At 40.8% G+C, this 57671-nt stretch carries 53 protein-coding genes; 44 read left to right on the top strand and 9 right to left on the bottom strand.

The features are described 5' to 3' along the window. The first annotated feature begins 224 nt into the window (after window positions 1–224). Window positions 225–878: a YigZ family protein gene (locus ACWJAF_RS06875; protein ID WP_448863004.1), complete on the top strand. Its 654-nt coding sequence runs from the start codon at window positions 225–227 to the stop codon at window positions 876–878. 216 nt (window positions 879–1094) lie between these two features. Here the strand turns inward: ACWJAF_RS06875 and hpf are convergent, their stop codons facing one another. The 3 genes from hpf to typA all read right to left on the bottom strand — a co-directional run bounded on the left by hpf (window position 1095) and on the right by typA (window position 4507). Then, window positions 1095–1631 (bottom strand): ribosome hibernation-promoting factor, HPF/YfiA family, encoded by a 537-nt coding sequence (hpf, locus tag ACWJAF_RS06870; protein WP_448863003.1) that lies wholly within the window; start codon window positions 1629–1631, stop codon window positions 1095–1097. Window positions 1632–1765: 134 nt separating this feature from the next. Next, the gene (locus ACWJAF_RS06865; RefSeq protein ID WP_448863002.1) at window positions 1766–2377 is read right to left on the bottom strand and encodes a transporter; all 612 of its coding nucleotides are present in this window, start codon (window positions 2375–2377) and stop codon (window positions 1766–1768) included. A gap of 306 nt (window positions 2378–2683) precedes the next feature. After that, window positions 2684–4507: a translational GTPase TypA gene (gene typA / locus ACWJAF_RS06860; RefSeq protein WP_296032832.1), complete on the bottom strand. Its 1824-nt coding sequence runs from the start codon at window positions 4505–4507 to the stop codon at window positions 2684–2686. A gap of 158 nt (window positions 4508–4665) precedes the next feature. Here typA and ACWJAF_RS06855 point away from each other — a divergent pair, with 158 nt between their 5' ends. The 11 genes from ACWJAF_RS06855 (at window position 4666) to ACWJAF_RS06805 (ending at window position 17027) form a co-directional block, all read left to right on the top strand. Next, on the top strand, window positions 4666–5295 hold the full coding sequence (locus ACWJAF_RS06855) for a single-stranded DNA-binding protein (RefSeq protein WP_296032834.1): 630 nt from the start codon (window positions 4666–4668) through the stop codon (window positions 5293–5295). Between the two features lie 81 nt (window positions 5296–5376). Next, a complete protein-coding gene (dapA, locus tag ACWJAF_RS06850; RefSeq protein ID WP_448863001.1) occupies window positions 5377–6267 on the top strand; it encodes a 4-hydroxy-tetrahydrodipicolinate synthase in 891 nt (296 codons plus the stop codon). A gap of 94 nt (window positions 6268–6361) precedes the next feature. Next, on the top strand, window positions 6362–7120 hold the full coding sequence (gene dapB, locus ACWJAF_RS06845; RefSeq protein ID WP_296032837.1) for a 4-hydroxy-tetrahydrodipicolinate reductase: 759 nt from the start codon (window positions 6362–6364) through the stop codon (window positions 7118–7120). 63 nt (window positions 7121–7183) lie between these two features. Further along, a complete protein-coding gene (locus ACWJAF_RS06840; protein WP_448863000.1) occupies window positions 7184–9139 on the top strand; it encodes a fructose-1,6-bisphosphatase in 1956 nt (651 codons plus the stop codon). A 144-nt stretch (window positions 9140–9283) separates the two neighbouring features. Then, entirely contained in the window at window positions 9284–9643 is a 360-nt protein-coding gene (locus tag ACWJAF_RS06835; RefSeq protein ID WP_448862999.1) for a hypothetical protein, read from the top strand. 44 nt (window positions 9644–9687) lie between these two features. Then, window positions 9688–9870 (top strand): hypothetical protein, encoded by a 183-nt coding sequence (locus tag ACWJAF_RS06830; RefSeq protein ID WP_448862998.1) that lies wholly within the window; start codon window positions 9688–9690, stop codon window positions 9868–9870. Window positions 9871–9932: 62 nt separating this feature from the next. Next, the gene (hisA, locus tag ACWJAF_RS06825) at window positions 9933–10706 is read left to right on the top strand and encodes a phosphoribosylformimino-5-aminoimidazole carboxamide ribotide isomerase (protein ID WP_448862997.1); all 774 of its coding nucleotides are present in this window, start codon (window positions 9933–9935) and stop codon (window positions 10704–10706) included. Between the two features lie 122 nt (window positions 10707–10828). Further along, complete coding sequence (gene secA, locus ACWJAF_RS06820) at window positions 10829–13393, top strand: preprotein translocase subunit SecA (RefSeq protein WP_296033641.1); 2565 nt, start codon at window positions 10829–10831, stop codon at window positions 13391–13393. Between the two features lie 49 nt (window positions 13394–13442). Continuing rightward, window positions 13443–14550 (top strand): peptide chain release factor 2 gene (prfB, locus tag ACWJAF_RS06815; protein WP_296033642.1). Its coding sequence is split into 2 segments (ribosomal slippage): window positions 13443–13517 and window positions 13519–14550, totalling 1107 coding nucleotides; the frame shifts between segments, so codons are not numbered across the junction. Between the two features lie 18 nt (window positions 14551–14568). Beyond that, entirely contained in the window at window positions 14569–15792 is a 1224-nt protein-coding gene (locus ACWJAF_RS06810) for a homoserine dehydrogenase (RefSeq protein ID WP_448862996.1), read from the top strand. Between the two features lie 26 nt (window positions 15793–15818). Then, complete coding sequence (locus ACWJAF_RS06805; RefSeq protein ID WP_448862995.1) at window positions 15819–17027, top strand: aspartate kinase; 1209 nt, start codon at window positions 15819–15821, stop codon at window positions 17025–17027. An 8-nt stretch (window positions 17028–17035) separates the two neighbouring features. On the opposite strand, the gene ACWJAF_RS06800 is transcribed toward ACWJAF_RS06805, so the two are convergent. Then, window positions 17036–17515: a helix-turn-helix domain-containing protein gene (locus ACWJAF_RS06800; protein ID WP_296033646.1), complete on the bottom strand. Its 480-nt coding sequence runs from the start codon at window positions 17513–17515 to the stop codon at window positions 17036–17038. Between the two features lie 196 nt (window positions 17516–17711). Beyond that, complete coding sequence (locus tag ACWJAF_RS06795; protein WP_296033647.1) at window positions 17712–18158, bottom strand: CYTH domain-containing protein; 447 nt, start codon at window positions 18156–18158, stop codon at window positions 17712–17714. A 282-nt stretch (window positions 18159–18440) separates the two neighbouring features. Between ACWJAF_RS06795 and ACWJAF_RS06790 the strand changes: the two genes are divergently transcribed. The 6 genes from ACWJAF_RS06790 to yihA all read left to right on the top strand — a co-directional run bounded on the left by ACWJAF_RS06790 (window position 18441) and on the right by yihA (window position 25557). Continuing rightward, window positions 18441–18986, top strand: coding sequence for a DJ-1 family glyoxalase III (locus ACWJAF_RS06790; RefSeq protein WP_296033649.1), 546 nt, complete (start codon window positions 18441–18443; stop codon window positions 18984–18986). Window positions 18987–19179: 193 nt separating this feature from the next. After that, window positions 19180–20466, top strand: coding sequence for a trigger factor (tig, locus tag ACWJAF_RS06785; RefSeq protein WP_296033650.1), 1287 nt, complete (start codon window positions 19180–19182; stop codon window positions 20464–20466). A gap of 38 nt (window positions 20467–20504) precedes the next feature. Beyond that, window positions 20505–21086 carry an ATP-dependent Clp endopeptidase proteolytic subunit ClpP gene (gene clpP, locus ACWJAF_RS06780; protein WP_296033651.1) on the top strand — a complete coding sequence of 194 codons (582 nt, stop codon included), beginning with the start codon at window positions 20505–20507 and terminating at the stop codon, window positions 21084–21086. 26 nt (window positions 21087–21112) lie between these two features. Continuing rightward, on the top strand, window positions 21113–22372 hold the full coding sequence (clpX, locus tag ACWJAF_RS06775) for an ATP-dependent Clp protease ATP-binding subunit ClpX (protein ID WP_296033653.1): 1260 nt from the start codon (window positions 21113–21115) through the stop codon (window positions 22370–22372). Window positions 22373–22587: 215 nt separating this feature from the next. Beyond that, a complete protein-coding gene (gene lon / locus ACWJAF_RS06770; protein WP_448862994.1) occupies window positions 22588–24918 on the top strand; it encodes an endopeptidase La in 2331 nt (776 codons plus the stop codon). Window positions 24919–24963: 45 nt separating this feature from the next. Beyond that, on the top strand, window positions 24964–25557 hold the full coding sequence (gene yihA, locus ACWJAF_RS06765; protein WP_448862993.1) for a ribosome biogenesis GTP-binding protein YihA/YsxC: 594 nt from the start codon (window positions 24964–24966) through the stop codon (window positions 25555–25557). A 4-nt stretch (window positions 25558–25561) separates the two neighbouring features. Here the strand turns inward: yihA and ACWJAF_RS06760 are convergent, their stop codons facing one another. Next, window positions 25562–25699 (bottom strand): hypothetical protein, encoded by a 138-nt coding sequence (locus ACWJAF_RS06760; protein ID WP_448863021.1) that lies wholly within the window; start codon window positions 25697–25699, stop codon window positions 25562–25564. A 139-nt stretch (window positions 25700–25838) separates the two neighbouring features. Between ACWJAF_RS06760 and ACWJAF_RS06755 the strand changes: the two genes are divergently transcribed. Further along, complete coding sequence (locus ACWJAF_RS06755; protein ID WP_448862992.1) at window positions 25839–25973, top strand: hypothetical protein; 135 nt, start codon at window positions 25839–25841, stop codon at window positions 25971–25973. 164 nt (window positions 25974–26137) lie between these two features. Here the strand turns inward: ACWJAF_RS06755 and ACWJAF_RS06750 are convergent, their stop codons facing one another. Next, a complete protein-coding gene (locus ACWJAF_RS06750; protein WP_448862991.1) occupies window positions 26138–26983 on the bottom strand; it encodes a helix-turn-helix domain-containing protein in 846 nt (281 codons plus the stop codon). Window positions 26984–27163: 180 nt separating this feature from the next. Beyond that, window positions 27164–27694: a DUF3955 domain-containing protein gene (locus ACWJAF_RS06745; protein WP_448862990.1), complete on the bottom strand. Its 531-nt coding sequence runs from the start codon at window positions 27692–27694 to the stop codon at window positions 27164–27166. A gap of 338 nt (window positions 27695–28032) precedes the next feature. On the opposite strand from ACWJAF_RS06745, the gene ACWJAF_RS06740 reads away from it, so the two are divergent. The 17 genes from ACWJAF_RS06740 (at window position 28033) to ACWJAF_RS06660 (ending at window position 45748) form a co-directional block, all read left to right on the top strand. Further along, a complete protein-coding gene (locus ACWJAF_RS06740; RefSeq protein ID WP_448862989.1) occupies window positions 28033–28569 on the top strand; it encodes a hypothetical protein in 537 nt (178 codons plus the stop codon). A gap of 16 nt (window positions 28570–28585) precedes the next feature. Continuing rightward, a complete protein-coding gene (lepB, locus tag ACWJAF_RS06735) occupies window positions 28586–29176 on the top strand; it encodes a signal peptidase I (protein ID WP_448862988.1) in 591 nt (196 codons plus the stop codon). 22 nt (window positions 29177–29198) lie between these two features. Continuing rightward, the gene (locus ACWJAF_RS06730) at window positions 29199–32741 is read left to right on the top strand and encodes a SpaA isopeptide-forming pilin-related protein (protein ID WP_448862987.1); all 3543 of its coding nucleotides are present in this window, start codon (window positions 29199–29201) and stop codon (window positions 32739–32741) included. A 79-nt stretch (window positions 32742–32820) separates the two neighbouring features. Next, a complete protein-coding gene (locus ACWJAF_RS06725) occupies window positions 32821–34203 on the top strand; it encodes a SpaH/EbpB family LPXTG-anchored major pilin (RefSeq protein ID WP_448862986.1) in 1383 nt (460 codons plus the stop codon). Window positions 34204–34230: 27 nt separating this feature from the next. Then, on the top strand, window positions 34231–35049 hold the full coding sequence (locus tag ACWJAF_RS06720; RefSeq protein WP_448862985.1) for a class C sortase: 819 nt from the start codon (window positions 34231–34233) through the stop codon (window positions 35047–35049). 17 nt (window positions 35050–35066) lie between these two features. Further along, entirely contained in the window at window positions 35067–36002 is a 936-nt protein-coding gene (locus ACWJAF_RS06715) for a Cna B-type domain-containing protein (protein ID WP_448862984.1), read from the top strand. Continuing rightward, the gene (locus ACWJAF_RS06710; RefSeq protein ID WP_448862983.1) at window positions 35989–36594 is read left to right on the top strand and encodes a sortase; all 606 of its coding nucleotides are present in this window, start codon (window positions 35989–35991) and stop codon (window positions 36592–36594) included. The genes ACWJAF_RS06715 and ACWJAF_RS06710 overlap by 14 nt, the downstream gene beginning before the upstream one ends. Window positions 36595–36622: 28 nt before the next feature. Continuing rightward, window positions 36623–37330, top strand: coding sequence for a LytR/AlgR family response regulator transcription factor (locus ACWJAF_RS06705; protein WP_448862982.1), 708 nt, complete (start codon window positions 36623–36625; stop codon window positions 37328–37330). Next, window positions 37330–38490 (top strand): sensor histidine kinase, encoded by a 1161-nt coding sequence (locus ACWJAF_RS06700; protein WP_448862981.1) that lies wholly within the window; start codon window positions 37330–37332, stop codon window positions 38488–38490. The genes ACWJAF_RS06705 and ACWJAF_RS06700 overlap by 1 nt, the downstream gene beginning before the upstream one ends. Window positions 38491–38627: 137 nt before the next feature. Next, window positions 38628–39002, top strand: coding sequence for a YxeA family protein (locus ACWJAF_RS06695; RefSeq protein WP_448862980.1), 375 nt, complete (start codon window positions 38628–38630; stop codon window positions 39000–39002). Further along, window positions 38992–40356, top strand: a complete 1365-nt coding sequence (locus ACWJAF_RS06690) for an FtsX-like permease family protein (RefSeq protein ID WP_448862979.1) — start codon at window positions 38992–38994, stop codon at window positions 40354–40356. Before ACWJAF_RS06695 ends, ACWJAF_RS06690 begins: the two co-directional genes overlap by 11 nt. A 123-nt stretch (window positions 40357–40479) precedes the next feature. Continuing rightward, window positions 40480–41178: an ABC transporter ATP-binding protein gene (locus tag ACWJAF_RS06685; RefSeq protein WP_448862978.1), complete on the top strand. Its 699-nt coding sequence runs from the start codon at window positions 40480–40482 to the stop codon at window positions 41176–41178. 69 nt (window positions 41179–41247) lie between these two features. Next, window positions 41248–41391 (top strand): hypothetical protein, encoded by a 144-nt coding sequence (locus tag ACWJAF_RS06680; RefSeq protein WP_448862977.1) that lies wholly within the window; start codon window positions 41248–41250, stop codon window positions 41389–41391. A 28-nt stretch (window positions 41392–41419) separates the two neighbouring features. Beyond that, window positions 41420–41563: a CD1871A family CXXC motif-containing protein gene (locus ACWJAF_RS06675; protein ID WP_296033405.1), complete on the top strand. Its 144-nt coding sequence runs from the start codon at window positions 41420–41422 to the stop codon at window positions 41561–41563. After that, window positions 41563–42438, top strand: coding sequence for a 4Fe-4S binding protein (locus ACWJAF_RS06670; RefSeq protein ID WP_448862976.1), 876 nt, complete (start codon window positions 41563–41565; stop codon window positions 42436–42438). The genes ACWJAF_RS06675 and ACWJAF_RS06670 overlap by 1 nt, the downstream gene beginning before the upstream one ends. Continuing rightward, window positions 42405–43448, top strand: a complete 1044-nt coding sequence (locus ACWJAF_RS06665) for a TlpA family protein disulfide reductase (RefSeq protein WP_448862975.1) — start codon at window positions 42405–42407, stop codon at window positions 43446–43448. Before ACWJAF_RS06670 ends, ACWJAF_RS06665 begins: the two co-directional genes overlap by 34 nt. Window positions 43449–43630: 182 nt before the next feature. Next, complete coding sequence (locus ACWJAF_RS06660; RefSeq protein ID WP_448862974.1) at window positions 43631–45748, top strand: M13 family metallopeptidase; 2118 nt, start codon at window positions 43631–43633, stop codon at window positions 45746–45748. A gap of 56 nt (window positions 45749–45804) precedes the next feature. On the opposite strand, the gene ACWJAF_RS06655 is transcribed toward ACWJAF_RS06660, so the two are convergent. Continuing rightward, window positions 45805–46749: a hypothetical protein gene (locus ACWJAF_RS06655; RefSeq protein WP_448862973.1), complete on the bottom strand. Its 945-nt coding sequence runs from the start codon at window positions 46747–46749 to the stop codon at window positions 45805–45807. A 432-nt stretch (window positions 46750–47181) separates the two neighbouring features. On the opposite strand from ACWJAF_RS06655, the gene ACWJAF_RS06650 reads away from it, so the two are divergent. From ACWJAF_RS06650 to ACWJAF_RS06615, 8 genes are all read left to right on the top strand, one after another. Then, a complete protein-coding gene (locus ACWJAF_RS06650) occupies window positions 47182–47619 on the top strand; it encodes a hypothetical protein (RefSeq protein WP_448862972.1) in 438 nt (145 codons plus the stop codon). Window positions 47620–47647: 28 nt separating this feature from the next. Continuing rightward, complete coding sequence (locus ACWJAF_RS06645) at window positions 47648–48646, top strand: YdcF family protein (protein WP_448862971.1); 999 nt, start codon at window positions 47648–47650, stop codon at window positions 48644–48646. Window positions 48647–49268: 622 nt separating this feature from the next. Next, entirely contained in the window at window positions 49269–49523 is a 255-nt protein-coding gene (locus ACWJAF_RS06640; protein WP_448862970.1) for a DNA repair protein, read from the top strand. Window positions 49524–49572: 49 nt separating this feature from the next. Next, entirely contained in the window at window positions 49573–50160 is a 588-nt protein-coding gene (lepB, locus tag ACWJAF_RS06635) for a signal peptidase I (RefSeq protein ID WP_448862969.1), read from the top strand. An 18-nt stretch (window positions 50161–50178) separates the two neighbouring features. Continuing rightward, a complete protein-coding gene (locus ACWJAF_RS06630) occupies window positions 50179–53916 on the top strand; it encodes a SpaA isopeptide-forming pilin-related protein (RefSeq protein ID WP_448862968.1) in 3738 nt (1245 codons plus the stop codon). An 87-nt stretch (window positions 53917–54003) separates the two neighbouring features. Beyond that, on the top strand, window positions 54004–55428 hold the full coding sequence (locus ACWJAF_RS06625) for a SpaH/EbpB family LPXTG-anchored major pilin (protein ID WP_448862967.1): 1425 nt from the start codon (window positions 54004–54006) through the stop codon (window positions 55426–55428). 154 nt (window positions 55429–55582) lie between these two features. Further along, entirely contained in the window at window positions 55583–56392 is an 810-nt protein-coding gene (locus ACWJAF_RS06620; protein ID WP_448862966.1) for a class C sortase, read from the top strand. A 13-nt stretch (window positions 56393–56405) separates the two neighbouring features. Then, a complete protein-coding gene (locus tag ACWJAF_RS06615) occupies window positions 56406–57410 on the top strand; it encodes a Cna B-type domain-containing protein (RefSeq protein ID WP_448862965.1) in 1005 nt (334 codons plus the stop codon). Window positions 57411–57671: the final 261 nt, after the last annotated feature.

Here is a 57671-nt window from a genome sequence, read left to right as displayed (position 1 = left end):
TTCATACTTGCTTATTATAACAAATGTACAGTCTTTTATAAAGAAAAAAATGAAAACTTCATATATGGCTAGGAAAATCTTAAGAAATTAGTTATTATATAAGTAAAAAATATAAGTGAAACATCAGATATCCAGATGACAGGAATGATTTTTCAGGCACACTCTAAGGCTGGAATCATGTGAAAGTCAGAGATATCATGAAAAAGATTTGAAAGGATGACGCTATGTTACCAGAATACAAAACGGTCTATGAAGGCGGGGAAGATGAAATCGTTGAAAAGAAATCAAGATTTATTGCCACAGTGCTTCCTGTGCAGACAGAAGAGGAGGCGCTTGCATTTATAGAAAAGACAAAAAAGAAATACTGGGATGCAAGGCATAACTGCTTTGCATATATTATAGGGGAAAGAGGACAGCTGCAAAGATGCAGCGATGATGGAGAACCAAATGGAACAGCGGGAAAACCAATGCTGGATGTATTGCTGGGGAATGAGCTTCGCAATGTCGTGGTGGTTGTAACCAGATATTTTGGAGGAACACTTCTGGGAACCGGAGGGCTTGTAAGAGCTTATTCAGGTGCGGTAAAAGCAGGACTTGAGGCATCGGTGCTGATCACAAAGATATGGGGCGTAAAACTCCATATTGATACGGATTATACAACATTTGGAAAAATCCAGTATATTCTTGCACAAAGAGAATTGAAAATACTGGATACGGTATATACCGATAAGGTGGAACTGGAAGTGCTGATCCCGAAGACAGATCTGGATCTTGTGATGAGTACGATCACGGAAGGAACGAATGCACAGGCAGAGATGACACCGGGAGAAGAGTGCTATTATGCAGAGATAGGCGGGACGCCAACGATTCTTGAATAATCTGACAGGAAATCCTATGAAGCATGCCTGAAAAGAAAAGGTATCTGTAACCATGTTTCGTAATTACTTGAAGTTTAAAAAATAAGTAATACGAAATATCTGTTACAGATACCTTTCTTATTATACCTTATACCAAATCATAGAAGAGAAATGGTCAGGTGTTCACGAATCCACCTGTAATAAAACAGCATCTCTCTTGAAATCCATTTTTAGGATTTATGAAAATTCCGGCTCGATCAGTCCAAATGTTCCGTTTTTACGTTTGTATACAACGTTCACTTCGTCTGATTCCGCATTGCAGAATACATAGAAATCATGCCCTAATAATTCCATCTGTACGCATGCATCTTCTGGATACATTGGTTTAAATCCAAATTTTTTCGTACGTACGATCTTAATCTCGCCATCATCTTCAATGTTGTCTTCGGATTCAAAAAATTCCTGCTTGAAATTGCCGCCGTCCTGTTCACGTGCTACCAGTTTGTTTTTATATTTGCGAAGCTGACGCTCAATAACTTCTTCTACAAGGTCAATAGATACATACATATCCGAACTTTCCTGCTCTGAACGAATCATACCACCCTTGACTGGAATGGTAACTTCGATCTTCTGATGCCCTTTCTGTACGCTCAGGGTTACGTGGATCTCAGTATTCGGAGTGAAATACCTTTCTAATTTTCCTAACTTGCTTTCTACGGCTTCTTTTAAACCTGGTGTTACATCGATGTTCTTCCCAATAATGATAAATTTCATGATGCCCAACTCCTTTTCGACATAATTTCAAATAAATGCACGGTATACAATCATCAAATTATGGTAATAATATCTGACAATTGATAGTCGAATTGGCAATCTATCTGATATGTGTAGTATAACATGTTTGGACGCTAATGTATAGCACGAATTACCTGAATTCTTGAAATTTTTCCTTCATGTAATTTTGCAACACGAAGTCCACAGTTATGGAAGTAATAACAGGCACCAACGCGGGGATTTACATTCTGTTCTTCCAGATGGGTCAGCAGGACCTCTAAAAGAGTTGCATCCGGGTCCCCGGGAATCTCTACGGATAACACCTTGTTGACGACTTTAATCTTAGTCGAAGCACGAAAGACGGTTTCGTCAGCAACATCAAATTCTGAAAATAAGAATTTTCGTGTGGCAAATAATACAGCAATCGAAGTGACACCGATCAGACTGCTGTAGATAGAAGAGTGATCCACGATAATCTGTCTGGCAATTGCAAACAACAGTACTTCAAAGACAGTGCTTGGTGAGTGAGAGTACATCATTCTGATCAGCTCCACACCAATGATCAGGTTAAAACAGACCTCAAGCAGATCGTCGTAGTTTGGATAAGTTCCAAGATTTGGAATATTTTGAAGCGAGCCAGCCATGCGGAGGCAGAGGAGAATAATACCAATCGCAAGCATAAAAGCAATGACATATTCAAGAATGGCAGCAATCTGCTTCAAAATCTGTGCAATAAATTCTTTCATACATAGATTTCCTTTCTTTTGAAAATAGATTAATAAAGTAGAATTTCGCTGTAATCTCAGTATAAGTGAAAGCAGACCGTTTGCCAATAAGACGGGAGCAGATTGAATTACTAAATTAAGTACAATCAAAAAAAGAGACGGGATATCACCAGAGTCTGGCTTTAGAGCGTGTTTCAGACAAGCTCTAAGAACAAAAAAGCGGCAATACATATGAAGTAAATTTTCAGGAAAGAAATTGCCTCATATATATTACCGCTATTAGCAGCCGTTTACCGGCATTTATTAAATTATAAAGAATTTATAACCTTATCGGCTGACACGTTTTCTCATCTTCGGATCCAAGATCTTCTTACGGATACGTAAGGATTCCGGAGTTACTTCCAGAAGCTCATCTGTATCGATGAAGTCGATGGCCTGTTCCAGACTGAGTACAGTCGGAGGAGTAAGACGGAGTGCTTCATCTGCACTGGAAGAACGGGTGTTTGTAAGATGTTTTGTCTTACATACGTTCACTTCGATATCATCTGTCTTGGCATTTTCTCCGATGACCATACCAGAGTAAACCTTCTCGCCAGGTCCGATGAAGAGAGTACCACGTTCCTGGGCACTGTACAGACCGTAAGTTACGGATTCACCAGTCTCGAATGCAATCAGGGATCCCTGTTTACGGTACTGGATGTCACCCTTATATGGAGCGTATCCGTCGAATGCAGTGTTCATGATACCGTTACCCTTTGTATCTGTTAGGAAATCCCCACGATAACCAATGAGTCCACGTGACGGGATTTTGAATTCCAGACGTGTGTAACCGCCGTTGGCAGCACCCATTGTCTGAAGCTCACCCTTTCTCTGGCTCAGCTTGTCGATGACAACACCTGTATATTCATCTGGTACATCGATATAAGCAATTTCCATTGGCTCGAGAAGTTTACCATTCTCATCCTTGTGATACAGAACCTCGGCTTTACTTACTGCGAATTCATAGCCTTCACGTCTCATGTTCTCGATCAGAACAGACAGGTGAAGTTCTCCACGTCCGGATACCTTGAATGCATCCATGTTTTCTGTATCTTCTACACGGAGGCTGACGTCTGTGTTAAGCTCGCGCATCAGACGGTCACGTAAGTGGCGGGAAGTTACGTATTTTCCCTCCTGTCCGGCAAATGGGCTGTCATTTACAACGAAGTCCATAGAAATCGTTGGCTCAGAGATCTTCTGGAACGGGATCGGAACCGGATTCTCAGGAGAGCAGAGTGTATCACCGATGGAAATATCTGAAATACCGGAGATCGCTACGATCGCACCGATAGTTGCTTCTTTTACTTCTACTTTCTGCAGACCGTCAAATTCATATAACTTACTGATCTTAACTTTCTTTTGTTTGTCAGGATCATGATGGTTCACTACAACCATTTCCTGATTTACTGCGATGGTACCGTTATCTACTTTACCAACACCGATACGTCCGACATATTCATTGTAATCGATCGTGCTGATCAGAACCTGTGTCGGAGCTTCCGGATCTCCTTCTGGAGCAGGGATATAGTCAAGAATTGTCTCGAACAGAGGTTTCATGTCTTTCATATCATCTGTGATCTCAAGTGCAGCTACACCGTTCTTTGCAGAAGCGTATACGAATGGGCAGTCTAACTGCTCATCAGAAGCACCAAGGTCGATAAGAAGCTCAAGCACTTCATCAATAACTTCGTCAGCTCTTGCCTCCGGACGGTCAATTTTATTAATACAAACGATAACCGGAAGCTTTAATTCCATTGCTTTACGGAGTACGAATTTTGTCTGAGGCATAGCACCCTCGAAAGCGTCAACGACGAGGATGACACCATTTACCATCTTAAGGACACGTTCTACCTCTCCACCGAAGTCGGCATGTCCCGGAGTATCTATAATATTGATTTTTACACCGTTATAGGTGACGGCAGTATTTTTGGAGAGGATAGTAATTCCACGTTCTCTTTCGATATCGTTAGAGTCCATGACACGTTCTGCTACTTCCTGATTCTCACGGAATACACCGCTTTGCTTTAATAATTCATCTACTAATGTTGTCTTACCATGGTCAACATGGGCAATAATCGCGATATTACGTACATCTTCACGTTTTGTCTTCATTACGAATCTTCCTTTTCTCTACCTATTATCATATGCAACCACATTAGTTTATCACATTTTTTGAAATTTACAAGTATTTTAGTTCTAAAATGCTGTTTTGATTCATAGACTTTGTAATGACTCAAAATACGATTCAGAGGAAGGGAGATTACAAAATTATGTCAGATAAGATGATTGAGAACAACCAGGTAACCGTTATGGGAGAGATCGTATCCCCGTTTTCATTCAGCCATGAAGTGTTCGGTGAGGGCTTTTATATGGTGGAAGTAGATGTAAAACGTCTTAGCAATTCAAGGGACAGGATCCCTCTTATGATCTCGGAGAGACTGATCGATGTATCCAAAGATTATACCGGAGAATTTATTATGGTAAATGGACAGTTCCGGTCCTATAACAGACACGAAGAGACAAAGAACAGACTGATCCTGTCTGTGTTTGTCCGTGAAATTTCATTTGTAGAAGAGGAGCTGGACGGAGCCAAGACGAATCAGATCCTTCTGGATGGCTATATCTGCAAACAGCCGGTATACCGAAAGACACCGCTTGGAAGAGAAATTGCAGATCTGCTTCTTGCAGTGAACCGGCCGTATGGAAAGTCGGATTACATCCCATGTATCTGCTGGGGGCGCAATGCAAGATTTGCTTCTGCATTCGAAGTCGGAGAGCATGTACAAGTGATTGGAAGGATCCAGAGCCGTGAATATATGAAAAAGATCACGGAAAACGAGACACAGAAAAGGGTTGCCTATGAAGTGTCAGTCAGCAAACTGGAATGTATGGATGTGTAAAATTAGCAGATGGTTTGATTGACATCATATTTAATTGATGATAGAATTTCATTAGATTATATGAAAGTCAGGAGGATCACTATGGCTATTTTTACAGGAGCCGGCGTGGCAATTGTCACACCATTTAATGAAGATGGAAGTATTAATTATGATAAACTGGATGAATTGATCGAATTTCATTGTGCACATAAAACAGACAGCATTGTAATCTGCGGTACGACAGGAGAATCTGCTACTATGACAGAGGAAGAACATATGCAGTGTGTAAAATTCACAATCGACCGTGTAAAACACAGAATCCCGGTTATCGCAGGAACAGGTTCTAATTGCACACGTACTGCAATTGAGATGTCAAAAGAAGCTTCCGAATACGGAGCAGACGGACTGCTTCTGGTTACACCTTATTACAATAAGGCAACTCAGGCAGGTCTTGTTGCACATTTCAGCGCAGTAGCGAAAGAAGTAACAGCACCGATCATTATGTACAGTGTTGCAAGCAGAACAGGATGTAACATCGAACCGGCAACAGTAGCAAAACTGGTAAAAGAAGTAGATAATATCGTAGGTATCAAAGAAGCATCAGGAAATATCTCACAGGTTGCAAAGATCATGAACCTGACAGATGGTAATGTTGATATGTATTCTGGTAATGATGATCAGATCGTGCCGCTGTTATCCCTGGGTGGAAAAGGTGTGATCTCAGTATTGTCAAATGTAGCACCGGATGAAGCACATGATATTTGTGAGAAATTCTTTAACGGAGATGTGAAGGGAAGTGCAGCACTTCAGCTGAAAGCGCTTCCACTGATCGAGCAGTTATTCTGCGAAGTGAACCCGATCCCGGTTAAAAAGGCAATGCAGCTTATGGGAGTTGACTGTGGACCGCTTCGTATGCCGCTTACAGAGATATCCCCTGAACATGAGAAGAATCTTGCAAAAGCAATGAAAGACTTCGGTATTCAGTTAGCATAATAATAAAAATAAAGGATATCATACATGATCTACATATATGATATCCTTTTGTTTTAAGGGTATAGAGAGATAAATTACAAGGAGGATAAATAGCATGGTAAAAGCAATTATGCATGGATGTAATGGACACATGGGACGTGTGATTACGGATATTATTAAGAACACAGAAGGAATTGAACTGGTAGCAGGAATTGACAAATATACAAAAGTACCGAATGATTATCCGGTATTTGAAAGCATCAGCGCATGCGATGTAGATGCAGATGTTATCATTGATTTTTCAAATGCAGCGGCAGCAGATGAATTACTGGATTACTGCGTGGAAAAACAGGTACCGGTAGTACTTTGTACAACAGGACTGTCAGAAGAGCAGCTTGCGAAGGTAGAAGAATCAGCCAAAAAAGTAGCCGTATTAAAGTCTGCGAACATGTCACTTGGAATCAACCTTCTGATGAAGATCCTGAAAGATGCAACAAAGGTACTTTCACCGGCAGGATATGATATTGAACTGGTGGAAAAACATCATAATCAGAAACTGGATGCACCAAGCGGTACAGCACTGGCACTTGCTGATTCGATCAACGAAGCAGCGGATAACCAGTATCATTATGTATATGACAGAAGCCAGGTGCGTCAGAAACGTGACCAGAAAGAGATCGGAATTTCAGCAGTACGTGGAGGAACGATCGTTGGTGACCATGAAGTAATCTTTGCGGGACAGGATGAAGTGATCGAATTCAAACATACTGCATATTCCAAAGCTGTATTTGGAAAAGGTGCGGTAGAAGCTGCAAAATTCCTGGCTGGAAAACCGGCAGGAAGATACGATATGTCAGATGTCATTCAGTTCTAGTGGGGAACCGGATCTGATTGATAGATAGAAAAAATAATAACACAGGAAGAACAGGAGGTAGCAATGAGACAATTGGAGGAACGTTATCTGGAGAGACTTTCTCAACTGTATCCAACCATCGCCAAAGCTTCCACAGAAATCATCAATTTGCAGGCAATCTTGAACCTGCCTAAGGGAACAGAACATTTTTTAACAGACATTCATGGGGAATATGAGGCATTTGCACATGTACTCAAGAATGGCTCTGGTTCCGTGCGCCGTAAAATTGATGATGTGTTCGGTAATACTCTGAGTAGCAAGGACAAACAGGCCCTTGCTACTCTTATTTATTATCCGAAGGAGAAGATGGACAGGATCAAAAAGACAGAGAAAAATATGGAGGACTGGTATAAGATCACACTTTACAGGCTGATAGAGGTTTGCAAAAGAACAGCGAGCAAATATACCAGATCTAAGGTAAGAAAGGCACTGCCGCCGGATTTTGCATATGTGATTGAAGAGCTGATCACGGAAAAAAGTGGTATGACGACGGATAAGGAATCTTACTATAATGCGATCGTCAGTACGATCATCAGGATCGGACGTGCCGAGAAATTCATTATTGCAATGAGTGAGCTGATCCAGCGTCTGACGGTGGACCATCTGCATATTGTTGGGGATATATATGACAGAGGACCGGGACCGCATATTATTATGGATAAACTGATGGCGTACCATTCCGTGGATATCCAGTGGGGAAACCATGATGTATTGTGGATGGGAGCGGCAGCCGGACAAAGAGGCTGTATTGCAAATGTGATCCGTATCTGTGCAAGATATGGCAATCTTGATATTCTGGAGGAAGGATACGGAATCAATCTGCTTCCGCTTGCAACATTTGCCATGAATACATATAAGGATGATCCGTGTGAATGCTTCAAATTAAAAGGCAATCCAAATTACAGTGCGACAGAGATGCTGATGGATGTGAAGATGCATAAGGCAATTTCTGTCATCCAGTTCAAAGTGGAAGGCCAGATCATTAAGAAGAATCCGGGATTTAAGCTGGATAAGCGCAATCTCTTGCATTATATTGATTATGAAAAGGGAACAATTGAGCTGGATGGAAAAGAATATAAGCTTCTGGATACGAACTTCCCGACGATCGATCCGAAAAAGCCGTATGCCCTGACAAGAGAAGAAGAGGATATTATGGAGCGTCTGGAACGAGCTTTTGAAAACTGTGAAAAACTGCAGAGTCATATGCATTTTCTTTTGAACCGCGGTGGATTATATAAAGTATATAATGGAAACCTGCTGTATCATGGATGCGTTCCTCTAAAAGAAGATGGAACCTTAAAAAGTGTGCGTATATTCGGACGGACTTATAAGGGTAAGAGTCTGTATGAAGTATTGGAAAGCTATGTAAGAAAAGGATTTTATGCGGTAGATCCAAAGGAAAAAGAACGTGGCAGGGATATCATGTGGTATATCTGGCTGAGTGAGAATTCACCGTTGTTTGGAAAAGACAAGATGGCGACGTTCGAACGGTATTTTCTGGCTGAAAAAGAGACGCATAAGGAAAAGAAGAATCCATATTACCTGCTGTTAGAAGATGAAAAAGTGGTGGAGCGGATCCTGAAAGGATTCGGCCTGGAAAATGAAGATGCCCACATTATCAACGGTCATGTTCCGGTGAAGTGCAAAGACGGGGAAAAACCAATCAAGTGTGGTGGAAAAGTACTGGTCATTGATGGAGGATTTTCAAGAGCGTACCAGAAAGAGACAGGAATTGCCGGATATACATTGATCTATAATTCGTATGGATTGATACTTGCAGCTCATGAGCCATTTGAATCAACAGAGGCTGCGATCGAAAAAGAAAGCGACATTCATTCCGACAGCACGGTTGTAAAGCGTACGCTGGAACGCAAAAAAGTAGAAGATACAGACGTCGGAAAAGAATTAAAAGAGCAGATTTCAGATCTGGAAGTATTGCTCGCAGCATATAGAAGCGGTGTGATCGCAGAAAGATTATAATGTATGTAAATGCATAACAATGTAAAAAAATACCAGTCTTCCGATTGAGAGTTTACCGTATAAATTCAGAAAAAATGCAGATATTACAGGTAACAAGTATTACTTGAGCATAGATGAATTTATACGGAAAGGGAGATTGGAAAAATGAGACAATGGAAAAAGTTCATGCTGGTACTGATGTGTACAGGAGTGATGGCAGGAGTAACTGCCTGTGGAAATAATGCCGACGATAACGCAGCCAATGACAATGCGGCAACAGAAGGGACAACCGGTAATCAGACAGATGGTATTATGAATGATAATACAGAGGATGATGTTCTGGATAATGGCAATACAACAGATAGAAATAACACAACAGGAAAAGATGATGTCACAGACAGAAATAATACAAATGGCGGTGTAATGGATGAAATCGGTGATGATGTCCGTGATGGAGTAGATGACATCGGGGACACATTAGATCCGGATGACAATGTGAACAACGGTACACAGAATACGAGATAGCAAAAAATTGTAGAGATATGAATATATAAGGATGTGGGGAATGTATGGAAATGATACAGAAGACCACGTCCTTATTTTATGTAGCGAAGTATGGAAGAGAAGCGTGCCAGAGGCAGGCCTTGGAGATAGAAAAGGATTTTGAAAAAGTTACAGGTGAAAAGTTTGTTGCACAGGAGAGTGCCGGCAGGCTGGCTGGACGGCGGCACTTTAGTATGATAAAATACTAAAAATAAATAGAAATATTATAAAAGAGAATGTAAAAACATACAGGATAAGGAGAACAGAGTATATGAAATTCAGACCATGTATAGATATTCATAATGGACAGGTAAAACAGATTGTCGGCGGAAGTCTTCTGGATCAGGGAGATCAGGCAGTGGAGAATTTTGCTGCAACACAGGAGGCGGATTATTTTGCAGATATGTATAAAAAAGACGGGCTGACCGGAGGACACGTGATCCTGCTGAATCCGGCATCTTCCGAATATTATGCAAAGACAAAAGAACAGGCGTTAAAAGCATTGCGGGCATATCCGGAAGGACTGCAGATCGGCGGAGGAATCACGGCTGAGAATGCAGCAGAGTATATTGAAGCAGGTGCAAGTCATGTGATCGTGACTTCCTATGTGTTCAAAAATGGAGAAATCCAGTGGGAGAATCTTGAAAAGCTCTGTGCAGCCGTCGGAAAAGAGCATGTGGTTCTGGATCTGAGCTGTAGAAAAAAAGATGACAAATATTATATCGTAACGGACCGCTGGCAGACATTTACGAATGTTGTATTAGATGAAGCAATTCTGGAAAAATTATCGGGATACTGTGATGAATTCCTGGTTCACGGGGTAGATGTAGAAGGAAAAGCATCGGGAATTGAAAGTGAACTGATTGAAATATTAAGTAAAGAAACGAAGATTCCGGTTACATATGCAGGCGGTATCAGCTCGCTGGAAGACCTTGAAAAAATCCGCGAAATCGGAAAAGGAAAGATTGATTTTACGATTGGAAGTGCTCTGGATCTCTTCGGAGGAAAGATCCCGTATCAGACAATCCGGAATTACCGGTTCTAAACAGGTGGTTAATAATGTGTTAACACTTTATAAATCGGTTGAATTGAAGTTTGGATAGTGATAAAATGGGGAATAGAGTGGTCGTATTGCGTCCATAATCAGTAATAAGGAGCACATAGCGAATGAATATTATACAGAAAATATTTGGAACTCATAGCCAAAATGAGTTGAAACGAGTTTACCCGATCGCCGATGCAGTTCTTGCAATGGATGAGGAGATGCAGAAGCTGTCTGATGAGGAACTCAAAGGAAAGACAAAAGAATTCAAGGAACGTCTGGAAAAAGGCGAGACTTTAGATGATATTCTCCCAGAAGCATATGCGGTAGTAAGAGAAGCTGCAAGCCGTGTACTGGGAATGAAACATTACCGCGTACAGATCATCGGTGGTATTATCCTGCATCAGGGACGTATCGCTGAGATGAAGACTGGTGAAGGTAAGACCCTGGTAGCGACACTTCCGTCCTATCTGAATGCACTGGATGGAAAAGGGGTACATGTTGTAACAGTCAATGATTATCTGGCAAAGCGTGATGCTGAGTGGATGGGGCAGGTACATGAATTCCTGGGACTGACTGTCGGCGTTGTACTGAACAGCATGGATAATGATGAAAGACGTGCAGCATATGACTGTGATATCACTTATGTAACCAATAACGAACTGGGATTTGATTATCTGAGAGATAACATGGTTATTTATAAAGAACAGCTGGTACAGCGTGGTCTGAACTATGCGCTGATCGATGAGGTTGACTCTGTACTGATCGATGAGGCGAGAACTCCTCTGATCATTTCCGGACAGAGTGATAAGTCTACAAAGCTTTATGAAGCATGCGATATCCTGGCGCGCCAGTTAGAGCGTGGTGAAGCCAGTGGCGAATTTACCAAGATGAATGCCATCATGGGTGAAGACATTGAAGAGACCGGAGATTTCATCGTTAATGAGAAGGAAAAGAATATCAACCTTACAGAAGACGGTGTTAAAAAAGTTGAAAAATTCTTCCATATCGAGAACCTGGCGGATTCAGAGAACCTGGAGATCCAGCATAACATTATCCTGGCACTGCGTGCACATAACCTGATGTTCCGTGACAAAGATTATGTAGTAAAAGATGATGAAGTACTGATCGTTGATGAATTTACCGGACGTATCATGCCGGGACGCCGTTACTCCGATGGTCTGCATCAGGCAATCGAAGCAAAAGAACATGTAAAAGTTAAGAGAGAAAGCAAGACTCTTGCAACGATTACATTCCAGAACTTATTTAATAAATATACAAAGAAATCCGGTATGACAGGTACTGCCCTGACAGAAGAAAAAGAGTTCCGTGAGATTTACGGTATGGACGTTATCGAAATTCCTACCAATGTTCCGGTTATCCGTAAAGACCTGGAAGACGCAGTATACAAAACACAGAAAGAAAAATTCAGAGCCGTATGTGATGCAATCGAAGAAGCACATGCAAAGCATCAGCCGGTACTGGTTGGTACAATTACAATTGATAATTCAGAGCTGTTAAGCGGTATGTTAAAGCGCCGTGGAATCAAACATAATGTATTGAATGCTAAATTCCACGAATTAGAGGCTGAGATTGTAGCCCAGGCAGGTGTGCATGATGCCGTTACGATCGCTACAAACATGGCCGGCCGTGGTACGGATATCAAGCTGGATGACGAGGCAAAAGCAGCCGGTGGACTTAAGATCATCGGTACAGAACGCCATGAATCCAGACGTATCGATAACCAGCTGCGTGGACGTTCCGGACGTCAGGGAGACCCGGGAGAATCCAGATTCTACATTTCGCTGGAAGATGATCTGATGAGACTCTTTGGTTCAGAACGTCTGATGAGCGTATTCAGTGCCCTTGGTGTAGAAGACGGGGAACAGATTGAGCATAAGATGCTTTCCAGCGCAATTGAAAAAGCACAGGAGAAGATCGAAAGCAATAACTTTGGAATCCGTAAGAACCTGTTAGAATATGACCAGGTTATGAACGAACAAAGAGAGATCATTTACGAAGAAAGACGCCATGTACTGGATGGAGACAACATGCGTGATTCCATTTTCCATATGATGAATAACTATGTGGAAAATGTAGTAGATATGGTGATCAATCCGGAACAGGATTATGATGAATGGAATCTGACAGAGTTAAATCTGACAATCCGCAACACAATTCCGATGGAAGTGATCACAGAAGAAGATATCAAGAATATCAGCCAGAAAGAATTAAAACACATGCTCAAAGAGCGTGCGGCAAAGGTTTACGAAGCAAAAGAATCAGAGTTCCCGGAACCAGAGCATATGCGTGAGATCGAACGTGTCGTTCTTCTGAAAGTTATTGATGCAAAATGGATGGATCATATCGATGATATGGACCAGCTGCGTCAGGGAATCGGTCTGCAGGCTTATGGTCAGAGAGATCCGAAAGTAGAATACAAGATGATCGGTTATGAGATGTTTGATGAGATGACAAGAGCTATCGAAGAAGATACTGTACGTACCATCCTGCATGTCAAACTGGAACAGAAGGTAGAAAGAGAGCAGGTTGCAAAAGTAACCGGAACCAATAAAGATGATACCGGAGTACGTGAACCAAAGAAACGTGCAGAAAAGAAAGTATATCCGAATGATCCGTGCCCGTGCGGAAGCGGTAAAAAATACAAACAGTGCTGCGGACGTAAGTAGGGCTGTGCCGGCAAATAAGACATTAAAATAAGAAGAAAGAGGTGGAAATGTGGTTGAGTTAGATCAGTTCAAAACGATAATGAACGCTTACGAAGAACCTCTTGCCGAAATGAGGGATTCACTTTGACGTTGCAGGCAAAGAACGAAGAATCGAAGAACTGGAACGTAAAATAGAAGAACCTGGATTCTGGGACAATCCGGAAGAATCACAGGAACTGATGAAAGAACTGAAAAATCTGAAAGAACAGGTAGATACGATACATGGTCTCTATCATTCTTATGAAGATATCAATCTTCTGATCGAGATGGGATATGAAGATGAAGATCCGGGGATGGTAAAAGAGCTGGAAGAGGAAATTCATGCATTTGAAGAAGTGTTTGAAAAACTCAAGATCCAGACTCTTTTATCCGGAGAGTATGATTCCTGCAATGCGATCATGACGATTCATGCGGGAGCTGGAGGAACTGAATCCTGTGACTGGGCAGGTATGCTGTACCGTATGTACAGCCGCTGGGCAGAAAAAAAGGGATTTACCTTACAGGTGCTGGATTTTCTGGACGGGGATATTGCCGGAATCAAAGCAGTTACATTTGAAGTAAATGGTGAAAATGCTTATGGATACCTGAAGTCTGAAAAAGGTGTACACAGACTGGTACGTATTTCACCGTTTAATTCAGCAGGAAAGCGTCAGACATCGTTTGCTTCCTGTGATGTACTGCCGGATCTGAAAGATGATATCGATATAGAGATCGCAGACGATGATCTGAAGATCGACACATACCGTGCAAGTGGTGCCGGTGGACAGCATGTCAATAAGACATCATCGGCGATCCGTATTACGCATCTGCCGACCGGAATTGTGGTACAGTGCCAGAATGAACGGTCGCAGCATCACAATAAAGAAAAAGCGATGCAGATGTTAAAAGCAAAACTGCAGCTTATGAAAGAACAGGAACAGGCAGATAAAGTGTCTGATATCCGAGGTGAAGTTAAGGACATCGGATTTGGAAATCAGATCAGATCCTATGTTATGCAGCCATATACACTGGTGAAAGATCACCGTACGAATGAGGAAAACAGTAATGTGAATGCCGTGATGGATGGAGATATCGATGGATTCATCAATGCATATCTGAAAAAGATAGCAAACGGCTAGACGAAAAGGAGGGAATATATGATCAATATAGCAGTAATGGGTTACGGAACCGTTGGTTCCGGGGTTGTAGAGGTTATTAATACCAATGGAGCCCGTATCAATCAGCGGATCGGTGACGAGCTGAATGTCAAATATGTACTGGATATGAAGGATTTTCCTGGAGATCCGGTACAGGAAAAGATCGTGCATGATTTTGAGACGATTGTTTCTGATGATGATGTACAGATTGTGGTAGAAGTAATGGGCGGAATTGAGCCGGCCTATACATTTGTAAAAAGATGTCTGCAGGCAGGAAAAAGCGTAGCTACTTCGAACAAGGCACTTGTGGCAAAACACGGTGCAGAGCTTCTGTCTATCGCAGCGGAGCACAATATCAACTTCTTATTTGAAGCAAGTGTAGGCGGCGGTATCCCGATCATCCGTCCACTGAATTCTTCACTGACAGCTGATGAGATTGAAGAAATCACAGGAATCCTGAACGGTACAACGAACTATATGCTTTCTAAAATGTTCTATGAAGGGGCAGATTACGATACTGTATTAAAAGAAGCGCAGGCGAATGGATATGCAGAACGTAATCCGGAAGCTGACGTAGAAGGTTATGATGCGTGCCGTAAGATTGCAATCCTTTCTTCTCTGATTTCTGGCCAGCAGGTGGATTTTGAAGATATCTATTGTGAAGGAATTACAGAGATCACAGTAGAAGATATGAAATATGCAAAAGCGCTCGGAACAACGATCAAACTTCTGGCATCCAGCAGACGTTATGCAGGTAACAGACTGCATGCGATTGTTGCACCATGTATGTTATATCCGGAACATCCGCTTTATAATGTAAATGATGTCTTCAATGCAATTTTTGTACATGGTAATGTGCTTGGGGATGCGATGTTCTATGGAAGCGGTGCCGGAAAACTTCCGACGGCCAGTGCTGTAGTAGCAGATGTTGTGGATGAAGCAAAACATCTGAACTGCAATATCATGACGATGTGGAAAGAAGAAAAACTCAAGCTGGAAGACAAGGCAGATTCCAAGAGAAGATTCTTTGTCAGAATTAAGGGAGACGAACAGGAACTGGTTCCACAGCTGAAAGATTCATTTGGAGAGATTGAGGTTGTAAAAGTTCCAGAACTGGAAGGTGAATTTGGATTTGTAACCCCTGTCATGATGGAAGGGGATTATGAGACCAGATCAAAACTTTACAAAGAGCAGATTGTACATATGATTCGTATTCAGGATTAATAAACTGGTCTGTCACAGGAGGAAACATGTTAATAGTAAAAAAATTTGGCGGAAGCTCGGTAGCCAATAAAGAAAGAATCTTCAATGTAGCAAAACGCTGTATTGAAGACTATAAAGCCGGACATGATGTAGTCGTAGTACTTTCGGCTATGGGAGATACAACAGATGATCTGATCGCACTTGCAAATACGATCAATCCACAGGCTAAGAAAAGAGAACTGGATATGCTGCTTACAACAGGTGAGCAGGTATCGGTATCACTGATGGCCATGGCAATGCAGGCACTGGATGTGCCGGCCGTGTCTTTGAACGCATTCCAGGTTATGATGCACTCTACATCACGCTATGGTAATGCAAGATTCAAAAGAGTTGATACAGAGAGAATCATGCATGAACTGGATTCCAGAAAGATCGTAATCGTAACAGGATTCCAGGGCGTGAATAAGTATGATGATATTACGACACTGGGACGTGGGGGATCAGATACAACAGCAGTTGCGCTGGCAGCAGTACTTCATGCTGATAAATGCGAGATTTATACAGATGTAGACGGTGTGTATACAGCAGATCCAAGAGTTGTAAAGACTGCAAAGAAGCTGGATGCAGTTACTTATGATGAGATGCTGGAACTGGCAAGTCTTGGGGCAAAAGTTCTTCACAACCGTTCTGTAGAGATGGCAAAAAAATATAATGTAGAATTAGTTGTGCGGTCAAGCTTGAACCGTTCAGAAGGTACCGTAGTCAAGGAGGGGTCAAACATGGAAAAATTACTGGTTACAGGTGTGGCTGCAGATAAAGATACAGTCAGAATCTCTGTACTTGGAGTAGAGGATACACCGGGAACAGCTTTTGCTGTATTCAATACACTGGCAGCAAATAATATTAATGTAGATATTATTCTTCAGTCAGTAGGAAGAGACGGAACAAAGGATATTTCCTTTACGGTTGCTTCTGATGATCTGGAGCATGCACTGGAAGTATTGAATGAAAATAAAGAAAGACTGACGATCAAAGAGATTACATGGAACGAAAAGGTTGCAAAACTGTCGATCGTTGGAGCTGGAATGATGAGTAACCCTGGTGTTGCTGCAAAGATGTTCGAATCTTTATATAATTCCAGAGTCAATATCAATATGATTTCAACATCTGAGATCCGTATCACAGTTCTGGTACCGGAAGAAGATATTGAAAAAGCAATGAATGCGGTTCATGATGGATTTGCGTTAGGAGCTTAAGAAGTGAATTAACGGCGGGAACTGTTATTAAGAAAACCGGTGACGATCTGTCTTGTCTCCGGAGAAGTAGAACGGAGTGTAAGAACCGTATCTAATTCTTCGGAAGAAAGATAGATATAGTTGCCGGTATTTTTTTCGATTCCTTTAGCATGAGAAGCAAGGAAAGTATCCGTACTTATAGAAGATTCTGTTAAAGTGCCGGTCTGGGCATGAAGATATGGAGTGGGTGTTTCGTGGATAGCAGAAGAGAAAGAAGAGGAATCCAGGAGAGCTTCGTCTTCCAGATCATGGAGAATCAGCTGGTCAAGGGAAATATGAAAATGAGCAGCCAGAATAACCAGATTTTCAATATCTGGTGTCCGGCTGCTGTTTTCATAATTACAATATGCCTGTCTGGAGATACTCAGCATATTTGCGAGATCTTCCTGATTGAGATGATTTTTCTTCCTGAGAAAGCGTAAATTTCTGGCCAGCTGTAAATTTGCCATATCTAACCTCCGCATGTGTCATGTATTTGATTAGTATAGCAATATGCCCGTGAAATAGATATGATATGCGTCGATAAGTAACATAATAATAAAAAGCAACAAAGTGTTGCTTTTTGATATCTAAGCATGAAAGATAAGTGTTACTGTTCACTGGCGGTTCCATGCGGAGGCACGGGCAAGTGGCAAGCTTTCTGTATTACTTCATCTGACTGAGATAGCTGTTGTGATATTTGCCGGAAAATGTTACATCTTCTCCGAACCACTCTGGTGCGGTAAAAGTATTTGCAGCTTCTTCTGTAGGAAATTCCACTTCCACCAGCATAAGCGGGGCAAGAGATCCTTCAAAAATATCAAGCTCTGCGGTCAGTTCCGGGTCAAGAGGGATCATATAACGTTTCTTCTGGATCAGACGTCCGTCAATCTTGGTGAGCATGTGTTCATAAGACTCCTGGTCGAGAGGAAGATTATATTCCTGTCGTGCCATAAGACCGGAGGATTTGTAAGTGAGTTCATATTTGTCGTTGTCGCGACGGATACGTACGACCGGATTTGTGTTCAGATATCCCTGTTCCAGGATACGGCAGTGAAAGGAATCTAAGTTGTCCGGTAATGTTTTGATTAGATATTTGCGTTCTATTTCCATGCCAGAATTCTCCTTTTTCGTTTTTTGTCAGAAAAGTATTCAGGATACATGAATTACTTTCTGATATCTTGCAGAAAGCGCTTTTTAGATACGCTTCAGGTTAATAGTAACATTTATGATACAACGGTTTACAGAAAAAGTAAACGGTGATATATTTAAAATATCTATGAAAATATCTATGCAATAGCGTCTGTGGATTACAGTTTCGCAGACAGGAATTTTTTGAATGGAAAATTCCATATGATACAGTAGGAACAGTGTATTAGAAGGAAGGTGAAAGTTATGAAAAAAGTATGTGTGTTTTTAGCAGATGGATTTGAGGAGATTGAAGGTCTGGCAGTGATTGATTTGTTGAGACGTGCGAAGATATATGTAGATACCATTTCCATTACAGATGATTATATGGTTCACGGAGCACATGGAATCAATGTGCAGACGGAGGCTTTGTTTGATGAAGTGGATTTTTCGGAATTTGATATGGTTGTGCTTCCGGGAGGTATGCCGGGAACATTGAATCTGAATGATCATGCAGGGGTCAGACATGTAGTGAGAAAGTATGCGGATGAGGGAAGGTTTGTAGGAGCCATCTGTGCCGCACCGACGGTTCTTAGTAATCTTGGTATCCTGGATGGAAAGCATGTGACATGTTATCCGGGCGTGATGGATCAGATCGAGGGTGCAACGCTTATCCGTACGGCAGTTGTAATCGATGGCAATATCATTACAAGCCAGGGAGCCGGAACAGCAATCGACTTTGCATTAAAGTTGATAGAAGTACTTGAAGGTGCAGAAAAAGCAAAAGAAATAGAAGAGTCGATCGTATATTAAGTGGTTATTACGGAATTTATAAGTTATCACGACATTTATATAGGAAAAAAGCGGAAAAATACCGTATTTAGATAAAAACGGGGACTAGATATTTACAGAAGTTTGTGTTATACTTCTGTGGTGAATGTATTGTAGTATACCCGCTTTTTTTCCGCTACCCATGAGGCGGGTTAGAAACAGGAGGAAATAGTAAATGAGTTTACAGGTAGAAAAATTAGAAAAAAACATGGCGAAACTTACTATTGAAGTTCCAGCCGATGATTTAGAAAAAGCGCTTCAGAGTGCATATATGAAGCAGAAGAATAAGATCTCTATGCCGGGATTCCGTAAAGGAAAAGTTCCGAGACAGATGATCGAAAAAATGTATGGACCAGAGATCTTCTACGATGATGCTGCAAATGCACTGATTCCAAAGGCTTATTCTGAAGCTTATGATGAGTGCGAACTTGATATCGTTTCAAGACCAGAAATCAATATCGTACAGATCGAAAAAGGAAAATCTTTCATCTTCACAGCTGATGTTGCAACAAAACCAGAAGTAAAACTTGGCGAGTACAAGGGACTGGAAGTAGACAAAGTGTCTACACGTGTAACACAGAAAGAAGTAGAAGCTAAGATCCAGGAAGAAGCTGAGAAGAACGCAAGAGAAGTTGTAGTTACAGACCGTCCGGTAGCAGATGGTGATGAAGTAATTCTTGACTTCGAAGGATTTGTAGATGGAGAAGCATTCGAAGGTGGAAAAGGAGAAAACTATCCACTGACAATTGGTTCTGGATCATTCATTCCAGGATTCGAAGAGCAGTTAGTTGGTGCTGAAGCTGAGAAAGAAGTAGAAGTAAAAGTTACTTTCCCAGAAGATTACCATGCAGAAGAATTAAAAGGAAAAGAAGCGGTATTCAAATGCACAGTTCATGAGATCAAAGCAAAAGAACTTCCAGAGATCGATGATGAATTTGCAGCAGAAGTATCTGAATTCGATACATTAGATGAATACAAAGCTGACGTAAAAGCTAAGATTAAAGAGAACAAAGCTACAGAAGGTAAGAGAAAACAGGAAGACCAGGCTGTAGAGCAGGCTGTTAAGAATGCAGAATATGAGATTCCACAGCCAATGATCGAGACACAGACAACTCAGATGGTTGAAGATTTCGCACAGAGAATCCAGTCTCAGGGAATCACTCTTGAGCAGTACTTCCAGTTTACTGGACTTACAGCTGAGAAGATGATGGAAGATATGAAACCACAGGCAATTAAGAGAATTGAGACACGTCTTGTTCTCGAGGCAATTGCAAAAGCTGAGAATATCGAAATCTCTGATGAAAAATTAGATGAAGAACTCGCTAAGATGGCAGAATCTTACAACATGGAAGTTGAAAAACTCAAAGAATTCATGGGCGAGAACGAGAAAAAACAGATGAAGGAAGATCTGGCAGTTCAGGAAGCTGTTACATTCCTTGTAGAGAATGCAGTAGAGAAATAAGAACGTCAGATAACATAGTATAGTCAGGAGGCATATACATGAGTTTAGTACCTTATGTCATTGAACAGACAAGCCGTGGAGAACGTTCTTACGACATCTATTCAAGATTATTGAAAGACAGAATTATATTTCTTGGGGAAGAAGTTACAGATGCATCGGCAAGCGTGATCGTTGCACAGCTTCTGTTTCTGGAAGCGGAAGATCCGGAAAAGGATATCCATCTGTACATCAACAGCCCAGGAGGCTCTGTAACAGCCGGAATGGCAATTTATGATACCATGCAGTATATCAAATGCGATATTGAAACTATCTGTATCGGCATGGCTGCAAGTATGGGCTCATTCCTTCTTACAGGTGGAACAAAGGGCAAGAGACTTGCACTTCCAAACTCTGAGATTATGATCCATCAGCCACTTGGTGGAGCTCAGGGACAGGCAACAGAGATTCAGATCGCAGCAGATCATATCTTAAAGACCCGTCAGAAACTGAATCAGATTCTGGCAGAAAATACAGGACAGCCATTAGAGGTGATCAATGCAGATACAGAAAGAGATAATTTCATGACTGCAGAAGAAGCAAAAGCATATGGTCTGATTGACGAAGTCATCAAGAGCCGCTAAGGTCGTCCTTAGACGAGGTGAAGAGTATGGTAGGAAAGAACGATGATCAGGTAAGATGCTCGTTCTGTAACAAGACGCAGAATCAGGTTCGAAAACTGATCGCAGGACCGAATGGTGCATATATCTGTGATGAGTGTGTAGATGTCTGCGCAGAGATTATAGAAGAAGAATTTGAATACGAGAACGGAAGAGAATGGAATCCGTTCTCGGATATCAATCTTTTAAAGCCGGAAGAGATCAAAAAATTCCTGGATGAATATGTAATCGGTCAGGATGAGGCTAAAAAAGTATTGTCGGTAGCCGTATACAATCATTATAAGAGAGTTATGTCCGGAAAAGACATGGGAGTAGAGCTTGGAAAGAGTAATATTCTTATGCTTGGACCTACAGGATGTGGTAAGACACTTCTTGCGCAGACTCTTGCAAAAATTCTGGGAGTGCCATTTGCAATTGCTGATGCGACAGCATTGACAGAGGCCGGATATGTCGGAGAGGATGTTGAGAACATTCTTCTGAAGATTATCCAGGCTGCAGATGGAGATATCGAACGTGCAGAGTACGGAATCATCTATATCGATGAGATTGACAAGATTACACGTAAGTCTGAGAATCCTTCAATCACAAGAGATGTATCCGGTGAGGGTGTACAGCAGGCGCTTCTTAAGATTGTTGAGGGAACGGTTGCAAATGTACCTCCGCAGGGAGGAAGAAAGCATCCACACCAGGAGATGATACAGATCGATACCACAAATATTTTATTTATCTGTGGTGGTGCGTTTGAAGGGATTGAAAAGATCGTTGAAAAACGTATTGATCAGAAATCAATCGGATTCAATGCGGAGATCGCACAGAAGCATGAAGACGATGTAGACAGACTGCTTCAGCAGATTTTACCACAGGATCTTGTAAAATTTGGTCTGATTCCGGAACTTGTAGGACGTGTGCCGGTAACGGTAGCATTAGAGATGCTGGATAAAGATGCACTGGTGAAGATTCTTACAGAACCGAAGAATGCATTGACCAAACAGTATCAGAAGATGCTGGAGCTGGACGGCGTTCAGCTTACATTTGATGATAAAGCACTGGAAGCAATTGCAGAGACTTCCCTGAAGAGAAAAACAGGAGCCAGAGGTCTGCGTGCAATTATGGAAAGTATCATGATGGATATCATGTATAAAGCACCATCCGATGAGACATTGAAATCGTGCCGCATCACAGAGGATGTTGTAAAAGGAACCGGAGAGCCGATATGTGAACATGAAGAGGCTGCTTCGGAAAGTGCATAAAGAAATTAAGGACGGCGGGTGCGAAGAAATATTGTACCCGCTGATTTTATCGCAAGCGTTCGAAGGAAGCTGCCAGTTGTGAAAGCAGCCACAAGGAACTGCCAGTTGTCAAAAACATCTGTAAGGAGCTGCCAGTGGCAGATTCTGTAGGTGGCAGATTCTGTAGGTGGCGGGTTCTTTAGATACAGTAAGCTGATGAACAGGAGTGTAAATATATGATAGGAGAAACGTATACTTTGCCAATGGTGGCACTGCGTGGACTTACGATACTGCCAGAAGAAGTCAGACATTTTGACGTAAGCAGGGAAAAGTCACTGTTAGCCATTGAGGAAGCAGTAAAAAATGGCCAGAAGTTATTCGTCAGTGCACAGAAGGATCTGGAAATAGAAGAGCCTGGTGCTGAGGATGTCTATCTGGTGGGCTGCGTGGTTACCATACGGCAGGTTGTAAAATTACCAAAGCAAATGAGCCGCGTGCTGGTGTCCGGTGAGGCAAGAGCAAGTCTTGTAAGGCTGGATACAGAAGTTCCATATCTTCAGGCAACGGTAGTAGAATTGCCGGATGATGAAGAAGTGGAAGAAGAAAGAACAGAAGAAAACCCGATGAATCTGGAAGCAATGCTGAGAGGATTGCAGGATGTATTCAAAGAATATCTGTTAAAGAATCCAAAGCTTTCGAAAGAACTTGGAATGCAGGTAGATATGATCCATGATCTGAAGAAGCTTGTAGATGTCATTGCTGCGAATATGCCATTTTCATTTGAAGATGCGCAGGAATTACTGGAAGAGACAAATCTTATGAAGCGGTATGAACTGCTGGTTTACAAGATTGTAAATGAGATTCAGGCCCAGAAGGTAAAAGAAGAGATTCAAAGCAAAGTCAGGGAACGTGTAGATAAAAACCAGCGGGAATATATCCTGCGTGAAGAGATGAAGCTGATCCGCGAAGAACTGGGGGATGACAATACCCTGTCTGATGCGGATGAATTTCAGGCGGCTTCCGATGCATTGAAAGCTACAAAAGAAGTAAAAGAAAAACTGAACAAAGAGATCAAGAGATTCCGCAATTCTATGAATTCTCCGGCTGAGGTTGGCGTAATACGCACATATATCGAGACGATGCTGGAAATGCCGTGGGATAAGACTTGTAAAGAGCATAAAGATATTGCATTTGCCAGAAAAGTACTGGATGAAGATCATTATGGTCTTGAAAAGGTAAAAGAAAGAGTATTGGAATATCTGGCAGTACGTGCCCTGACCAGGAAAGGGGAAGCGCCGATCATCTGTCTGGTGGGACCTCCGGGAACCGGTAAGACATCGATTGCAAAATCACTTTCCAGGGCATTGAAGAAGCCGTATGTCAGAATTTCACTTGGCGGAGTCCGTGATGAGGCAGAAATCCGTGGTCATAGAAAGACCTATGTAGGGGCAATGCCTGGAAGAATTGCAAAGGGAATGAAACAGGCCGGCGTAAAGAATCCGCTGATGCTTCTGGATGAGATTGATAAAGTCAGCAATGATTACAAAGGAGATACATTTTCTGCCCTTCTGGAAGTATTAGACGGCGAGCAGAATAATAAATTTGTAGATCATTATCTGGAAGTTCCGATGGATCTTTCGGAAGTGTTGTTTATCACGACAGCCAACAGTCTGCAGACGATTCCAAGACCACTTCTGGACCGTATGGAAGTGATTGAAGTTACGAGTTATACAGAAAATGAAAAACTGCATATCGCACAGGAGCATCTGGTGCCAAAACAGATTGAAAAGCATGGATTAAAGCAGGAACAGCTTACAATCAGTAAGAATGCAATCTGGAAAATGGCAAGAAACTATACGAAGGAAGCCGGAGTCAGACAGCTGGAGAGAAAAATCGGTGACATCTGCAGAAAGGCTGCAATGGAAATTCTCGAAAAGAAGAAAAAATCTGTACATGTGACAGAACGCAATCTGGAACATTATCTTGGAAAAGAACTGTACAGCTATCAGATGGCAAACGAAGAGGATGAAGTAGGTATTGTACGTGGACTTGCATGGACAAGTGTCGGCGGTGATACACTTCAGATTGAAGTAAATGTAATGCCGGGAGAAGGAGAAATCCTTCTGACAGGACAGCTTGGAGATGTAATGAAGGAATCTGCAAGAACCGGAATCAGTTATATCCGTTCGGTAAGCAAAGAGCATGAGATTGCGGAAGATTTCTTTAAAAAACACGACATACATATCCATATTCCGGAAGGTGCAGTTCCAAAGGACGGTCCATCAGCCGGTATTACGATGGCAACAGCGATCATGTCGGCAATAACAGGAAGAAAAGTCCGTGCAGATCTGGCAATGACAGGTGAGATTACACTTCGCGGAAGAGTACTTCCAATCGGTGGTCTGAAAGAAAAGCTGCTTGCTGCAAAAAATGCGGGAATTAAGACGGTGCTTGTCCCGGTTAAGAATGAAAGAGACGTAGAAGAAATCTCTACCGAGATAACCAAAGGTCTGGAAATCAAATTTGTAACACACATGGATGAAGTGCTGAAAGAAGCACTGGTATAGTCAGATCTTCTGGCAGAGGTCAGGAGATGAATAAAAGGAGACAATATGATAATCAGAAATATTAATCTGGAAACCGTATGTGGAATTACCAGCAAACTTCCGGAAAATACATTGCCGGAGATTGCATTTGCGGGAAAATCCAATGTAGGAAAATCATCACTGATCAATGCGCTCATGAACCGCAAATCATATGCAAGAATATCGGCCACACCGGGAAAGACACAGACAATCAATTTTTATAACATCAATGAGGAATTATATCTGGTGGATCTCCCGGGATATGGATATGCGAAAGTATCCGAACAGGAGAAGATCAAATGGGGACAGCTGATCGAGCGGTACCTTCATGGCTCAAAGCAGTTGAAGGTAGTATTCCTTTTGATCGACATCCGTCATAAACCATCAGGAAATGATAAGATGATGTATGAGTGGATTGTGTCACAGGGATTCAATCCGGTGATTATCGCCACAAAGCTTGATAAGATCAAAAGAAGCCAGAAGGACAAACAGATAAAGATCGTAAAAGAAGGTCTGGGCGTGCTGCCTGGAACGAAAGTCATTCCGTTTTCGTCTGTTACGAAGCAGGGACGGGATGAAATATGGGAGTTGGTGGAGTCGGAATATTTAATTGGTGTTTAATGTACTATTTCATTGTGGCCGCCCGGTCCATGAGAAAGTTCATGGAGATGACACTATCTTCTTTTAATTTTTTAATCGTACGGTTGATAGTTTTAACTGTGATTCCACATTCTTCGTATAATTCCTGCCGGGTTTTTGAGATGATGATCTCGCCGGTCTTTTCGATGTCTGAATGAGAGGCTTGTCATGGTTTCCGTAATTGCAATGCTTGGAATCTTTCATCTGCGGGGTATCTTCAGGCAGCAAAGGGAAAAGAAATATATATTCTGCTTCCGATATTATTGATTGCACATGGAATAGGTGTATTCTGGGGAAGTAAGAATGGAACGAAGATCAATCAGAAATTACTGAAGCGAATTGTAGCCGTTGCATCGATTGTGATTGCTTGTTTTGTAAAGAAGAGAAACGAAAAATAAAAAAGGAAGAAATGGTGTAAAGGTTAAAGAAAATACCATTTCTTCCTTTTTTGGGTGAAAAAACAGGCAAGAGAGTCTGCCAGCTACAGGAAACGGCAAGGGCAATTTATAACTTAAGTCCTGGCAAGTTCTGCAGACCTCCATGTGTTTGAAGAAAATGAATATTAATTACCTGAAAAATCAACAGAAGAGAGAGGATTCTCTTTTGTATATGGATTTCCGGTCTGGTTCCTGGATGGAAGATCTGAAATATCAGAAATGCCAGAAGTATCAGAAGGTATATCATCTGCATTTTCCGTGGAATTGGTCATTTGTGTAGCTGCCTTAACTGAGGCTGTCTGCTGATTGAAATTATAATCTGCAGTATCAGCCTTTTTTAAAGCGGTACGTCTGTGAATATTATGAGCCAGATGCTTCAATTCGAATAATATAAAAGCAATAATACTGACAAATATAAATAAGAATCCCAGAGGAACTAAAATATAACTTTTACAGATAATCGTTACGATTTTGATATGTCTTTCCATACCGTTGTCAACGCCGACATAGCCTACACCGAAGAAAAGAAGAATGGCACCGATACAAAAGGTCAGTAAATTTAGTTTCAGACGCCGGATTTCTTTGTGGGTGTAATGTCTGTGATGATGGTGAGACGTTGGAAAATCCGGTGTAATGTCTGCAGATGAATGACCGGACAGTGGATCCTGACCGGTGACAGAGTCCACCGTATAACCAGGCAGGGAAATCTTATTATCTGAGATAAGAGTATCGGTAATGTCTGTTAGATTATCCGATGTATTAAAATTAGTTACGTTGCCATTTGCAAGTAGCTGCTCAAGTGACAAATCGAAGGCGTCAGCTATTTGTATTAGCATTTCAAGATCCGGAAGATTTTTGTTATTTTCCCAGTGTGAGATAGCCTGTCTGGTAACACCTAGGCGGATCGAGATCTCTCTTTGGGTCATATTATGTTCTGTACGTAATTTCCTGAAATACTCACCAAAATTCAATTTAAATTCCTCCCTAAAACATAAATCATAAAAATATTATATAACCTGACAGGAAAAACAACAAGCAAGCAGAGCTTGCTTTCGGGGAAATACGGGCAAGTTGTGCTTGCTTATTGTAAATTTTAGGCAATTAATTGCAATAAATTGGACATTTTACGTGAAATTCACTGATTTATCAGATTAAAGTGTTTTGTCTGGTAAAGTGTCAGAGTCCTTGAGTGATTTCCGGTTACGGATACGGTCTGCCAATGTCTTAAGTCCGGTGATAAAGAACGTAAGAAGTCCGCAGAAGAGGAACAGGAAGCCAATCGGAAGAAGGAAAAAGTTCTCATGCAGTATTCCATTCGCATCAACATATTCGACAGAAAATGCCTTGATCAGGATACATCCGGCGCCCATAAACATCAGAACGGCTCCGATACAGATGGCAATCAGGTTAAAACGGGCTCTTCTGGTCTCACTTCCGTCTTTGATCAGCTTTCTGGCCATAGGACTGCCGGTAATTTCATCTGCCTTATCTCCAAGAATCAGCTGGTCCAGGGAAAGATGGAATACCCGTGCAATGTTGATAAGCATCTCAATATCAGGAAGATGCTTGTTATTCTCCCAATGTGAAACAGCCTGTCTTGAAATATTAAGTTCTATAGCGACCTGCTCCTGGGTCATATTCATATCCGTCCGTGCTTTACGGAACTGTTCTCCAAAGTTCATGATCATCTCTCCATTTCTGTATCATGTAAATTCTCAAAAAAATTATAAAATCCTGCAAATCATAGAAAAAGAGCGATGCAAGTATCTCTTTACAACCTATGATTCAACGAAAAGAAACTAAATAATATCTAAAACAACTTATGAATAACAAATATTGCTTATACTTATTATACATCGGATCAAATACCGAAATCAACTGGTTTGGTAAAAATCTAAAAAGCAAGAAATACTTGCGCGAAAAAACGGCGGGGCAAGCACGTCTTTCTTGTAATAGTTGGGGGTATTTGTTACAGTTTGCTCGTGACAAAAATACATGACGCATTCGGAGATGAACGCTGATGAAAAAAAGAAAAAGACGGAATGACAGTCAGAAAAATGAAGGTCAGGAAGTACAGGGGATGAATCAGAATGCCGGACAGAAATTACAGCTCCGGTATACGGATCAGAATGGCAGACAGGAAGAACAACAGATAAAAAAGATTAAGAAGTTGAAAAGAATCGATCTGTTAGAAATCCTTCTGGCTCAAAGTAAGAGGATCGATGAATTAGAAGAAGAACTGGCAGAGACAAAACGCCAGCTGCTAAGTAAGAAGATCAGAATAAGGGAGATCGGAACACTTGCAGAAGCTTCTTTACAACTGAATCATATTTTCGAAGATGCGGATGCAGCCGCCCGGCAGTATTTACATAATATAAGAAGGCTGAACCGGATGGCAGAGAGAAAGTATCAGAAAGAGCAGATGCAGCAGATACCAAAAGAACAGACGCAGCAGATAGCAAAGGAGCAGATGCAGCAGATACCAAAAGAGCAGACGCAGCAGATATCAAAAGAAAAGATATGTAAGAAACAGGCTTTGAAAAAAGAATCCGGTTAGGAAAGAGTGAACAGACATGAAGAGAATCAAGTGGAGTTCAGAGTTATTACCAACGACAGCGTATCTGGACAACATTCTGAAACAGGAAAGATATAAAAAGCGTTACAGATCGCTGCTTGCAAGTACAGTATCTGTACTGACGGTGGTGGCTGCAATAGCAATACTGGTAGCAACACTTCTGCTTCCGGTATTAAAAATCTATGGCTCGTCCATGACTCCGACTCTGGAAGAGGGGAATATCATATTTTCAGTAAAAGGAATGGAAATGAAACGGGGAGAGATCGTTGCTTTTTACTATAATAATAAAGTACTGGTAAAACGACTGATAGCATTTCCGGGAGAGTGGATCGATATTGATGACACAGGGTATGTCAGCATCAATGGAGAACCACTGGATGAGCCATATCTGAAAGAACATGCAAAAGGAGATCTGAATATCGACCTTCCATATCAGGTACCGGAAGGAAAGTATTTTGTCATGGGAGATCACAGGTCAACTTCTATAGACAGCCGCAATACTGCGGTAGGCTGTGTTGCAGAAGAACAGTTGGTCGGACGGATTGTATTCCGTGTATGGCCGTTAAAAAAAGCAGGAAGGATCAGGTAGTTATGGTTAGGAGGAAGATAAGATGAAAGAAAACTTACTACAGGAGGCCGGAAGACTGGGGCGGTCGAATAAGAAAAAAGCCAGGTGGAAAAAAATAATGGCAGTACTTGCCTGTGGTGTAGTGTTCTGTACGACATATGCACTGATTCTTCCGGCAATCACAATGGAACAAAGTAAAAAGCCTGTCTGTACCGAAGAACAGGTAAGCAGACATGTACATACTCCGGAGTGTCAGAATGACGAGAAAGAACTGATATGTGGATATGCCGATTATGTGCTCCACACACATGATGAGAACTGCAAAGATGAAAATGGTCATGTGATATGTGGGTTAAAAGAAGTAAAAGAACACAGACATGCAGAATCCTGCTATGAAAGCAGGGCGGTACAGATGCCGGATGGGGAAAACGAACAGGAAGTAGAGACGGAAAAGGTTCTTGTATGTAAGGAGCCGGAAGAAATATATCATGAGCATAGCAGTTCCTGTTATGACGAAGACGGCAACAGGATTTGTGGTCAGATTCAGTTACTCAGGCATGAACATACAAATAAATGTATGGATGACGGAAGCGGGAGTGCCGGGAAAGAAACCGGGAGTGTGTGGCATAAAGAAGAAGTATCCGGTGAACCGGCAGGAGCGTATCCGTCAGAGAATGGAACAAAAGAGACAGACCGAAGAACGCAGGAAAATCAGACACCGGATGAAAAAGAAGGCACGGCATCAGGAACGGGAGATTCTTATGAAGGAGCGCAGGAAGCAGTACAGAATCCGGAGGAATCATCAGACACCGGGCAGGATGGACAAAAGAGAGCATCCACAGAAGATGGTGAATCTGAAGAGACTTCAGAGAAGAAGCATCGTATGACTTATGAAGGCAAAGACTATACGGTAAAGGTTGCATATTCAGATGAAGCTGGATTACCGGAGGATGTAAAACTTCAGGTAGAAGAGTTAAAACAGGACGGTGAGAAGTATAAGGAACATTACGAACAGGCAGAAGCAGCACTTCCGGAAGACCAGGGAATATTATACTGCAGATTCTTTGATGTAAGTTTTATGTCAGAGGGAAAAGAGATTGAGCCGGATGCACCGGTAGACGTACAGGTTTCTTATAAAGATGAGGAGGAAATTCCGGTAACCAAAGGTGTGACAGCCAGTGCAATTCACTTTGCAGAAGAAGGAATTGAGGTCCTGCCGGCAAAGATTAAGCAGAATGCCAAAGGAGAAGATACCTTTGACTTTACACAGGAAAGCTTTTCTGTTGTGGGTACAGCCATTACAACGATTAATGTGAATAGTGGTTCTTATGTATTTTACAAAGAAGGCTATGCGATGGGAGTTTCAGGAAGGGCACTGACCGCAATTGAAGTGACCGTGAATGAAAATGGATATGTATATCCGAAAGATGGAGGCTATTCCATTGAAAATATTAAATGGACATACCGTAATGGAGGCTGGTATAACGAAGCGAATGGAATGTATCTGCGTCTGCAGGGGGATAAGGCAATCGCATCAAGTTCTACTCAGAAGGTAGATATGAGGATCATCAACAATACAATCCGTATATCAACAAAGACAAATATGAATACACCTCTGTATATGGGATTTAATAAAAATTCAAAGACATATACCGTAAGTGGAAAATTTGCAGACGGAGATTATTTCCTTGCGGCAAAGGTTGAAACGGTATCCGACGGGGGTGTTGAACCGGGGACAATTTCAATTGATAACCAGATTAAAGAAGAAGGGGTATTAAAAGCCAAGTTAAATTCAACAGCGTTTAACGGAAGGACACTTACCTATACATGGTACCGGAGGGACAACAGTTCGGGATACTGGAAAGAAGTAACAAGAAAAAGAATTACAGGAGAGTCTTACAATATAGCAGAAGACGGATCATGGCTGAATGTAGCACTGGATGGCGGTGCGGATAAGGAGTATATGGTAAAAATAGCTTCCGTAGATGGTAAGCAGATTGGTTATGACGTGTTGTCTACAGAATATCATGTTCCGTATTATGCACAGATACAGAATGGTAACTTTGAAGAACCAGAGATTCCGACGCAGTCGGATAATAATGAACATTACCAGCCATTCCTTCCAAATGGAACTGCAGGAATGGTATGGAAGACAACCGCTTCCGATCAGAAAGTGGAATATATCAGTGTGGCATCGCAGGCTTTTAAGGATATGAGTTACAACTGGCATAACTGCAAAGAAGCAGCCAGAGGAAATCAGTATGTCGAACTGAATGCAACACAATCAGGAGCACTTTATCAGGATGTACTTACCGTACCGGGATCTACGATGTACTGGAGTCTGGCGCACCGGGGGCGTGGACCATCTAACATGAAAGATAACGCTGATATGATCGATACGATGTATGTGGTTGTGATGTCCACAAAACTGGCAGAGGCCTATGACATTACAACACAGGCGAAAGTACTGGACGTTATTAACCGTACATATGCTTATCCGGGAGCAAAAGTAGAGACGATTGAGGATAATAACAAACAGTGGTATTACCATAACGGGCAGTATGACGTTCCGGACAGTCAGTATCTGACAAGATATTTCTTCGTTGCAGGAGAGACGGCATTTGATAAGTATAGTCCGGGAAGCAGTATCCAGTATACGGTAGGTAACCACCTGGATGACATACATTTCAGTACAGAATTACCACCTCCGGCAGCAGGAAAGGTCAATCTGGAAGTAGCAAAGACGATCCGGGGGCTGGACGAGGAACAGGCGAGAAACCTGCTCAATCAGATGCAGTTCATAATTGATGGAGCAACGGTAAAAGGATCAGCATTTAGGAATTTTACCAACAATGGGGATGGATCTTATACCGCATCTTATCAGGTACAGTTATCCATCGGATCGGCATCTTCCGTTACAAAATCGGCAGGAGAGGTGATGTCAACGACAAAAGTAGAAGGATACAGGCTGAAATCAGTATCCGCATCTGTCAATGGGGGAACGAAAAAAGATAGCAATGAGGCTTCGGTTACGATTAAGGATCAGGGAAGCGGAATCATAGAATTTGAAAATACATACGAACAAGAGACGGAGACAATGAGAATTGTCAAAGTCGATGAAAGAAATCAGGCTCTTACAGGAGTAAAGTTTGCACTGGATGAAAATACACAGACAGGATGGCAGACAATCGAAAAGTCGATGCAGGTCAATTCGGAAGGAAGAATACAACTTCCGAACATGAAGCGGGATACACTTTACCGCCTGACCGAGCTGGAAACCCAGGATGGATACCAGCTTCTGCCAGATAAAGTCTACTTTAAGATAGTAAAAACAAATGGAAAAGCCAGACTGACCCCTTGCAATGAAAATGGAGAGCAGGTAAGTAACTGGCCAGATCATGTAAGAGTATTACAGTACGATCAGATGGAATTAAAAGTAATCAACGAAAAAGGTGCAGAACTTCCGGCAACCGGAGGCATGGGCACCGGAGGAATCTATATGGCAGGAATGCTGATGATTCTAAGTGCTATGGTTCTTTACGGATATTATGAAAAGAAAAAGCAGGAAGGGAGGGGAGATCATTAAACCTTCCGGGCAGATAAGCATTTTTCAGATATCCGAGAAGAAATATATTTTACCATTATAAAAAGAAAGGAAAAAAACTATGGGAAAAATCAAAAAAGCAGTCAGTCTCATACTGGCAATGATGATGACAATGGCAATGTCATTGACCGCTTTCGCGGCGGAAAAAGGAACAATCACAGTAGCAAATCCAATGGAAGGACAGGAGTATACTGCATATAAGATTTTTGATGTTGTATATAACGGCAACAAAAATGCATATGCATATTCTATTCAGAGTGATTCTGAATGGTTTGCTGATATCCAGGGCTATGGAAAAATCACATTAGATCAGGTAAACGGTGGAAATAAGTATGTGGTAAAAAAGGCGGATGATTTTTCAGCTGCTGATTTCGCCAACTATCTGAAAGGCAAAACAACTGGAAAAACAGGGGTTAAGCTTACAAAAGATGGAAATGTAGCAAAAGTGGAAGGTCTTGAGCTTGGTTACTATTTCGTATCCAGCACATCAGGAGCACTTTGCAACCTGACAACAACAGATCCGACAGCAACCATCCGTGATAAGAACGATGTACCGTTTGACAAAAAGGATAATAAAGAAACAGTGGAAATTGGGGAAGTAGTAGACTATACAATCACAGGTAAAGTTCCAGATACAACAGGATTTGAAACGTATGAATATAGAATCGAAGATACCATGACAGATGGTCTTACATTCAACTTCAATACAGTAAAAGTAATGGTTGATGGAACAGAGCTTGCAACAGACAAATATACCCTTGAAAAAGTAGGAAATGGTTTCAAACTTGGAATCAATGTTAAAGAGATTCAGGAGAAAGTCGGAGCAGAGATCAAAGTTACATATAACGCAACGGTAAATGAAAATGCGGTATCTGTAATCAGCAAGAACAAAGCTACTCTGACATACAGCAATGATCCTACCAATTCAGAAAAGAAAACAACAACTCCACCGGTAGAAGAGACTGTACACACTGCAAAAGTTGTAATCAACAAGTTTGAAAAAGACAATGAAGCAAAGAAACTTGCAGGAGCAAAATTCGTTCTGAAAAATGAGGCTGGAAAATTCTACAAATATGATGCAGATGCACAGGTAGTTTCATGGGTAGACGATCAGAATGAGGCAACAGAAGTTACTACAGATGAAAACGGCTCAGCCGAATTCAAGGGTCTGAAAGACGGGAAATACAAACTCGTGGAGACAAAAGCACCAGAAGGATACAATATGTTAACAGCACCTGTAGATGTAACAATCGAAGGTGGAAATGCAACAGTAGATAACCTTGGTGCACTTACTGCAACAGCAGACGTTGCCAACAGTACAGGAAGCACATTGCCAGAGACAGGTGGAATGGGAACAAGAGTCCTCTATGCACTTGGTGGAATCATGGTACTTGGAGCAGCTATCGTTATGGTTGTAAGAAGACGCATGAACGCTTCCAGATAATAATCTGAGAATGGAGGAAAAGCCTGAATGAGAAGGCGTTTGTCAACATTGTTTATCATACTGGTATTTCTCACAGGCTTATCCTTGATTCTATATCCCAGTATCAGTAATTATATCAATTCTCAGAATCAGTCCAGAGCCATTGCAAATTATGCAGAGGACGTGGCTGGATTAAGCAGGGAAGAATATGAACAGTTATTAGAGCAGGCAAAAAGCTATAATGTCAGACTGTCTGCCATGGGGAGTAACTGGAAACTTTCCCAAGAAGAGTTAGACCAGTACAATGAGATATTGAATATTAATAAAAATGGTATGATGGGATATATAGAAATTCCCAAAATTCAATGTTCACTGCCAATCTATCATAGCACAGACGAAGCAGTCCTTCAAAAAAATGTGGGACATCTTCCTGGAAGCTCCCTGCCCGTAGGAGGTGAAAGCACACATAGTGTACTTTCCGGGCACCGTGGACTTCCAAGTGCAAAATTATTCAGTGATCTGGATAAGGTAGAAACAGGCGATAAGTTCGTAATCCGTGTTCTGAACGAAACACTTACTTATGAAGTGGACCAGATATTAATCGTCCTTCCCAATGAAATGGATGCACTGAATATAGAGGAAGGAAAAGACTTGTGTACATTGGTTACCTGTACCCCTTACGGAGTAAATTCTCACCGTTTACTTGTGCGGGGGCACCGGGTGGAAAATGATGCAACTACAGAGAATGTAAAAGTTGTGGCTGATGCAATGCAGATAGAGCCGGTGATTGTGGCACCGGTTATGGCATTACCTGTATTACTGATTCTGGTGATATGGGTGCTGGTAAGCAGTCGTAAGAAGAAATGACAGGAGGAACCGATCCTATGAAGATAGAAAAAATAAAATATGGAATGCGAGCTTTTCTGCTGAGCATGCTTTTTGTATTGATATTGCTGCCAGACACAGCATCTGCGAGGGTACCGATAGATCTGAATCAAAAAAACTCTTTAACAATCCACTTTCCTTGTGATAATATTCCAATTCAGATTTACCGGGTAGCAGATGTAACAGAAGCAGGAGAGTACATCCGTACAGAGGCATTTTCGGATTATAATATTCTGCTTGAGCAGCCAGATCAGACCGGCTGGAGAAATCTTGCAGCAACGATCAGCGGATATGCCGAAAGAGATGGGATAAAAACATTGGAGTCCGGGGTAACGGATGAAGATGGAACGATCGTATTTGAGAATCTGAAGGCAGGGCTTTATCTGGTATCAGAAGGAAAAGGCATAAAAGATGGATATGAGTACACTTCCGAAGCATTCCTGGTGGCATTACCTGAACTGGGAGAACGGGATCAGTGGATTGCGGATGTCAATTCGACACCGAAGTATACAAAAGACCCGCTTCAACCGGAAGGAACAACCATACAGAAAAAAGTCTTAAAGATCTGGGATGATGCAGAAAGCAAAAAGCGTCCACAGAAGATAGAAGTACAGCTGTTGAAAGATGGAAAGATAACCGAAACAGTTAGTCTTGCTAAAGAAAACAACTGGAAATATCAATGGGATCATCTGGATGCGTCATCGACATGGAAGGTAGTTGAAAAAGAGGTGCCAAGCGGTTATACTGTAACTATCAATCAGGATGACAGTACGTTTACCATAACGAACAAGCTGAATGTTCCGGCAGAGACAAAACCATCAAAATTGCCTCAGACAGGGCAGATGTGGTGGCCGGTTGGAATTCTGACGGTTACAGGTATGCTGGTGTTTTTTGCGGGATGGATTAGGAGAAAGAACAGCCATGAAGAGAACTAGAAAAAAGGGAACCCTCTTAATGATATTGGGGCTGCTGCTGATTGCAGCAGCTCTTTTTCTGACCGGATATAATATCTGGGACGGAAAGAGGGCAGGAAAAAGTACAGACAGGATTCTAAAAGAGATGTCAGATACGGTAAACGGGAATCCTGTGGAAGAGGAGGAACCGGATTATGTGAAGAATCCGGGTATGGAGATGCCAATGGTCCAGATCGACGGACGGCGGTATATCGGGATATTATCCATTCCAGCCGTGCAGATGGAATTGCCAGTGATGAGTGAGTGGAGTTATCCGGGGCTTAGAATTGCACCATGCCGCTATAGTGGATCGGTATATTCCGGTCACATGGTGATTGCAGCGCATAATTACAGCACACATTTCGGATTATTAAAAAAAGTTAGCATTGGTGATGAAGTGAGGTTTACAGACGCAGAGGGACACGTATTTTCCTACCAGGTGGCGGGGATGGAGACTCTTATGCCAACAGCGGTGGAAGATATGGATGTGGAGAGCTGGCCATTAACACTTTTTACCTGCACACTGGGAGGAAAGAGCCGTTTTACCGTGCGGTGCAATCAGGTAACAGAGTAGACAGCAACAAAAAACAGGAGGAATAACATTGTTAGCATCGGTATGTGATGATAATATGGTATTTGCTACGCAGATAGAAAATGTAATTCTGAAAATGAAAGTCCCGAATCTGGAAACAGAAGTATATGCGTCAGGGGAAGAACTTTGCAAGAATCTGAATCAGAAAAGCCAGATATATTTTCTGGATATTGAGATGCCAGGGATTGACGGGATCGAGACGGCAAGGAGAATCAGGGAGCAGGATCAGAATGCACTGATCGTGTTTATGACACAGCATCATGAGTATGTGTTTTCTGTGTTTGAAGTATTGCCGTTCCGCTTCCTTAGAAAGCCATTTACTAATGGAGAAGTAGAAAAAACGGTCAGAGAGTGTCTGGAACATCTGAATCTGACGGGACAGTATTATTTCTTCAAAATGGATCGTGCACAGCACCAGACACCATATGATGAGATCCGGTATTTTGAAGGTCGTGGCAGAAAAGTATGTATGCATTGCGAAGAAAAAGACTACGAATTCTATGAAAAGATCTCGACGGTAGCAAAAGGTCTGGATGATTCACTATTCTGCAGGATTCATGTGTCGTTCGTAGTGAATATGGACAAGATCAGAGAGCTGTGTGATACAGAAGTTGTTATGGAAAATGGAGAAAGACTGCCGATCAGTAAAGCATACCGGCAGGAAGTCAGAGAGAAACATCTGAATTATATGATGATGAAAAGCGGGGGTCTGACATAATGGAAAAGATGACGATGGTAATGTGGTGGATCATGAATCTTATCATGTTCGGCATATTCATAAAAGAGATAGCATTCAGCAAGAAAGGCGGTACAATAGAAAGAACATTGTTCTTATGTCTGTGCATGGTAGCGGTGTTGTCCTCCTGGGATGAGATATTCTTTGAACTGGAGTATCCATTCAGAAGAAGCATGGCAGGATTTGCATTGGAATGTATAGAGCATCTGGGATTTTACGGACTATGTATCAGTGTGATATTCATGGAGCGCAGATATGGCGGTAAAGAAGGTGATAATCCGAAACTTCTGGTTCTGATGGGATGTTTCCCGGTTATGAGTGTTATCTGGAATATGGAATATAAGCTTTATATGGATCCGTCATGGACCAATCAGGATTATACGAAGCTTGCCATGTATATCGGAGTTGTGACATGGATTATGATGATTCTTCTGAATTATCTGCTCTGTGTACTCTATTATGGAATAAGAAAAACGCAGAAAGAACGGGCAGACCAACTGCTTTTACTTCAACAATATGAAGTGGAAAAAAGACATTATAAAGACATTGAACAGATGGAAAAGACGGTGAGAGGTGTCAGACATGATCTGAATAACCTGTTAGCGACAACGCAGGTTCTTATTGAAGAGGAAGATTATGAAGGAGTCAGGAATCTGATACAGGGAATGAAAGACAGGGTAGGTGAATCAGAAAAAAAGATACATACCGGTAATGCTGCAATTGACAGTATCCTGAATTTAAAATTTGCGAAAGCAGAAGAAGCAGGTATACCGGTAGAAGCAGATCTGTCAGTTCCGGCACACCTGGACCTGAATTATGAAGCAATGGCGACGATATTTGGAAATCTTCTGGACAATGCAATAGAAGCGCAGGAAAAGATACCACAGGAGGAGCGGAAAATCATTCTCCGGATGAAATATATGAACCAGATGCTGGTGATTCTGGCTGCGAATAAAGGAAAGAAAAATCCATCGCTTTCAACAACGAAAGAAGACACAGTGAATCACGGGTTTGGAATAGAGAATATCAGAAGAAGTGTTGAAAAAATGGGAGGGAGTATCCAGTTTTCATGGGAGAAAGACTGGTTTACCGCAAAGATCATACTTTACCAGGTGAAAGAAAAATCCAAAAATAACATCTGAGAATACCGAAAATTACAAGTTAAAAAGAATATGGGAAAATCCAGATATAATGATGCATGTAAGCAAGAGAGAAAGCTTACATGCATTATTTTTTTACTATCATATCAATAAAAACAAACATAAAGGAGAAGAAAAATATGAAGAAAATGGCAAAAGTTTGTGTAGGAGCATTGACAATTATGCTGATTGGGACGACAGCACTTTTCTTAAAGGTAAGGGCAGATCATTCAGGCGAAACCTATTATACCTGTCTTGTAAAGCCGGGAGAATATATTAAACAGGTAGCAGAAGACAGTGAATGTGTAGAGTACAAATACAATACACCTGGATTCAACGAAAAAGGGAAAAAATTAGATCTGGAATTCTATAGCTTCCGGGAGAGAGCATTAAAAACGGGTGCATATTTCTCGGTTGTATATAACAAAGATAACGGTGTGATCAGCTATAACGAAGTAAAGAAAGAAGAGATACCGGCAAAAGCGATGGAAGGACTGAAACAATATGTTGACTAAACTGGCTTTAAAAAATATCAGATATTATGTGAAAAATTATTTTGTATATCTGATGACGATAAGTTTTTCGGTATGGGCTTATTATATGTTTCATGCATTTGCGGATGGTGGATATTTGAAAACCATGGCAGAATTCAGCAAGGTATATGAATACTGCTTTGCCACAGGTTCGTGGATACTGCTTATATTTACCGCAATTTTTATATGGTTTTCAACTGATTTTTTCTTCCAGAACAGAAAGCAGGAATTCGGACTGTATATTCTAATGGGAATTAAGAAAAGAATGGTCGGACAGCTTCTGATCATAGAAACGGTTGTCATGGGAATGATGGCGGTCATAGCAGGAAGTGCGATAGCGGGTCTTACACTGGAGCCGTTGAAACTCTTTGTCGGACAATTCTACAGGACAAAAATGGACATACCGGTCGCTGAATATTTAAGCATCTGGGAAATGGGAGATATGCTGATACGTTTTTTCATGGTATTTCTGATTTTCAGTATCTTTCATTACCGGAATATCAAAAAAAGTGAGCTGACAGAATTATTTTCAGCAAAACAGTCACTGGAACAGCCGCTTAAGACCTCAAAAGTGCTTATGGCAGGTGCGGTTGTGATACTGACAGCAGGATATGTAATGATCTTCATAGTACGTGGTGCCGTCAATGCATTCTTACTTCCAATCGGATTAGGATGTGTGATGGCAGGAACTGTATTCTGCTTTATGCAGGTGACCGCACAGTACACGAATCAAAAGAGAAATTCTGAAAAGTGTGCCAGAGATATAGCGGCGAGAGTAAATGTTACAGGTATGCTGCACTGCGTAAGAAGAAATACCGGATCGTGGGCATCAATTACACTTCTGATTGCCATCTCAATGTGTTCGGATGTATTAGGACTTGCATTTTACAGGCTTCAAAGAGAAATCGAACATGAAACCGGGATGAATATGAAGGAAGTGTCGGATCTGTATATTATGATTCTGTTCATGTTCATACTCATCAGTATAGCGGTTCTGTCTTGTACGGGAAGCATGCTTTATTTCAGAGTCATGGCGGATATACAGGACAATCAGAAAAATTACTGGCTGTTGTATTGCATCGGAGCCAATAGAAAAGAAATAGGAATGGTTCAGAAAAGACAGATTATTACGATGTTCGCAGTGCCGATGGCAGCAGGACTTTTCCATACTATGATGTTCGGCATATTTTTGAAAATGAAACACTTAAATGTCGGATACCAAGAAATCCTGGCAGGTATTACGGTATACCTCGGGGTCTATCTCATCTATATGCTGATAGCCGCATGGCAGGGGAAAGGGCTGCTTCAGAATGTGTATGCGCAGCGGAGAGAGTAAACGTGAAAGATAAGAATTATTATGCGGAAAGTATTTTAGCTGCACCATGATACATTTTTGAATAAAAAGATAAACATATCAAGAAGAAACTGACTTGAAAAATAGAAGAACAGGAGAGCGAATATGACAGAAAATATTAATCATCCGGTCGTATTAGAAACGAAAAAGCTGGGAAAAACATACCACACAGGAGGAAACCATTACCAGGCACTGAAAGGAGTAGATCTGAAAGTGTATAAGGGCGAGTTCCTTGGAATTATGGGACCATCCGGTTCCGGAAAAAGTACATTACTGAACCTGATCTCTACAGTCGACAGGCCGACGGAAGGAAAGGTTCATATAGAAGGAAGCGATGTATTTGCCTTAAAGGAAAATGAACTGTCGAGGTTCCGCCGGGAGAAGCTTGGATTCATCTTTCAGGACTATAACTTACTGAATCAGATGAATGTGTATGAGAATATTACGCTTCCAATGACACTTGTAAAAATGTCAAAAAGCGAACAGAAAAAAAGAGTAGATGCGCTTGCGAAGCTCTTTGGTCTGGAAAAATTACTGGATAAAAAGCCTGTGAATCTGTCTGGAGGTGAAAAACAAAGGGTAACTGCGGCGAGAGCAATTATCATGAATCCAGTTGTGGTAATGGCAGATGAACCGACAGGGGCTTTAGATTCCAGATCCAGTCAGAAACTAATGGAAGTTTTAAAACGTATGAATGAAGAACAAGGCGTGACGATCGTGATGGTGACACATGATGATTTTGCAGCAAGCTATTGCAGCAGAATCGTACGGATCAAGGATGGACATATAGAGAAAAGCGAATAAACATGATTTTGAACAGAAAAACAAATAAAAAAGATTTGAAGATATTAAAAAGAATGGAGCGATAAAATAATGAAGAAACTGTTGAAGATAATGGCATTGACAACTGTGATCGCAGGGGCAGCGGGGGTGGTGTTCGTAGAAGGCTACTTACGATGTGAAGAAGAACTTTCCAGAAAAGAAAAGGAGCGGTGGCTGCAAAGCCAGCAGGAATAAAAAGAATAAAGGGAAAGGATGAATAAGGATGAATAAAGTACAGAATCTTCAAAGAATCATCATCCTGATACTGGCGGTGGCAGCCATTATATTTGGAATTATGCAACAGGAACATATGGTAGTTATGAAAAAAGCAGTGAACATCTGCATGGAATGTATAGGAGTAGGATAATGAAGACAGGATTCAGACATATCATACAGCTGGTATCGGCAGCATTGTGTAATGGCTATATAACCGGATTCCGGGAAAAGACAATTTTCAGAGGGAAAAGTAAGATGGCATGTGTGCCGGTACTTAACTGCTATTCCTGTCCGGGAGCGGCGGGTGCATGTCCAATCGGCTCATTACAGGCTGTTTTAGGAGACAGTAACTACCGGTTTTCCTTTTATGTATTGGGAACACTGACATTATTTGGGGTACTTCTTGGAAGAATTGTATGTGCATTTCTGTGTCCGTTTGGAATGATACAGGAGTTATTATATAAGATTCCGGTGCCAAAATTAAAATTACCGGAAAAAGTGGATAGGATATTACGTTATTTAAAATATTTGATACTGTTGGGATTTGTTATCATCGGACCTGTGTTTGTGACAAATGAATTTGGAATGAGCAGTCCATATTTTTGCAAACTAATCTGTCCCGCGGGAACACTCGAAGGAGGAATCCCGCTGGTATTATCAAATCCTGTTCTGAGAAATACCGTAGGAAATCTGTTTTTCTGGAAGATGACAGTGCTGGTGGTTGTACTCGTAGGTTCTATGATAATATACAGGCCATTTTGTAAATACATATGCCCGCTTGGAGCATTTTACGGGGTGTTTAACCGGTTTAGTTTTTTTAAGATCCGGGTGGAAAAAGAAGAGTGTATTGATTGTGGAATGTGTGAAAAAAAGTGCAGGATGAATGTAAGAATATCCCGGAATAAGGATCAGGCTGAATGTATCCGCTGCGGGGAATGCAAAGAAGTTTGTCCGGTGAATGCAATTAAAACAGAGATTGGAGGAAAAGTAATATGTACAAAGGGAAAAGAATACTTCAGAAAATAGTGCCAATGATGCTGGCAGTCACAATAACAGCCGGAGCTATAAGCGGATGTGCTGTGATGGAATCAGAGAAAAAAGAGATAGGAGGAGTCACAGTAAATGGAGATTACGATGACGAAACGAAGCCACTGTGGACAGTGAGCGGAGGAAAAGTGACGTGTGAGAATGAAATGCGTATCGTTTTTGGAAATGTAGGAACCGGGGTTATATCACCGGCAGAATGGGTAAGTAATGGTGATAATATGATCTACATGGAAAGCATCAGGGGGTATGATATAAGCCTTGTACTTTCTACAAGAGCGAAAACACCATATATAAGATTTCTGTGCGAAAAGAACAAAAAAGACATAGAAGAGATTAAAAAGGAAAATCAGGAATATCAAAAGATAGATAAAATTGTTTCATATAAAGGAAACACCTATTATATTGCTTATAATGAAACACTCAACAGGGAAGCGAATCCAGGAAGTACAGAAGAAGATGAAGTATTTTACAAGAAGATGGCAGATGTCATACCAAGGCTTAAGAAAGATATTATAATTGTTCCACCAGTAAAGATGAATCTGGAAAAAGTTGTAGATGAAAAACTTCTGGCAAAGATGAAGATCAAAGATACGAATGGAAATGTGGTAACTTCTGAGATATTTAGAAATTATGATATAACAGCAGTCAATATATGGACGACCTGGTGCGGACCATGTGTGGAAGAGATGCCGGAACTTGCAAAGCTATATAAGGATCTCCCGGCAAATGCGAACTTCATATCTGTCTGCATGGATGGAGAAGAAGAGCAGGAAAAAGCCAGAAAGATACTGGAAAAATCAAATGCAGAATTTGTAACATTACTAGGAGATGAAAGGCTGAGGGAAGGTGCGTTTGGAGATGTTATAGCATTTCCTACAACAGTCTTTATTAACAGGGAAGGAAAAATGGTGGGAGATCCATTTATGAGTCCGGGAAATAAATCAACCTATCGTGCACTGATAGAAGAAAAATTGAATATCGGGAAATGATTTTATAGATAAAACAATAAAAAAATATGCAGTACGGCAGATTTGGTGACATGTTGAACACATTATCAAGAGGGCAAGTAATTCTATCGCGGAAAAAGGCAAGGGCAAGCAATACTTGCTTGATGGCAACAGAAGGAGTTGCTATATTGAGCTTAGAACTCATAAAAGAAAGGGGAAAGATAATGAGAAGAAGAAGCCAATGGATTGCGGTGCTGCTTTCTGTTGCAATATTATGCAATGGGTGCACGATGCTCGCAGTTCAAAAAGAAGAAAAAAAGACAGAACAAAAGACGGAAGAGAGCCAGAAAAAAGAAAAATCACGGGTAGATAGAACATCTGGAAAACCGTGGATTGATTCAGATCTGGACGGTGCAGTTACGAAAAAGACAAAGGTGGATCTCAAAGATGATTTTGCAACAGCGGTTAATAAAAAGTGGTTGTTGGAAAACCGGCTTCAGGAGGGCGAAGTTTCAAATAGTACATTTGATGAAATAAGTAATACCACGGCAGAAAGAATTAAGAAACTGATTACAGGAAAGAAGTATGCCGACAACACAGATATAAAGAGTATGCGGGACTGTTATGAATTGTGGATGGACTGGAAAAGCAGGAATAAGATGGGGATGTCACCTGTTATGCCAATTGTAAAAAAGCTGAAACAGATTCAGACAATAGAAGAACTGAATCAGTTTCTGACATTGCCTGCAGAAGAACGTGGAGATCTCGGACTGGTAGGATATGATGTGGAAAGAGGATTCGGCAATTCAAAGGAAAAGATAGTGTGGATCGGACCTGTGGATCTGTCGCTTGGAGACAGCGCAGAGTATAAGCAGATGACAGAAGCGGGCAAACGTTCCAAAAAAGCCGCAGATCATTTGAGCTATAAGCTGTTGAAAAGGGCTGGATTTCGTAAGAAGGAGATAAAACAGATAGTGGAAAATGCTTTTCAGTTTGAAAAACAGCTGGCACCGTTTATTATGACATCGGTAGAGCAAAAATCAGCAGATGGTGTAAAAAATCAGAATCATCCAGTCACAAAGTCTGAACTGGAAAATCTTCAGGGAGAAGTCCCGGTGACGCAGATGATTCTTCAGGAAGGATTTGAAGAACAGGATATCCAGAACATGAACCTGACAATGCCAGAATGGCTGGAGGGATTAAAAAAATTGTATAAGGAAGAAAATGTCTCCCTGATCCGTGACTATATGCTGATCAATTATCTGAAAGAGAAAGCTCCTTATCTGGATAAAGAATGCTACACATGGCTTATAGATGAGTCAAATGAGATAAATGGAACAACCGGATATGATAAAGATAAAGATGCGGCATGTACAGCTGTCCAGGATCTGATGGCGGAGCAGGTTGCAAAAGCGTATAGTGAAGTATATGTTACAAAAGAGGACAAAGATGCACTGACAGAATTAACACATGATATCATAAACGAGTACAGAAGCATGCTGCAGGAGGAAACATTCTTAAGTAATACAACAAAGTCTTATGCAGTAGAAAAACTGGATAATATAAAAATACATATCTTATACCCGGAAACATGGCCGGACTATGCCGGGATTGAGATAAAAAGGAAGTCGGATGGTGGAACTTACTGGGATGCAGCAGAGGAAATAAGCAAATCAAAACATAAGTATATGATTGAGAGTATACATGACAAAGATGATAGTGAGGACTGGAGTGAAGGTGCACTTACAACAGATGTCAACTGCTATAATAGCATCATGGAGAATTCGATTAATATTCTGGCCGGATGGTGTCAGGGAAAAAATTATAATAAAAAAATGTCAAAAGAAGAACTCTATGCCAATGTTGGATATGCAATTGGGCATGAGATATCACATGCGTTTGATTCCAAAGGGGCGCAGTTTGACAAGAATGGAAATTTATTGAACTGGTGGCAGGAAAACGAGTTAGAAGAATTCCGGAAAAAGAATGATAAAATGGCACAATATTACAGTGCAATGTATCCATGGAAAGGCGCCAAACTGGAAGGAGAGATTCTGACAGGGGAAGCCGGTGCAGATATGGCATCAATAAAGTGTATGCTGCGGATGGCAGAAAAAATTCCTCAATTTAACTATGATAAATTTTTCCGGTCTTATGCAGCAGTCCACAGGTGTGTCACTGCACTGGAAGAACAGGAGAATGATCTGGGGGACGAACATCCAATGGGATATCTTAGAGTCAATACAGTCCTGCAGCAGTTTGATAAATTCAATGAAGTATACGACATCAAAGAAGGAGACGGTATGTATCTGGCACCGGAGGACAGAGTAATTATATGGTAAACAATGAATAAATAAGTAAAAGGACCGGGAAGCCGGTCCTTTTTATACACCCTGTTTTACTGGTGTTCAGGGATATTATGTACATAATCAGAAAGAATCTGATATAAAGTAACAGGATTTTCTTTTGTCTGCTGGTTCAGCTTTAACTGCCAGTCAGGGACTTCCAGTGCATCCAGAAGTCTGCAAAGAAGAGCACCGGAATGATAAACGATATTTGTAGAAATGATACTAGGACTTTCCCCACTGCTTTGAAGTGCAGGGACAATACTGTCAAACGGGAGGATATCGACTTTGGTATCATCTTTTTTGCTTGCAAACTGCATGATCTCATAATCGTATCCGATAAGTCTGTCAGCATTCATTTCCGCATAGGTAGCAGTACCTTCTTCCGTTTCAGCCTGTGTCTCTTCTTTCATATATTTAGCATCAGCCTGGAAGCGTTTGTCAGTAACAGCTACATATTCCCTTGCAAGTTCCGGCAATGCTGTTTTATCCTGCTTGGAATCCAAATCACCTGTCGGGATTAAAGTATCATAGATCTTTTGAAGTACCTGATACTGCTCACCGAGTAACTGAAGATTTTCACCTGCGAGGGAATCTGTATTAAAACGTCCACTGAAACTCCAGTTATTCTGCATATAATAGTGAAAAGATTCGTGTATAAGGAAGTTTATATAATGACTGGAGTTATGCTTTAATGTGACAGAAGTATCATCGTATTTTGTAAAATAAACCGGATCTCCGTACACCGGATAGGACTGATGCAGGGTATTAAAATTGCCAGCCGCTATAAACTGCCAAAGAGACGGAGCCATCGGGGAGATGCGGTAAACTTTAATAGAATAGTCTTCCGGCATCTGAATCTCATGTGCAAATATACTGTGAATATCCTCAGATGGATTGATCAGATATGCTTTTCCAAAGCGTCCGTTCAATGCAAGGATCGTTTTATGGTTAATATCATAATCCTTCCAGATTGTGCTGGAAGTATCTGTGTTCATAACGGTATTTAACTCAGATAAAATAGTCTTGTCCGTGTGATTTAGGGAATCATAGGTATCATTTCGGAAGTTGCAGAGAACCCGTACAATATAGCAGATCAATAAAATGAAAAGCAGCGTAAAAAATACTTTTAGCTTACGGTGGCGTTTTCGGGTTGTGGGTGATTTTAAAGATAAGTTGTCTTTCATAATAAATCTCCTTGTTTTTCTAAAATTTAAATTTTTAATCTGATTACAGAATAAGAGATGAAGCGTAAGAATACAAGCAAGCGTGTCTTGCGCCGGGCAAAAACAGGTGCGCAAGCAGCGCTTGCGCAAAAAAAAGCAGACGCAAGAGCGTCTTTCTTGTTATTTTGGAAAGGGTTTGTTAATGTCTATGGTGCAAACCCCAAAATATACATTGAAAATTGAAAAAAGAAAGGAGAAGGCTATATGAACATGATAAACGAGAATAAAAAGGTATATGATCCGGTTACGGAAGCAGGGATGAAACTTGGAAATGTATTATTGCTCGCAGGAGGGCTGTGCTTTTTCATAAGATTGTTGATTGTTACATTTACTACAATGGGAATGATGCAGGGATTTCTTTCATTACTAGTTGTAGGGGCGGTACTGGTAACCGCAGGAGGAGGAGTATACCTGCTGGTTGGGATGAAGAGTGCGGCTGGTATGCTTACAAGTCATGACAGCGGAAGAAAAAAAGAATATAAGATGAATATCTTGAAAAGTGTCAGGGTAATTGCAGTGATTACTGGAGTGATACTGGTAATGCTGACTTCGAATTCCGGAGTAGATCTGATGCCGGCTGCATATCTGTGTATTGCTGTTGTGGCTGGAATAACCGTCGTTATTATAAAGAAAAAACATTAGACAGAAAATAAAGGAGGAATGAGAGGGTATGAGATTGCTGACCGCAGGAATTGTACTGATGCTGATATGCATAGTCTTAATCTGGAGAGAGCCAAGAAGATTCCGGAATGCTTTGTTATTCTTTGTGGCACTCCTGCTGCTTGTACAGGGGATGATCAATGTAGTAGTGAGAAGCACCTATGCAAGATATACAACATATAACATTCTATTCTATTTTATTGTTCCGGCAGTGTCGGTCGTCATGTCAGGATTCTTAATCTATAACGGATTCGTTATGATGAAAAAGGAAGGACGCCGGCTGCAGAACATTCTCTCATTATTACTTGGAATGGGGATGGTTACTGGATTGTGTGTTATGGGTGGATTCCTATTCGTATATTCGACGAATCCACTTGTGAACTCCATACTGTGGACCGGAACTGTATTTTATGCGTATTTTTCCTATACATTTTTAGCTTTTTTAATCTATTCTAAGATCTATATGTTGCTTCCGAAGAACCGCTCCTGCGACTACATCGTAGTACATGGATGCGGACTTCTGGGAGGAGAGAGGATATCCCCGCTTTTAAAAGGACGAGTGGACAAAGCGGTAGAAATCTTCTACAAAATGCGCCAGGAGCCGGAACTTGTATTATCCGGCGGACAGGGAAGCGATGAAAAAATATCAGAAGCAAGAGCCATGTATAATTATCTGGAAAATAAAGGCTTCCCAACCGGTAAGGTAATCTTGGAAGAAAGATCCAGAACAACGTACGAGAATCTTAAAAATGTAAGAAACATGTTAGACACAGAAAGAAAAAAACACAGATATATCTTTGTCACCAATGATTATCATGTCTTCCGGACAAGTCTGTTTGCAAGAAAATTGAAAATGAAAGCAGAAGGAGTTGGTTGCAGAACGGCAGCGTATTACTGGCCAAGTGCATTCATCCGGGAATATATAGCAGTTATGGTGATATTCAGAAAGGTAAATATTCTGATGGGGATCATCTGGCTGATCTGGTCAGTCCTGTTCGTATATTTCTAGAGCATTTTTTCAGACATGTTCCAAGAACAGCAAGATAAAAATAACCAGATAAAACATATGAAAACGACCTAAAATGAGAGATGGACGGTCAGAAACCAGTGAGAAAATCACGGGTTTTTGAACCGTCCTTTTTGTATAATTTTGACAATTGACAAAGGGAAAAAGTAAAGTCGAAAAGAACTGGAAAATGTAGCGGAAGAACAACAGAAGTACAACAAACAGATGTCGGAAAATGTCAGTGCCAGGAAGCAAAATAGAAGAGAAAAAAGGAAAAGTGAAGAATGTAACCATGCATATTTGTGGCAGAAAAAAAGGGGCAAGTGAAAATTGCCAGGAAATATAAGGAAAAGTAGGAATCCATATATTCTGAATAAATATATAGAATAGAGTATTTTTGCTACAATTTTAAGATTTCAAAGCAATAAAGTGAAAATAGAGAGGTGAAATGGAGTTATATACTATAAAGTAAATGCAAAAGATTAAAAATGACTGATATATCAACTGAAAGGAAAACAAATGTGTTGAAATGAAAGACAATTATTATACATAATATCTATAGACAGAGCGGCTTATATATACATAAAACGGGGCAAGCAGAACTTGCGCAGAGGAAAAAGAGTGTATGACAGATCGGGAATTAAGAAAATTAAAAAGAGTAGAGCTTCTGGAAATTATGCTGGAGCAAAGTAAGGAAATAGAACGCTTGCAAGCAGAGCTTGCGCGGGTAAAAGAAGAATTGGGAAACAAAAAAATTGCGATAGAAACTGCAGGAACACTGGCGGAAGCAGCATTAAAACTAAGTCATATATTTGAAGCGGCAGATGAGGCGGCGAAGATATATCTGGATAATATTAAGACAGATGCTGAAAAAAGATAAATGAAAAATTCCAAAAGTAAAAAAGCCAAGAGGAAAGGATGGAACGGTAATGGCAAAAAAGACAGAATATACAGAATTACCGGGACGTGCAGAATTGGAAGAAGAACTGTCAAGAGTCCGTTACAAAGGACGCTATCATGGTGTTTTTAGAAATACAGTCGGTGTATTAATTGTAGTCGCAGCAGTTTCTATTCTGGTAGCAACATTGTGGATGCCGGTGCTGCAGATATACGGTTCATCCATGACTCCGACATTAAAAGAAGGAGAAATCGTTGTATCATTTAAAAGTTCGAAAGTAAAAAGAGGCGAAGTTATTGCATTTTATTACAATAACAAGGTGCTGGTAAAGCGTGTCATTGCATTCCCGGGAGAATGGATCGATATAGATGACAGCGGATATGTGACAGTAGATGGAAAAAAGGTAGAAGAACCATATCTGAAAGAACACGCAAAAGGCGATCTGAATATAGAACTGCCGTATCAGGTACCGGAAGACAGATATTTTGTAATGGGAGATCACAGATCAACATCGGTCGACAGCCGGAACACAGCAGTTGGCTGCGTATCAGAAGAACAGCTGGTAGGACGGATCGTGTACTGCATATGGCCGCTTGGCAATGCAGGACCGGTAAAATAATTGCAGGAGGAATGAGTTATGAGAAAGGAGTTACAGAAGAAAGCCGAAAATCTGAAACAGATCAGCCATAAGGCAGGCAGATGGAAAAAGATAGTTACAGTGCTTGCATGTGTAGTTGTATTCTGTACCACCTATGCATTGATCCTTCCGGCAATCACATTGGAATCTGGAGAAAAATTAATCTGTACAGAAGAAAGTGTAAGCGGTCATGTACATAATGCAGAGTGTAAAGATGCAGATGGAAGAATCCAGTGTGGATATGCAGATTATGTCATACATACACATGATGAAAATTGTAAGGATGCAGATGGCAATCTGATCTGTGGATTGGATGAGATAAAAGAGCATACACATACAGATGAATGCTATGAGGTGAATGCGGAAGAAGTAAGTGAAACAGACGGACGAGCAGAAGAGGAAAAAGATGAAGCAAGTGAAACAGACGGACGAACAGAAGAGGAAAAAGATAAAGCAGATGATAACAATGACGAGACAGCAGAAAAAAAGCTGATCTGTACAGAACCGGAAGTTATTGCACATATACATGATGAAAATTGTAAGGATGCAGAAGGGAATCTGATTTGTGGAAAAATACAGATATTAAAACATGAACATCAAAAAGAGTGTATAGAAAAAGAAGCAGATACGGAAGAGAAAAAAGAAAAATCACCAATAGAAGAAATTAAGAAAGACGATCAAACGTCAGAAGAAGAACAAATAGAGCAGGGAGAAAAAGAGGATAATACGGAAACCGAATCTGAAGAGTTAAAAAGAACAGAAGAGGCCAAAGAAACAGATAAGAAAACTCCGGAAATAAAAGAACCGGAAACAGAAGCACCAGAAAAAGAAGCACCGGTAAAAAATCAAGATAAACAAGAGAAGGATGAAGAAACAACAAACAATATATCAGAAAAAAACAATGATAAAGAAATAAAAGAAAGTGGACAAGAGTCAGAACAGGAAAAAGAAGTTAAAAAAGAAGATGCGAATCTAAGAAAACACAGAATGACCCATGAAGGAAAAGATTACACCGTCCATGTAACATTCGGTGAAGATGCAGAACTTCCAACAGATGTAAAACTGGAAGTAGAAGAAATCAAACAAGGAAGTGCAGAATACAAAGACTACTACAAACAGGCAGAAGAAGCACTGCCGGAAGAACAGGGATTCATGTTCTGCAGGTTCTTTGATGTAAGTTTCATATCAGACGGAAAGAAAGTAGAACCAAAAGCCAGTGTAGAAGTAGAAATTTCTTACAAGGAATCCGTACCACAGCAAAAAGGAGTAGAGACAAATGCGATCCATTTTGCAGAAGACGGAATCGAAGTATTACCGGCAGAAGTGGAACAGAATGCAGATGGAGAAGATACATTTTCTTTTACACAGGACAGCTTTTCCGTTGTCGGGACAGCAGTGTCAGCAATTAATCTTAGTGAGGGAAGTTATATTTTTTACAGAGATGGATACGCACTGGGAGTAAATAAATGGGGAATAATAGCGATGCCTGTTACCGTTGATGAAAATGGATACGTTTCGCCAAAGGATTCTAAAGTAGGAATTGATTATATTACCTGGTCTTATGATTCATATGGATATTTAAAAAATAAAAAATATGAGGAATATTTGACATTAGAATATGATCAGAGCCAGAGGCAAGGTTATGTAAACACTTCTACGCACGGACAGAGACTTCAAGCGAGAATTATCAATAATACTATCCGGATAGCATATATAGACAGCAGCACATATCCTACAGGGGAAAGAGGATATTATTTAGGATTTGATGACAAAAAGCACACTTTCACAGTAGGAAATACATTTGCATCGGGAGATTATTTGTTCGGGGCCAAAGTCGCTAATGTAGATGGTTCAAAAATAGAAACAGGCGATCTGGAAGTTAAAGATACGATCAAAGAAGAAGGAGTTCTAAAACCGGAATTTAATGGAGCCAGCAAGGGAGAAATCATAACATATACATGGTACCGGAGCGATAACGGAAGTGGAAATTGGACCAAAGTTGAACGGAAAAGAGTTACCGGGGATTCTTATAATGTAGCAGAAGATGGAAGCTGGTTAAATGTACCGTTGGATGGAGGAGCTGATAAGTACTATAAAGTAGAGATTGCCACAATGGGTGGTGCGCAGTTATCACCGTCAGTGGAATCGAAATCATATCATGTACCTTATTATGATCAGGTACAGAACGGTGATTTTGAAGAACCTGTGATACCATACGATGATAATACAACTTATAACGAACATTATCAGCCGCTTTTACCAAATGGAACTGCAGGAATGGTATGGAAGACAACAGCCTCTGATGGAGAGATAGAATTTGTCAGCGTTGCATCGGATGCATTTCAAGAATGGAGTGAAAAATGGCACAATTGTGAAAAGGCAGCTAACGGCAAGCAGTATGTTGAGTTAAATGCCACTATGCCAGGAGCGTTATATCAGGATGTTTTAACTGTACCTGGATCTACAATGTATTGGAGTCTGGCTCACAGAGGACGTGGACCGAGTTCGATGAAAATAGGTGATCCACAGTCTAAAGATACTATGTATGTTGTAATTATGTCGGCAAAGGATGCAGAAGGTATTGTGACACAGGAACAGGTGGATCGGATTATTAATAATCCAGAACGATACTCTGCAAAAGTAATTTCAATAACAGATGATAACAAAGAGTGGGTTTACCATACTGGAGAATATGAAGTCCCAGATGGACAGTATTTGACGAGATACTTTTTCGGAGCTGGTGAAACATCATTTGACCGATATGGGGGTGAAGAAAATGTACCTGCATATACAGTTGGCAATCATCTGGACGATATTCATTTCAGCACAGAACTTGCACCGCCGGCAAAAGGAAAGATCAATTTAGAAATTTACAAGACAATAGTAGGACTAGATGAGCAAGAAGCCGAGAACTTATTAAAAAAATTACAATTTAAAATTAATGAAACCCGGGTAAGCGGAGCTGATTTTAAAAATTTTAAGCAGAATGAAGATGGAAGTTATACAGCCAGCTATCAAGTACAAGAAACAATTGGATCAAATGTAAACGAGGTAACGAAATATGTTTCAGAAGATCTTTCAACGGCAGACGCAGAAGGGTACATAAGAACTAGTACAACGTATGCGATTGGTGAAAATGGTTTGAAATATAATTACGATCATACAAAAAATGTAGAAGTTACGATTGCTGATCGGGGAACAGGAATCATATCATTTGTAAATACTTATGCACCGGAAACAGCAGACATCAGTATTTCGAAAATCAATGACGAGACAACACCGCAGGCTTTATCAGGTGCAGTATTTTCACTAGATGTTCAGAATGATACAACATGGGATACGTTCAACAATACTATAGAAGTAAATGATAATGGAATAGCGAATATTAACCATTTATTATACGACAAACTCTACCGCCTGACAGAAACAAAAGCACCAGATGGATATTCCAAGCTTACAGACCACATTTACTTCAAGATACAAAAAGAAAATGGAAAAGCCAAAATCATCCCATATAATGAAAATGGAACACAACTTACCAAATGGCCGGATCAGGCAAATGTTTCATCAGCAGAACCGTTGAAATTAACAGTCATCAACAATAAAAAAGCAATGCTTCCAGAGACTGGAGGCAGCGGAACAAACAGAACATACGCAGTGGGAATCATGATGATTCTGACAAGCGGAATGATATATGGATGCCGGGAAAAGACGAGGTGGGGAAGGAGGAGACACTGATAAATGATAAAAATAAAGGTATCCGGAAAATAACACATTTTATAAGTAACATAAAAACGGACAAAAGATATGAAAGGGGAAAAGTAAATGAAGAAAGTTAAGAAATTTGTCAGTTTAGTATTAGCAGCAGTGATGGTAATGGCGATGGCGGTGACGGCGTTTGCGGATGGTATAACGCAGGGAACAACGGGGACAACTGGGACGATTACGGTGGATAATGCAAAATCAGGAGTAAATTACACTGCATATAAAATATTTGATTTAAAGTACAGTAGTAATAAAACATCTTACTCATATACAATTACTGCTGATTCTGAGTGGAAAAATGCAGTAGATGAATATGCGGGAGCTACAGGAAAAGGATTAAGTGTTAGTTCTAATGCATCTAGCAGTGGCACATATGATGTAACAATTACTGAGGGTACATTTAGAGCAGCGGATTTTGCAAAATTTTTAAAAAGTAAAGTAAGTGGAAAATCAGGTAAGACATTAACAAATAATACAGAAACAGGCAAAGCAGAAGTAACAGGATTGGAATTGGGATACTATTTTGTGGATTCAGATCAAAATAATGCCCTTTGTAATTTAACATCAACAAATCCTAATGCAACAATTCATGATAAAAATGATGTTCCATTTGATAAAGTTGATGACAAATCTACAGTAGAGATTGGCGATGCTGTTTCCTATACTATTACAGGTAAGGTTCCAAATACAACAGGATTTATGACATACGAATATACGATCACAGATAAAATGTCAGAGGGACTTACATTTAATGATGATGTAGTAGTAAAAGTTGGTGGAACAGAGTTGGCGAAAGATAAATACGATTATACAAAAAGTGTAGATAATAAAGGCTTCACACTTAAAATTCATGTGAAGGATATGCAGAATCAGGTTGGGAAAGAAATCGAAGTTACATATACAGCGACTGTAAACGAAAATGCACCAGCTAAAATTAGTAATAACGAGGCAAAACTGATATATAGTAATGATCCTACAGATTCAACAAAAACAATGACTATTACAGATAAAGAGACGGTATATTCAGCTAAAATTGTAATTGATAAATATGAAACAGGAGATGAGACGAAGAAACTTGCGAATGCAAAATTTGTCTTAGAGGATAAAAATACAAAACAATATTATTTATATAATGAAAAAACAAATAAAATTGAATGGATTGCCGATAGAGCAAAAGCAAGTGAATTTGTAACAACTATGAATGGCGAAGCGTCAATTAATGGATTAAAAAATGGAACCTACAATCTTTATGAAATTGAAGCACCGGAAGGATATAATATGTTGACAGAGCCTATAGAGGTAGTGATTAATGGTAGCGATCAAGATGTAAGTACACTTAGCAAAAAAGTTGAGGTAGCCAATAATAAAGGTTCCATGCTCCCATCTACCGGCGGCATCGGCACAACAATCTTCTACGTCCTCGGCGGAATCCTGGTTCTTGGAGCAGCAGTAGTTCTGGTAGTAAGAAGACGTACAGAAAAATAAAAGAACAATTACAGAAAATCAAGAAAAACAGTAACAAGAAGTAAATAATGAATGGATAGTAACAAGTAATAAAATCAGTAATTAAAACAACAAATACCTAACAAATAATGTAAAAGAAACACAAAATAACACTAAAAAAGGAGGGATACACCACATGAGAAAACATCTGTCAACATGCATCATCGTCCTGATATTTCTCATCGGCTTATCCCTCCTTCTATATCCAACGCTCAGCGATTACGTGAATTCCAGAAATCAGACACGTGCGATTACGGAATATGACGATAAAGTAAGCAAGCTGGAAAAGGAACAGTACGAAGAGATCCTGCAAAAAGCCAGGACATACAATGAAAAGCTGGCAAGCCATGAGACGAACTGGAAATTATCGAACGAAGAGCTGGATGAATATAACCAAATTCTGAACATCGACAATAACGGCATGATGGGATACATCGAGATTCCAAAGCTTCAATCTACACTTCCGATTTATCACGGAACAGACGAAGGAACGCTTCAAAGGAATATCGGACATCTGTCAGGCAGTTCGGTGCCGGTTGGGGGAGAGAGTACACATAGTGTACTGTCCGGGCACCGTGGACTTCCAAGTGCGAAACTTTTCAGTGATCTGGATAAGCTGACGGAAGGTGATCAGTTCGTATTGCGTGTGCTGAATGAGACACTGACTTATGAAGTAGACCAGATACTGATCGTATTGCCGGATGAGATGGATTCACTTAGAATTGAAGAAGGAAAGGATCAGTGTACACTGGTTACCTGTACTCCATATGGTGTGAATTCACACCGGCTTCTGGTACGGGGACACCGGATTGAAAATGGAGCCGCATCTGATATCAGAGTCGTGGCAGATGCGATGCAGATTGACCCGGTTATGGTTGCACCAATGCTGGCAATACCAATATTGCTAGTTATATTTCTGTGGGTTATGCTAAGGGGAAAAAGATAGAGGAGATGGCAATATGGAAAATGAGAGAAAGAACGAGTACAATAAAAAAACAAAATACAGAGTCTGCACATTTCTCATAAGCCTGATCTTCGCATGCACCATATGGAACGGGCGGGTCATGGCAAGAGATTTGATCAATCTGAACCAGAGACATACACTGACGGTCGAATATCCATGTGCAGATACCAGCTTCCAGATATATAAGGTTGCGGATGTATCCGAAACGGGAAGCTATACGTTGACAGAAACATTTGCAAAATATCCGGTCGTTTTCGAAAATATGGATCAGACGCAATGGCGTACGCTCGCATTAACATTGGAAGGTTACATAGCAAGAGATGACATACAGCCGCTTGCAGAACAATCTACAGATGCAAATGGAAAAACAACATTCCAGGATCTGGATGCAGGACTCTATATATTAATAGGAAGAAACCAGTCTGATTCCACATACAGATACGAATGCGAACCGGCAATGATCCAGCTTCCGGGATTGAATGAAAAGGAAGAATGGATTACGGAAGTCACTGCAAAACCGAAGTATACGAAGCAGCCGGTTAGTCAGGAAGAGACGCTCACACAGAAAAAAGTGATAAAGATCTGGAAGGATAATAACAGCAAAAAACGTCCAAAGGAGATCCAGGTAGAGCTTTTAAAAGATGGCAAGGTTGCAGATACGGTTATGCTAAATGTAGATAACAACTGGAAATATCAATGGGACAATCTGGACAGTTCAGCGACCTGGCAGGTAATGGAAAAAGAAGTGCCACAGGGATACCGCGTGACAGTAGACCGGGAGGCAGATACATTTACCATTACAAATGTGAAAAGCACATCGTCAAAGGATGGTAATACCGGAACAACCATCGGAACCGGAACAAACAAGACCGGAATATCGGGAAGTGGTAAGAACAGCAGGCTTCCACAGACAGGGCAGCTTTGGTGGCCGGTTGGGATCCTGGCAGCAGCCGGTATGTTCTTTTTCACAGCAGGGTGGCTTAGAAAAAAGAATAATTAAAATATAGAGAGTTAAGATACCTTGTATAAAATTTTAAAAGATTTCAAAAACAATAATTAAAACACAGAAAAATGTGTGATTATAATCAGAATCTATAAATAAAATCTATATAACTTATACAATATTACGATAGAGCTGACTTGAAAAAGTAAATTCCAGTGCAAGAGTAAATTCCATCATGTTTTAAATTTTGCTGAAATTACGAGAGATTTTTGCTTGAAATCTCTCGTTTTCTGCTATAATTAATGTAACTCATCGAAA

The sequence above is a fragment of the Dorea sp. genome (assembly GCF_977044405.1).
Note: the sequence above shows the minus strand (reverse complement) of the source record. Positions and strands in the feature narration are given on the sequence as shown.

Coding starts and splice junctions, on each gene's coding strand:
- ACWJAF_RS06875 (WP_448863004.1), top strand. CDS start 225: ATGTTACCAGAATACAAAACGGTCTATGAAGGCGGGGAAGATGAAATC.
- hpf (WP_448863003.1), bottom strand. CDS start 1,631: ATGAAATTTATCATTATTGGGAAGAACATCGATGTAACACCAGGTTTA.
- ACWJAF_RS06865 (WP_448863002.1), bottom strand. CDS start 2,377: ATGAAAGAATTTATTGCACAGATTTTGAAGCAGATTGCTGCCATTCTT.
- typA (WP_296032832.1), bottom strand. CDS start 4,507: ATGAAGACAAAACGTGAAGATGTACGTAATATCGCGATTATTGCCCAT.
- ACWJAF_RS06855 (WP_296032834.1), top strand. CDS start 4,666: ATGTCAGATAAGATGATTGAGAACAACCAGGTAACCGTTATGGGAGAG.
- dapA (WP_448863001.1), top strand. CDS start 5,377: ATGGCTATTTTTACAGGAGCCGGCGTGGCAATTGTCACACCATTTAAT.
- dapB (WP_296032837.1), top strand. CDS start 6,362: ATGGTAAAAGCAATTATGCATGGATGTAATGGACACATGGGACGTGTG.
- ACWJAF_RS06840 (WP_448863000.1), top strand. CDS start 7,184: ATGAGACAATTGGAGGAACGTTATCTGGAGAGACTTTCTCAACTGTAT.
- ACWJAF_RS06835 (WP_448862999.1), top strand. CDS start 9,284: ATGAGACAATGGAAAAAGTTCATGCTGGTACTGATGTGTACAGGAGTG.
- ACWJAF_RS06830 (WP_448862998.1), top strand. CDS start 9,688: ATGGAAATGATACAGAAGACCACGTCCTTATTTTATGTAGCGAAGTAT.
- hisA (WP_448862997.1), top strand. CDS start 9,933: ATGAAATTCAGACCATGTATAGATATTCATAATGGACAGGTAAAACAG.
- secA (WP_296033641.1), top strand. CDS start 10,829: ATGAATATTATACAGAAAATATTTGGAACTCATAGCCAAAATGAGTTG.
- ACWJAF_RS06810 (WP_448862996.1), top strand. CDS start 14,569: ATGATCAATATAGCAGTAATGGGTTACGGAACCGTTGGTTCCGGGGTT.
- ACWJAF_RS06805 (WP_448862995.1), top strand. CDS start 15,819: ATGTTAATAGTAAAAAAATTTGGCGGAAGCTCGGTAGCCAATAAAGAA.
- ACWJAF_RS06800 (WP_296033646.1), bottom strand. CDS start 17,515: ATGGCAAATTTACAGCTGGCCAGAAATTTACGCTTTCTCAGGAAGAAA.
- ACWJAF_RS06795 (WP_296033647.1), bottom strand. CDS start 18,158: ATGGAAATAGAACGCAAATATCTAATCAAAACATTACCGGACAACTTA.
- ACWJAF_RS06790 (WP_296033649.1), top strand. CDS start 18,441: ATGAAAAAAGTATGTGTGTTTTTAGCAGATGGATTTGAGGAGATTGAA.
- tig (WP_296033650.1), top strand. CDS start 19,180: ATGAGTTTACAGGTAGAAAAATTAGAAAAAAACATGGCGAAACTTACT.
- clpP (WP_296033651.1), top strand. CDS start 20,505: ATGAGTTTAGTACCTTATGTCATTGAACAGACAAGCCGTGGAGAACGT.
- clpX (WP_296033653.1), top strand. CDS start 21,113: ATGGTAGGAAAGAACGATGATCAGGTAAGATGCTCGTTCTGTAACAAG.
- lon (WP_448862994.1), top strand. CDS start 22,588: ATGATAGGAGAAACGTATACTTTGCCAATGGTGGCACTGCGTGGACTT.
- yihA (WP_448862993.1), top strand. CDS start 24,964: ATGATAATCAGAAATATTAATCTGGAAACCGTATGTGGAATTACCAGC.
- ACWJAF_RS06745 (WP_448862990.1), bottom strand. CDS start 27,694: ATGAACTTTGGAGAACAGTTCCGTAAAGCACGGACGGATATGAATATG.
- ACWJAF_RS06740 (WP_448862989.1), top strand. CDS start 28,033: ATGAAAAAAAGAAAAAGACGGAATGACAGTCAGAAAAATGAAGGTCAG.
- lepB (WP_448862988.1), top strand. CDS start 28,586: ATGAAGAGAATCAAGTGGAGTTCAGAGTTATTACCAACGACAGCGTAT.
- ACWJAF_RS06730 (WP_448862987.1), top strand. CDS start 29,199: ATGAAAGAAAACTTACTACAGGAGGCCGGAAGACTGGGGCGGTCGAAT.
- ACWJAF_RS06725 (WP_448862986.1), top strand. CDS start 32,821: ATGGGAAAAATCAAAAAAGCAGTCAGTCTCATACTGGCAATGATGATG.
- ACWJAF_RS06720 (WP_448862985.1), top strand. CDS start 34,231: ATGAGAAGGCGTTTGTCAACATTGTTTATCATACTGGTATTTCTCACA.
- ACWJAF_RS06715 (WP_448862984.1), top strand. CDS start 35,067: ATGAAGATAGAAAAAATAAAATATGGAATGCGAGCTTTTCTGCTGAGC.
- ACWJAF_RS06710 (WP_448862983.1), top strand. CDS start 35,989: ATGAAGAGAACTAGAAAAAAGGGAACCCTCTTAATGATATTGGGGCTG.
- ACWJAF_RS06700 (WP_448862981.1), top strand. CDS start 37,330: ATGGAAAAGATGACGATGGTAATGTGGTGGATCATGAATCTTATCATG.
- ACWJAF_RS06695 (WP_448862980.1), top strand. CDS start 38,628: ATGAAGAAAATGGCAAAAGTTTGTGTAGGAGCATTGACAATTATGCTG.
- ACWJAF_RS06690 (WP_448862979.1), top strand. CDS start 38,992: ATGTTGACTAAACTGGCTTTAAAAAATATCAGATATTATGTGAAAAAT.
- ACWJAF_RS06685 (WP_448862978.1), top strand. CDS start 40,480: ATGACAGAAAATATTAATCATCCGGTCGTATTAGAAACGAAAAAGCTG.
- ACWJAF_RS06680 (WP_448862977.1), top strand. CDS start 41,248: ATGAAGAAACTGTTGAAGATAATGGCATTGACAACTGTGATCGCAGGG.
- ACWJAF_RS06675 (WP_296033405.1), top strand. CDS start 41,420: ATGAATAAAGTACAGAATCTTCAAAGAATCATCATCCTGATACTGGCG.
- ACWJAF_RS06670 (WP_448862976.1), top strand. CDS start 41,563: ATGAAGACAGGATTCAGACATATCATACAGCTGGTATCGGCAGCATTG.
- ACWJAF_RS06665 (WP_448862975.1), top strand. CDS start 42,405: ATGTACAAAGGGAAAAGAATACTTCAGAAAATAGTGCCAATGATGCTG.
- ACWJAF_RS06660 (WP_448862974.1), top strand. CDS start 43,631: ATGAGAAGAAGAAGCCAATGGATTGCGGTGCTGCTTTCTGTTGCAATA.
- ACWJAF_RS06655 (WP_448862973.1), bottom strand. CDS start 46,749: ATGAACACAGATACTTCCAGCACAATCTGGAAGGATTATGATATTAAC.
- ACWJAF_RS06650 (WP_448862972.1), top strand. CDS start 47,182: ATGAACATGATAAACGAGAATAAAAAGGTATATGATCCGGTTACGGAA.
- ACWJAF_RS06645 (WP_448862971.1), top strand. CDS start 47,648: ATGAGATTGCTGACCGCAGGAATTGTACTGATGCTGATATGCATAGTC.
- ACWJAF_RS06640 (WP_448862970.1), top strand. CDS start 49,269: ATGACAGATCGGGAATTAAGAAAATTAAAAAGAGTAGAGCTTCTGGAA.
- lepB (WP_448862969.1), top strand. CDS start 49,573: ATGGCAAAAAAGACAGAATATACAGAATTACCGGGACGTGCAGAATTG.
- ACWJAF_RS06630 (WP_448862968.1), top strand. CDS start 50,179: ATGAGAAAGGAGTTACAGAAGAAAGCCGAAAATCTGAAACAGATCAGC.
- ACWJAF_RS06625 (WP_448862967.1), top strand. CDS start 54,004: ATGAAGAAAGTTAAGAAATTTGTCAGTTTAGTATTAGCAGCAGTGATG.
- ACWJAF_RS06620 (WP_448862966.1), top strand. CDS start 55,583: ATGAGAAAACATCTGTCAACATGCATCATCGTCCTGATATTTCTCATC.
- ACWJAF_RS06615 (WP_448862965.1), top strand. CDS start 56,406: ATGGAAAATGAGAGAAAGAACGAGTACAATAAAAAAACAAAATACAGA.